A 57,671-nucleotide genomic window follows, 5' to 3' on the forward strand; every position below is an offset into this window, starting at 1 on the left:
GCAAAATAGCCAACAATCCGAAAAAAATTTCAGAGGGTTGGCTATTCATCGTGCGCACCGTAAGGGTGCGCTATTTTTTTATATTTCGGGCTTACAATGCACACCTAAAAAATTAACATTTTACGTATATTCAGATGTTATTCTCAAATTCTTCTTCAACCATTTGGTCTAGTCGTTCAATCATTTTTATAGCCTTTTCTTTCTCGATTTTTCGATAATGATGTTTGCCACCTTGTTCCTCGTCAGACTCATCTGCTAATTTGACAATTTCTTGTAACGGTGTTCTCGTGATATAACCTTTTGGCATATAAGAATCCGTATGAAATAAAATAGCAAGCGCAATTTCTTTAGCGATTATTGGATTTTCTCCTAGTCTAATCAACAATTTATGAGCTCTTTCCGCCCCTTTTATCGCATGAATATCATTCTTTTTATATAAATCATAATCCCATTTTCCATTACGATACCAAGTATAATGACCCATATCGTGCAGCAGTGCGGCTTTGGTTGCCAAGTCAGCAGATACTTTGTATTGTTTTGCTAATTTAAATGCGTGGTAGGCACAAGCGATGGCATGAGCAATTCCAGAACGACTCAGATATTTTTCCGCGATACGATGATTGAAAATTTGAATCAATGTTACGTGTCTCATGAAAATCACCCTTATTAAAATTATTATTTTGTATTATAAAACAGTTGGTGTTGTTTTGAAACAAAGAATAATATTTTTTTAAAAAAAGGGCGTTAGAAAATTTGACAAAGTGTACCTTTGATTTTGAAACAATAGACTTTCGGTATAATAAAAGGAATCTACCATGTTTATTGGAAAGAGTTAGTCCTAATAGCTGAACAAAAAAGGTGCATTCATCCAGAAACGGATGAATGCACCTTTTTACATAAGCGTGTTTTAGCAGCACATCCATTTAACAATGTTAAAACATGCCGTTCTTATTAGGGGATTCCTCTGGTATGGGTTGTCCTATATCCCACAATTCAACGATTTGGTTGTTTTGGAAACGGAAGATATGGACAACAGCTCCTCCAAGATCTTCTGGATTCTGCTTCACATGAGAGTGAACCACAACCGTATCTCTCTCTTGAATAGCAAGTTTGACCTCAAGTATTTTATGAGGGTTCATAGCTGCATTTTCTTCCATGGCAAGCATGAGTGATTCTGCATCGCCACGGAAATAGGGGTTGTGGTGACGAAAGTCAGGACCTACGTAGGTCTTGTATGCTTCATGAACTTTCCCTGATGCTACTGTTTGTAAAAAAAATACAGCTTTCTCTTTGAGTGAGAGGTTCGTTGTAAACTCCTGTTCCGTGCTCATTTCAATCATCCTATCCTTTTAAGAATTACTGTTTAGAAATAATAGAAGTACTAAATCCTCTCGGCCGTTATTTCCTCTTTTTTTATCGATGCTGATCGACAAGAATTTGATTCCCGTCTGGATCTTCAATGACAAAATGTGCTGGTCCCTCATTTGTTTCAGCTGCTGCAGTCAGCAGGTTTATTCCTTCAGCCTTAAGGTGCTTTTGAATGTCTCGAATGTCCGTAAATGATTCAAGATTCTCGGCATTTTCATTCCATCCTGGATTAAAGGTCAGAATGTTCTTTTCAAACATTCCTTGGAATAGGCCAATGATGCAATTTTCATTCTTCATAATAAGCCAATTTTGACTAATGTCACCACCAAAAGCTTGAAATCCTAGTTTTTCGTAGAATGACTTGGATAGATGAATGTCTTTTACGTTTAAACTTACAGAAAAAGCACCTAGGTCCATATTTTCTCCCCCTTTTTATATCCCTAAGATCTGGGCCAATTTCGCTTGATCAAATCCTAGAATAATTTCTTCACTATCTTCGTCTTTGATAATGGTTGCCGGCGTAGCAGCAGCACCTAGTTCAATAAGTTCTTGCAAATATTGATCGTCTTTCCGTATGTCTCTTTCTTCAAACTCAATCCCATTTTCTTTTAACCAAAGTTTTTCCGCATGACAAGGCGGACACGTCTCTTGCGAATAAATAATCACTTTTTTCATTTTATTACCTCCACTTCATTAATGTTATTGTACAATGAATTCTGTTTCCATGGGTACAATTATATACTTTAGACCAATATTTAAGGGAGTGACCTTCATTACAATAAAAAGCCTTGGGGCCTATTTCCATTTTGGCATCGAGATGGATGTGAGGTTAAATCCTTGTTTCCTGCAAACTTTTTCCCTTAAAATAGATGAGGAAGTCAGGGAAACATGAGTTAGAAGGTGAGAGATTTGCAAAGAAAGATTGGTTTTATTTATGAATTAATTTTAGCAGGAATAATTATTTTTTCTTTAATGGTTGATTTGCCCAAACAAGAAGATTTTGTTTTGGGCTGGTTTGTGTGGGGGCTTTTTGCCGCTGATTATGTGATTCGGTTTTTCTTAAGCAAGCAAAAATGGGAATTTGTCAAAAGTCATCCAATCGAGCTCCTTGCACTTATCCCTTTTGATCATCTATTTAGAACCATCCGTTTAATCCGATTAATTCGCTTAGTTAGGCTCGTCCTCGTAGTAAAAAGAAATAATTCGATTTTAGATCTATTAATTGAGAAATACCGCTTAGATAAATTATTTGTAACAGTTATTGCTTTATTATTTTTAACTGCGATTCCTATGACATGGATTGAACCCAATTTTCACAGCTATGGTGATGCTTTATGGTGGACAGTGGTAACGACAACTACCGTTGGCTATGGAGATTTATTTCCTGAAACAGCTGTCGGGCGAATAATTGCGAGTGTGCTTATGTTCGTGGGGATTGGGTTAATCGGGGTTGTAACCGGAACGGTAGCTTCGATATTTTCTAATAAAAAAGGGGACCTGCCTGATCAATTAAAATACGTAAGGGATAAGATTGATGATTATCCCTCTCTTACAGAACCAGAAATTCTTGTCATGATTGAACAATTGAAAGCTTATCAGAAGGAACAAAGCAATGAATGAAACCAGAAGGGCTTTAATTTGTTTTTATTTTTTTCAAGTACATCATATATTAAAGCATGACAAAATTCGAAATAAACCGCAAAAATTGCTCACTGCCATTTTGAAGCGAGGATTTATTAATTCTGGTAAAATTAATAGAAACCAAACAAGAAAGGACAGAACGCATGTCATTTTTAGAAAAAATTGAACCACACATACTTAGCGATGACTTTTTTATCCAAAAAACTGTTCTTCGTGCAATCCATGATTATCCAAACCTTCCGGTAGAATGGACTATCCAATTGTTGAAGAAAGCGTTTGAAGACAAAGAAGAGCAATCATCCATATTCATTTACATAGACAACCAAACCATGAATCAAGAAGCACTAGAAATGCTAATCGAAAATACTCCAAAGCTGGATCGAACAAAGGTACATCTAGTATTAAGTCTAGTTAACAAAGTAGATCCAGAACTTGCGTGGCAATTTAGAGAATCTCTTGAAGGATTTATTAGTGAGGATACCTGGGAGTTATATGAGCTGATTGTTAACGGAACGGAGGAAGCGATAAAAGGGGAATATGAAAAATACCTAAACCAACTTGAAAGCCTTCAATATTACGAGTATGTTCCATACATAAAAGCGAAAAAACTAGCCAAGAGTATCGTCAAAAATGGATGGATTTCTGCTAATGAAATTGACATAATTATTCAAGCAGAATTAAACGAACAATGGTTTTCCTATCGTGGGATATTGGCGGTTTATATGATTGGATTATTAAAAATGGATAAATATATCCCAACTTTGGCGAGCTTGTTGGTTCGAGATGAGGACATTTTATTGGAAGAGGCAGCCACGGCGTTAATTGCATTTCAAAATGATGATGTCGTTGAGGCAGTAGCACCTTATTTAAAGAAACGAGATTCTGTGATTTTTGCAACTTCTGTTGCCGAAAGCATTAAATCTGACCTAGCTGTTAAGTATTTACGTGAGGCCTACCATGTTACAGAAGATATAGACGATCAGGACATAATTGTCGAAGCACTCTGTTATCAGTTTTCAAGCGAAGCGTTGCCGGAAATATCCGACCATATGAAAAAGGGTCATGTGTCCCAAATTGTTGATCTAGAACAGACTGCTTATGGATGCTATTCCATTCTAGATGAGCACCACCCGGATATGGAGAGCTGGAAACAAGAAGCAGAACAGCGGGAGATGCACAATCGCAATGTAAGTAAGCAAGGAAGCCTCCTCGAAAGCATCCCCGTTCGAAACGAGAATAAAGTGGGTCGAAATGACCCCTGCCCGTGCGGAAGCGGCAAAAAATATAAAAAATGCTGCGGGAAATAGAAAATAAAGTGCCAGGCATTTCTTCTTCATGTTGATTCCCTTGCAGGGAAACTGCTATTGCATGGACCGTATGGTGTTACTAGCACCAACGGTCTTTTTTAATGGCTGTTTTCGTAACCTTTGTTGTTTTTCACAGAAATAGAGGTAATTCAGTGTAAAATTACACATTGGAAGCCATTTCATATGATTTATCTGCGGAAAATTAACATATATCTGCGATGCTGAGCAATATATCTGCGATGCTGAGTAATATATCTGTGATGCTGAGCAAATTAACTGCGAAGCTTAAAAAGGAGGGACACAGGCACCTCGTCCCAATTACTATTAATTGATAGCTGGACAAGTTGCCTGTCCCTTGACTTTTTCCGATGGCTGAATTTTCCGAAGTGGACAGTAAAATGTTCAAAATGGGCAATTTTCTTAACCGTGAATTGGCCAAATTAGTCTTGTTCAATTTTCCGTCAAAACATTTCAAACAAACTGTGAACTTATCACTATTGCCATGTTAGTAAAGTGAAGAATGGAATATAGTGTAACTATAAAGAACAAATAAATTTGAAGGGCGGAAAACAATATGTTTAACAAATTTTTAAGAGAAAAGAAAAGCTCTGCTGCTATCTTAACTATCATTCGTTTATATCTTGGCTATTCTTGGTTTACTGCAGGTCTTCATAAATTAACTGGCGGCTTTGATGCTGCAGGGTTTCTAAAAGGAGTTACAGCAAATCCCGTTAAAGGACCAGATGGTGCTTTAGTTTATAGCTGGTATGTTGAATTCTTAAATAGCTTTGCTTTACCAAATGTGGATGTGTTCAACTTTATCGTCCCTTGGGGCGAAACGTTAATTGGCCTAGGCCTTCTACTAGGATGCCTAACTACAGCAGCGATGTTCTTTGGCTTAGTAATGAACTTTTCATTCTTCATGGCCGGTACCGTATCTCACAACCCAACAGATATTTTCTTAGGCTTCATCATCCTCACTGCTGGATATAACGCAGGCAGAATCGGCTTAGACCGCTGGGTGGTTCCTTTCATCCGCAAAACGGCTAAGACCAATAATAGGGAACATAAAGTAGTGGCTTAACTTGTAGTAATAAAAAAGACGATTCGGACTCCGAATCGTCTTTTTTTATAATCACTCAGTGAACAGAAAATTGGACAGTATATTAGTTTACGAATTGGAACGACCGTTACCTTGTTTGCCGGAGTAACGGAACCAATTCTTGCCTGGCACGTTTTCTCATATCCAAATGATAATCAAACCAATACTTTACAATTGACAAAATGAACTGTAACGATTAACATTACAGTATGGCAACTGTAATCTTTTTTATTACATTTAAATATACTTGGCAAAAATACACTAAGGAGTGTGTAAAAGTATGGTGACTTTGTATACGACACCGAGTTGTGCTTCATGCCGAAAAGCAAAAGCTTGGCTTGAAGAGCATCAAATTGACTTTATTGAAAGAAACATATTATCTCATCCCATTACAGTCGATGAGATTAAATCGATTCTTCGCTTGACGGAAGAGGGAACTAGCGAGATTATTTCCACTAATTCGAAGGCATTCCAAGAATTAAACGTAAATATTGAATCTCTTCCGCTTAATGAACTGTATAAATTAATAATGGAGCATCCAAAAATGGTGCGCCGGCCAATTATTCTGGACGAAAAAAGATTACAAGTTGGATACAACGAGGACGAAATTCGTAGTTTTCTGCCCCGTAGGATACGAAACTATTTGTACACCGAATTGAAAAAAGCGGCCAATTAAAATGGAAAAGCAAGGGCAAAATAATTAGTCTTTACAAATAAAACCAAAACCTTAATATATAAATGTTGTTTAAAGGGAGGGAAAACTGGTGATTGAAGTATTCATGACAATAAATTATAAAGATCGAAATTACCATACCAATGTGATTGTGAAAAAAGAGATGACATGGGAAAAAATTAAGCAGATAGCAGAAAAGCAGGTCAAAAAACAATGGGATATTTAAATAAAGCTGCTTTGCTACGGACTTATAAAAGCTAGTGTTTGACTAGCTAATCTGTAATGATTAGTATTACAGTACGTTATTAATTTTAAAAAAGAAGCAGACAATAAACGTAATAGTAAAAAAAGTGAGAAGTTTATTGCTTAGGAGGCAATCACATGAATAGTGATTTTACCCTTGCCATTCATAGTTTAACTTTTCTTGCGCTACAGCCGGACCGCATGTCAACTAGTGATGCGATTTCAGAAAGTGCTGGCGTCCATCCAGTTCGCATTCGAAAAGTGCTAAGTTTGTTAAAAAAACATGGATTTATTAAATCAAAAGAGGGAACTGGCGGCGGATTTATTTTTGCGCTAGATCTAAGTGAAGTGAATCTTTGGGATATATATAAAATAACCTCAGAAGGTGCACTGCAGCCCAAGTGTCCTGAATCCAATGAAAAGTGTATTGTCGGCGCGAATATGCAAGGAGTCTTATGCAGCATTTTCTTTGGTGTGGAAGAGCATATGGGAGAATATTTAAAGGATTATACAATCAAAGAAGTTGTTGATCTTGTTAATAAGCGGCAGTGACCGGATATAGGACTGCAGACTTCTTTATATAAAATGTAATAAAAGAAATTACAGATCAATGAAAGCTGGCATATTCTAAGAAGAAACAAAAAAATTAAGAAGGTGAAAAAAACGATGTTCTCCAACGATCATACGATTTTAAAAACAGGTGATTGGATTAAGGCTGAATCACGGGATGGCGAATTAATAATCGGTTATATTGAATCACTTTCTAGTATCGAAGGAGTAGTGAAGATAACTGTTGTTTCAAGTGACAATAATCAAACGATTGGCAAAACCATACCTATTTTAAGTAAACGGGTGAAAAAGCTGCCTGTTTCTAATGTAACCAACAAGGCACAAATTGAATTTCTCCTGGACTTGGCATTATCAACAGGGGATAAGGAATGGTTTTTGGCGCTTTCTTCGGAATTAAACGCGATGAAGCAGCTTGTTAATGGAGTTCGTTAAAACTGCACAATGAAATACTGGTGCCTGACACCCGGTACGGTAATGCTTTAATGAATCAAGGTCCAGGCACCAAACTTCCCATTTAAAATCATTTCCATAAATAAAGTCTCAATGTAGGATTCAGCGCTAACATTTCTGTTCTTTTCATGTATAGTTAAGATAGAAAATAAAAAGGCAGATCGAATAGTGACGGCTTTTATTATGGGAGTGGAGGATATCGATGAGAAGAATGATTTTGTCGACAGAGAGTGGTGCAGATTTACCAAAAGATTTAGCGGATAAACATAATGTTCAAGTTGTCCCGATGCACGTCATCATGGATGGGCAGGATTTTTTAGATGGTTCGTTACCCGTAACGGATATTTATGACTATTATGAGCGGACTAAAAAAATACCGTCTACAACGTCCACAAATTCCCATGAATATCATGAATTTTTCACGAAAATAAAAAATGATTACCCTGATTGTATCATTATACATATTGGTTATACGTCAAAGGCATCTTCTTCCTTCCAAAATGCGGTCATCGCATCGGAAGAAATGGACGATATTTTTTTAATTGACGCTTTAAATGTGACAGGGGGTTTAACTGCTATTGTGATGTATGCAGTTACCTTGTTAGAGAAAGAACCAACGATTGAACCTGCAAGTTTAGTAGAGAAGATTGAATCTATCGTTCCTAAATCAAGACTGGCTTTCGTTCCTGGAAGCTTAGAATTCTTAAGAGCAGGGGGCCGAGTAAGTAATCTAGCTTATCTCGGAGGGGCCTTGTTAAAAATAAAGCCGCGCATTGAATTAATGGAAGGAAATCTTGTTTCAACCAAAAAATATCGTGGGAAAATGGATGTAATTTCAGAAAAACTAATGCGAGATTATTTAAATCAATACAACATTGATAGAGAACAACTATACCTCCTATACTCAATCGGACTTGATGAAAGTATTAAGGAGCGGATGGATGAAATGGCAAAAGAATCTGGTTTCAAAAATGTAAAATGGATGCAGGCTGGCGCTATGATATCTACACATGCGGGGCCTGGCGGCTTCGGAATAGCAGGCTTGGAAGTTTAGGAAGGATCAAAACTAATATCGATAAAGCAATAAAAAAGGTGCCCATCAAAGAAGATTCATCCTTGGTAAAGTTATTACGCTAGTTCCAAATTAATGAGGTAATTCCGTGCACCGGGGGTCATCCACAAACTTCAGAACCGGAGTGCTAGGCACCATTCATATACCGGATGGAGCATGGCACTTTTATTTCGTTTATTTTGCGGGCGAATTGGAAAACTAAATAGAACGTATTCAATGGATGGGGTGGAAAAGATGACGATTGTACGTCTCGGTTATGTGGCGATGAGCATGGAATTAAAGAATGCCTCCCCCTCACAAACCATGACTTTTGCTCAATTTCAAAAAATTGATGACCGTGAAGCCGCCATTCGCAAACTTGAACGTATAGCGCAATCCAATCTCCATAATACACTTAGGATTTTAAAGCACAATGCTGCATCCGACATCCATTTTTATCGATTAACTTCCCGTCTTATCCCGTTAGCAAATCACGAGGAACTTCTGGATTGGGATTATATAGGCCCGCTAAAATCCCACCTAAGTGAGATTGGCGAGTTTGTCCATAAAAACAAGATGAGAGTTGATTTTCACCCAGATCATTTTGTGCTGATTAATTCCCCAAAGAAAGATATTTTAAAAAACTCCATCCAAACGTTAAAACTTCATTATTTATTACTGAAGGGGATGGGGATTGACTCAGCACATCGATGTGTTATGCATGTAGGCGGCAATTATAAGGAGACGGAGAAATCACTGGAGCGTTTTGTTGATAACTGGATGGTCGTTCCGAGGTCCATTCAAAACATGATAATGCTTGAAAATGATGATACTTCTTTTACCGTGGAGGAAACACTCTATTTATGTGAAAAATTAGATATTCCGCTCGTATTTGATTACCATCATCACCTTGCCCATCATCAAAATATAGATTGGGAAAGTAACTGGACTCGAGTGATGGAAACGTGGAGGCACTCCCATCTCCCTATAAAAATGCATATTTCAAGTCCTAAAAGTGAAAAGGCTTTTCGTCATCATTCAGACTATGTAGACAATGATATGTTCTTCAAGTTTCTACAAGTGATTAAAGGCAGCATTCCGCAAATTGATTGTATGATTGAGGCCAAAAGAAAAGATGAAGCACTTTTTAAATTGATGGAACAGATTCGATCAAGGGAAGATGTTGAAATCATTGATGGTTCATCTTTTTATTTGAGGTGATGAAGAATTGGAGTGCCAGGCACCGTCCATAGATGACGACATGTCCAAAATAGATTTAAATCAGGCAGATCATAAGAAAGTAGCGAAAATAATTCAAAACAATGTATTAGGGTTTCATAATATTTGCATCTACTCAGTGAAGATGGACCAGAAGGATTTTTCTTTACCATTGCTGGCAGCGAGCATTGAAACAGAATGTCAGGACGGGGACTTTTGGTCAGTCCCCCGATAAACGAAAGCTTTAATACACTGGGGGACTGACCTATTTTTCCAGGGTTATTCCCTCGGTTCCGGCGTTCCCTGTCTAAAGAAAGGTGCGTTCAACTTCCAGCGGTTTGAGTGCTTTTGTGTTAGTAATGTAAATAAAGGCATCGTATCTTTTTGACATCCTCGATGGAACATAGTTACCTAGATGTTCATATTTCGGGCTGTATACGACTCCAATCGCACGGTGACCAATCGGATGGTTAAAGAGTTCTTTATTTTTGTCATTAAAAATTAAGATCTTATCAGACGCTCCCGCCTTATACATCAGGTCTTCCCAGCTGCCTGCTTCTGCTGGCGGCGTGATCATGATTTTTAAATTATCGCCCCATTGGTCAGCTGCAATGACAGAGCCCCGGTGTGTCCCGAATCCTACGATATATACATTTTCGACCCCTTCTTGCTCTCGTATAATTTGGCCAACATTAACCATTCCTTCTTTAGCCATGTCCGTTGCCCGGGCATCCCCTACATGGGTATTGTGCTCCCAGACAATTCCTTTTGCCTTGTTAGAAAAGAAGGACATAATTCGTTTGAGGACTTCAACCATATGGCGGTCCCGAATGTTCCATGACTCGGTACCGTCAACCACCATCGTCCGATAATAGTTCTCGGCATTAGCCGTAACAATCGCATTCGCCTCAAGATTTAACCCGCTTTCTTCATTTTCGGAGTAGGTATTTCTTTGTAAACAGATATCAGTTAGAAGCTTTACCACTTCGTTTCGACAATCTTCATTGTAAAAAGCAGCAGAAACACCATATTTTTCTGGCTGCCGTTTAAACGGTTCGAAACAGGCAAACGCATCTCGAGCTGCCTCAAGTTCCGGTGCCTTGGTTTTTTTCAAAAACATGAGAATTTGGTCCATCGATTCCCATAGACTATAGACGTCAATTCCATAAAAACCAACCTGCTTTTCACGTGGCTGTGATTGATTATATTGCTTCAGCCATTCAATGAAGTCAACGATTTCCTCGTTTGCCCACATCCACGTCGGCCAGCGGTTAAAGGCTTGAACGACATCACGGGCATGTGTGCTTTTACAATCCCACCCTTTGATATATTGATTTATTTGCTGACATGCGGGCCAATCTCCTTCCACTGCAATGAAAGTAAAACCTTTCTCCATGATGAGCCGTTTAGAAAGCTCCGCCCGTATTTTATAAAATTCCGAGGTGCCATGTGACGATTCCCCAAGTAAAACAAACTTCTGCTGTCCAATTTCCCGTAAAACAACGTCTAAATCCTCAATGTCCCCAAACGGCACCGCAAAATCCCTTATCAAATTAACAAACGCTTCCTCCATTTTTTCACCCTCCGAAGCTAAACAGATATCACCTAATAGGATGCTAAAATCCAGAGGTTTCATACATGGGTGAAGCACGGCATTCTGGAAGGTGCCTAGGACTTTTTTTTGCACTTTTTCCTTCTTCCTTAAAATTGGTATAATTAATGAATAATAAACAGAAACATATAATTCCAAGCATGATGTTTTGCTTGTGTAAAGTTGATGAATAAGGTTCGAACTTTTGAAACAAAGGATATAATTTTAGGAAAAAAGCATGTAGTAATGGTGACAAGTGTTGCCTTTGTTTTTGAAAAAATTGCACTTTCGGTATAATAAAAGGAAACAACGCAGACCAGAGATGAGGGAGATCAGATGTTGATTGTTATTGAAAATGATTGGTTGAAGGTGGAAATCAGTCCCAATGGGGCGGAAGTCCGCAAAGTGAAGCATAAGAAAAATGGGTTGGACTATATGTGGACGGGAGATCCTGCCTATTGGGGACGTGTCTCACCAGTGTTATTTCCGATTGTAGGACGTTTAAGAGAAGATCGCTATCAACTCGAGGGTAAGACCTACGACATGTCACAACATGGATTTTTACGTGATGTGGAATTTGAGGTGGCTGTGCAGAATTCAACAGAAGTTTCTTTTCGTTTCAGGTCTGGCGGAAGTTACCTTAATGTTTATCCTTACGAGTTTAAAGCGATTATTCGTTATACCCTAATGGAGGACAAACTTATTGTTGGTTGGGAAATTGTAAATGAAACCAAGGAAGAGATGTATTTTTCCATTGGTGCCCATCCTGCATTTAGAATTCCACTAGTAGAAAATGAAACTGCAGAGAACTATAATTTGCACTTTATTCCGGCTGCAAATAAGAATGTGAGGGAATATGAGATAGAGAATTCTCTGATTCGCGAGAAGGGAGTAGTCAATGATTTATCATCGATTCCACTCACAGACTCCCTTTTTGCGAATGATGCCCAAATTTTTAGTAATATTGATCAAGTTACACTGTCATCGAATAAGTCGAAACATGGTGTAGAAGTAAGGTTCGAAGGATTTCCGTTTGTTGGAATTTGGTCAAAATACACAGATGGTAAAATGGCTCCGTTTGTTTGCATCGAACCGTGGTACGGTATTGCTGATACATATAATACAAATGGAAACTTGAAAGAGAAATTTGGAATCAATAAGATTGAACCAAGAGGAGCATTCAGGGCAGAGTATATAATGAAGTTTATATAAGACAGAATATTGTGCCTGACCCCCGATGCGGTAATGCTTTAATGCACTGGGTGTCAGGCACCAAACTTGCTAGTTATCTTTCCGTTTCAGCATGACGAAAGTCTTCCCCGATTTCATAGACTTCATACCATTGATATGTAGGCGATTTAAACCACTCGTGCTTCGGCAAATAGACCAAGAATCCTTCATTGCCCTCAGCGTCAAGGAATGACTTAAATATTTTGACCGTTCCGAATCCAAACGTTCGATCCAAATATCCCAGTATCCCATCTCTGACAATTGATTTTTTCTCTTCCTTCTCCGTTTTATATTGATCCATGAGCCCGGTAATAAACATGCCCAACAAGACCAAAGTAATCGCGATTAAAACAAAAATAAACAACTGGAACATAAAAAACACGACCTCCATTATTAGTTGAAATTCGAACAGCGAATTATGTAAGACAGCAAAATCGATATCTTCTATTAAACTCGGACAATCACCTCCGCCACTTATATAGACTGAATTCTTTAAGATTGTACCTCCAATTGGCAGGCTAAGGTGTGATGTAAATTATATTTACATTCATTTGGCAGTAAAATTAAAAAAGTGTAACAAAACTTTCAAAATTTAAAACGCTCGTTTTGTTTTGATTATATCTACTTACCACAATCACCCCAAAAAACCTGTCCAGTGTAAAGAGAACAAAGGTTAAAAACGAAATATTATGTTTAGTTGATAAGTAATAAATAAAAGCCGAGTTCCACTAAAAGTGAACTCGACTTTGTTGTTGGATATCTTACGAAATAAAGGAAAGAAGAGCCCCTGTGACGGCGGAAAATACAACTACAATCCAAGGCGGACATTTCCAGACCGTTAGTAAACAGAAAGCAGCTAAAGCTAGACAAAAATCGAATGGACTCTTAATTGCTTTTGTCCATACAGGGTTGTATAATGCCGCTAATAAGATCCCGACAACAGCTGCATTAATACCATGAAGTGCTGCCTGAAAACGGGGGCTGTGACGAAGCCAATTCCAAAAAGGAAGTGCTCCTATAATTAATAGAAAAGAAGGAAGAAAGATAGCAATAGTCGCTACAATAGCCCCTTTCCATCCAAAGCTAGCCATTCCCAAATACGATGCAAAGGTAAAGAGCGGTCCTGGAACTGCTTGTGCGGCTCCGTATCCAGCTAAGAATTGATTTGCTGTTAACCACCCCTGAGGAACAACTTCTGCTTGTAATAAGGGAAGTACAACATGTCCTCCCCCAAATACTAAGGCACCTGATCGGTAGAAACCATCAAATAGGGCAATCAGATTGGAATGAGTGAACTGTCTAACTATAGGAAGTAACCCTAACAAAACAAAAAACAAAACCAATAAGATACTAGCTATCTTTTTGTTAAAAGATATAGGGATTAGAACTGAATTAGAATCTGTGGTACTTCGGAACCAAAAAAATCCTATTATTCCAGCTACAATGATAATACCAACCTGACTAAAAACACTCGGAATAATCAAAGTTAGAATTGCGGCAACTATTGCGACAGTGACACGAGGGCGATCAGATGCTAAGTTTTTTGCCATGCCCCACACCGCCTGAACTACTACAGCTACCGCCACAACCAGTAAGCCATGGAGCCAACCTGTCTCGCTAAGAGATGTTCCTTTTAAAAAATAGGCAAACAAGACAAGGACAATGACGGAAGGAAGTGTAAATCCAAGCCAAGAAGAAATTGCACCCAAAAAACCAGCTCGTATAAACCCAATCCCCATACCAACCTGACTGCTTGCTGGACCGGGTAAAAATTGACATAATGCCACCAAATCTGCATATGTTTTCTCATCTAGCCACTTTCGTCGACTTACATATTCCTCTCGGAAATATCCCAAATGAGCAATTGGCCCTCCAAAAGAAGTCAGCCCTAACTTCATAGAAATCAGTAACACTTCAAGTGATAATGAAAGTTTACCTTTTTTCTTTTTAAGATTATTATGTAATACCTTATCCATTTAGTCCCTCCTTCATTATCTGTTTCCGATTTCAAAAATTGATAGTATTGTATCACGTTTATGCAGTGTTTTTAAATAGAGACAATATTAAGAGAACGTTAAATTTATGTAATTCTATAACAAGTGAAAAATAAAAATCTATAAAAAGATTACCTATTAGTAACGGCCCAGATGAGGAATCAGCATAGTTTGATAAATAAGCGGAGAAATTTCTCTTAATTAGGAAATAGCACTGAAAATAGCTTAAATAGACGGAAAGATTCCGACTATTGACTCGAAAAACGTGAAAATGGGTAATTTTGCTATGCTTAATCGGAAAACCTCCGCTTATATACTCCAAACCGGGCTCTATTCTGCGGACTAACCGGAAAATCTCCGCTTATTTTAAATATCACTGGTTACTCAAATAAGGATAAACATCATCTTAACATAGCATTTTTCTATGCAAATTTTTTATGTAATTTCGTCACAAATTGCTCTACCCCAATAAAAAATGAGTGTCAATTTCATATGCAAATTGGCACTCATTTTATTTTACATTTTTAATGTTTGTGATAGGAAACGGAACCCGATAACCTATTAGCTGGTTTTTTTCAAGAAACAAATGGTGTTTTCGACAATTGGAATTGTCCTTTGATTTGGTCCACTCCTCTAATTGTTTAAGGACAATCTATTTTTTTAGAAGTTTTGAAGACTATAAAGATATTTATATGCCTTTTGATCATCTTTTCTTTTTCTCAGACGCAGGAAATGGTGATTTATTTTGCTGTGCAATAGTAAAAAACGGGACTATATGATGAAAGGGTTATAAAATGTAGAATAATAAAACATCTCTTGCCCTTGAAACTCTGTTTTTTTTTGCTACATATTTTCACTTCTCCTCAGCTTATAAAAACGAATCACATTTTTAAGGGTAACTTTAACAACCGAGTAGAGTGGAATGGCGATAATGATTCCTACAAATCCATAAATAGCCCCTGAAATTAACAAAATGAAAATGACTGTTAACGGATGAATATCCAGTTTTTTTCCCATAACTCTTGGTGTAACTAGATTACCATCTATCTGCTGTGCAACGATTACAACTAAAACGACTTTCAAAACCATAAATGGACTTTGTAAAAGTGCGACAAGGACGGCCGGGACCATTCCAATCACTAGGCCAATAAAGGGAACAATCGTCATACACATGGCGAAAATGGCAAGCAATAGACTATTATTCAGGCCAATAATGCAAAAACCGATATACAGCAAGATTCCATCGGATAATGCGATGATACATTGTCCGATTATATAGGCGGATAAAGTCTTATCTATATCAACAAGAATCAAATTTCCCGCTTCCACGTGTTCAACGGGGAGATTTTTTAAGAGAGCGGGCTTCAGTTTCTCGTCATCTCGTAAAAAATAAAAAACAATAAACGGAACAACTGCTAGCACCGTTGCAATACTAGTGATAGTTGATAGGATATTCGTTATATTTTGTTCAACATGATGAAAAAAGGAGTTTGAGAGGGAACTTGCTTTTTCTTCAATCATTCTTAATGAACTGTTTCCAAAGCTATTATGCTTAACCATGTTATGGGACACATTTGATATTTTTTCAACCTTATTTGGAAATTGGTCTGAAAGCTGCTGGACTTGTTGTGCAATCGGTGTACCAGTAAAAAGAACAAAAAGATATCCAGCACCGATGAATAGTAAATAAACAATCAATATACTCCAGTTTTTACTGATATATTTGGAGAAAAAGGTTACAAATGGTCTCATTAAATAATAAATGACTCCGGAAATGAGAATCGGAAAAAATATAGTAGCAATGAATTTTTTAAAGGGCCAAACAAAGTAATCTATTTTCCCAAAAAAGAAAATGATTAATAAAATTAAAAGGATAGCTGTTGCATATTTAAAAAAAGGTCTCTTGATCCACATATCATCCACCCTAGAAGAAAATAGTTATAAAAATACAGAAATTTAATTTGCTGAAAAATTTATTTCTATATAACTATCCTCTTTTTATCCTACATAAACGTATAAAGAAAAATTCGATCGTGAGTAATCTGCGCAATTCTATAATAGGAAAAGTGCTCTTTCATTTGGTAAAACGCCAAATTGCAGAACAACACCTTTAAAGAAAACGGGGTATCTAAGTCAAAGTTTAGGAGAGATTGTAATGGTTGCTAATTAATTGAGTTTAAAAAGATGAAGGGTCTACTGTATTAGACACATAAGCTCATTTACTTGAAAAAATTTTCGGAAGGTATATAATTAAATTATATTCTTAATTCAAGATATTTTAATTAAGAATAATTGGATTAGATAGAAATTATGGGGTACTTTATCGTATTTTATTCAACATTCCAGATATCTTACGATAGTATGATTTTTATTCAAATTTAGAAAGTACTACAAGGGAGGATAATCATAATGATCAATCGTTTTGATGGTAAAGTAGTATTAATTACAGGCGCAGGCTCTGGTTTAGGTCAAGCATCTGCATTACAAGTAGCAAAAGAAGGTGCGAAGCTTTCACTTGTTGATTTAAATGCTGCGTCTTTAGAAGAAACTAAACGGAAAGTGTTAGAAGCCGCACCAAATGCAGAAGTGTTGTTAATCACTGCTAATGTGGCAGATGAAAAAGCAGTTGAAAACTATGTAAACGAAACAGTCGAAAAATATGGAAGAATTGATGGTTTCTTCAACAATGCAGGAATCGAAGGGAAACAAAACCTAACAGAGGATTTTGGTATTGATGAATTCCAAAAAGTCGTAAGTATTAACTTAAATGGTGTGTTTTATGGTATGAAGTTCGTGTTGAAAGTCATGAGAGAACAAGGTTTTGGCTCGATTGTCAATACTGCTTCAGTTGGTGGTATTCGTGGAGTAGGAAATCAATCTGGTTATTCAGCCAGTAAACATGGTGTGGTAGGATTAACAAGAAACTCTGGTATTGAATACGGTCAATATGGTATTAGTATCAAAGCCATTGCACCTGGAGCCATCATGACACCAATGGTCGAAGGTTCATTAAAACAAATGGACCCAGTCAATTGGGAAGAAGTTGGGAAACAATTTGTTGAGCCCAACCCAATGAAGCGGTTTGGCAAACCAGAAGAAGTTGCTTATTTAGTTGCTTTCTTACTCTCAGATCAAGCAAACTTTATCAATGCAACCGTTATTCCAATTGATGGCGGACAATCTTATAAATATTAGTACGGTCAAAGGTAGTCCGGCTACAAAGCATAAACCTGGGTAGTTTACAAATTATAATGGATAATCAAAAGGGCTTTCTATCTATTGGTAGAAAGCTTTTTTAACATAATAGTCATTGAAAAATAATTAATTACTAGTGCTTACTTTTCAACCAGCTAACGAATCCGTAAATAAGAAGCAGTAACACCCCCAACTCAATAGCATGGTCGGCCAAGTTAAGTATTCCGCCAGAGCGAATGATAAAATCTGTCACCTGCCCAAACAAAAGTCGATCAATGCCATTTCCAATTGCTCCTCCGACAAGGAATCCTAAACTACTATCAATGAGAGCACCCTTCATTTCTCCGGTTCTGCGAAAATAATAAACACTTATCACGAACAGCACAGCCACAACTCCGAAGAACCGTGCATAGCCTTGAAATAAACCACCTGCCATCCCGCTATTTTCGATATGTGTGAGTTGAATTCCCCACAATGTAAATGTTTCATTGATGTCAATATAGGCCCGAATTAGATATTTAGAAAGCTGGTCCATCACAATAACAAGAATTGCAAACACATAAAATAGCATATACAGTCCTACTTTCATGCAGAATCATTTGCAGCATATTCATCAGTATAATTGAAAGCTTAATCCTATTCTATTATGAAGCTCTTAAAGGTATATTCGTTGTTGTTAAGTAGAACTGTTGCTAAGTAGCAAGGGCACTATCGAGATTGAGAACGGATCATTTAATTAAAAGGATTCAATACTGTTTTTATTTGACCACGGAATTAGTTGTCATTAAATGCCAAGGAGGCTTTCAAAAGGAATCACGAACTGGTTGGGAAACATATTGTGAATCTGCTTTCAAATAGCAGTGAGCATACTTTAAGGACAATGGTAAGAAGTGAAGAGCAGGCGAACCAACTTAGACAATCAGGTGTTGAAGCTGTTGTATGCAATCTAGAAGGAAGTGTTGATGAAATTGCGGAAGTGATGAAGGGTACAGATGCTGTTATCTTCACTGCGGGCTCTGGGGGCAAAACAGGCCCAGATAAAACCCTGCTTGTTGATTTAGATGGTGCAGTTAAATCAATGGAGGCGGCTGAGAAGGTAGGGGCAAATCGCTATGTAATAGTAAGTGCCTTCCAAGCACATAACCGAGAGAGCTGGAAGGATAGTCCAATTAAACCTTATATGGTAGCGAAGCATTATGCTGATCGTATGTTAGTTGCTACTGAATTGAACTACACAATTGTTAGGCCTGGTTCATTATTAAACGAACCTAGCAAAGGGAAAGTTAAGGTTAGTGAAAATTTACTAAGAGGATCCATTACGCGTGAGGATGTAGCAAAAACAGTTGTGGCTACATTAAATGAGAAAAACACATATCGCCGTTCCTTTGATTTAATGTCTGGTGAAATGGGTATCCAAGAGGCTTTACAGAATATTTAATAGCAAATTGAAACAAATGAGTGCCTGGCCCCTTCCTGAAAATTAGGTGGTGCCTGGCACATTTTTTGTGTTAAAACCTTCACACCCACGAAGAAAGTTCTCATTTTCCTGTTTTTCTTTTTATATAGTCCAATGTTTAAATTATCTTATTATATTAATTTTATAAAAATAATTTATACTCCAATAACTTTGCTTTTTTTCCACTTATCATTTATGCTATATTGTAAAAAGTAAATTCATTCTATTCTGTAAATAAGAATAATCTGATAACTAAGGGGAGATTGAAATGAAGAAGTTTGGTTTATTTAGTTTGTTTTTAATCCTTACAATTTTTATCGCAGCTTGTGGAAGTAGTGACGCAAAAAGCGGGAAAGAGGAAAAGAGTAAGGTGTATAGAGTAGGTGTTGATACAACTTATCCTCCATTTGAATTTAAAGAAGGAAACGACTATAAGGGTATCGATATTGATTTAATCAATGCAGTAGCAAAGAATCAAGGCTTCAAAATTGAACTTTCTGCAATGGATTTTGGTGGAATCATCCCAGCAATGCAAGCTAATCAACTAGATGTGGCTATTGCAGGAATGAGTATTACAGAAGATAGAAAAAAAATAGTAGATTTCTCAACACCATATTTTGATGCAGGTTTAACAGTAGTTGTTAAAAAAGATAATTCAGGCATTAAATCTGTAAATGATCTTAAAGGAAAAAAGGTAGCAGTTAAAAAAGGAACGACAGGTGCGAAATATGCACAAGACAATGCTGCCAAACTAGGAATTACTGTTGTTCAATTTAATGACAGTCCTGCCATGTTCCAGGAAGTATCGAACGGAAATGCAGAAGCACTTATTGAAGATTATCCGGTTATCTCCTATGCAATTGCTCAAAAAGACCTTGGCTTAACAATCGTGGGTGATCGATTGAACGGAGATCAATATGGAATTGCAGTATTAAAAGGACAAAACCAAGATCTTTTGAAAAAAATTAACAAAGGACTTGAAGAGCTTAAAAAAGACGGAACCTATGATCAAATTATAAAAACTTATCTTGGTGAATAATAGATTTGTGAGCAATAGGCGCGCTTATAGCGCGCTTTCTTTTTGAAAGGGGATGATTAGGATGGATATTATTTCTGCAGCTATTCCAATGTTATTAAAAGGACTTCAAGTTACTCTATATATTTTTGTAATAGCTATTATTCTTGGTTTTTTAATTGGTTTAGTAATCGCATTATTAAGATTGGCTCCGAGTAAGATTTTAAACTGGATTGCAAAGGTTTATGTGGATGCGATTCGAGGTACGCCATTTATTGTACAATTGTTTTTTATCTATTTCGGCGTGAATTCTTTACAATTGGTGTCCTTAAACAACACAACAGCTGGGATCGTCACTGTTGCTATTAATGCGGGGGCATATTTTGCTGAGATTATCAGAGCGGGAATTCAATCGATTGATAAGGGACAAACAGAAGCAGCAAGATCGATTGGTTTTACGGGTGCACAAACGATGCGATATGTGGTGCTCCCACAGGCATTTAGAAGAATGCTTCCTACCATTACCAACCAGTCCATTATTAGTTTAAAAGATACTTCTCTATTATCCGTTATTGGGATAGCCGACTTAACACAGCAAGGGCAAATCCAAGCTTCAGCAACCTTCGAGGCTTTCAAGATTTGGCTGACTGTGGGTGTTATTTACTTTATCATAATTTATTTATTAACCATCTTAGCCAATTTCGTCGAAAGGAGGATTCAGCTTCGATGAGCATGATCAAAGTTAAAAATCTAAGAAAATCGTTTGGTAAGATAGAGGTTTTAAAGGATATTAATGCAGAGGTACAAGAACAAGAGGTAGTTTGTGTAATAGGTCCATCCGGTTCAGGAAAGAGTACGTTCCTTCGCTGCTTAAATCGCCTAGAGGAAATTTCAGGTGGCGAAGTAGTCATTAACGGACAGGATATCACAGACAACAAGATCAATATCAACAAAGTTAGACAAGAAGTGGGAATGGTTTTTCAGCAATTCAATCTATTCCCTCATAAAACCGTCTTAGAAAACATCACGATGGGACCCATTAAAATTCGCACTACCGACAAATCAGCTGCGGATAAATTAGCATTTGAGCTGCTTGATAAAGTAGGATTAAGAGAAAAAGCTAATAGTTTTCCGGGCGAACTATCCGGAGGGCAAAAACAACGTGTTGCCATCGCAAGGGCGCTGGCAATGAATCCTAAAATCATGCTTTTTGACGAGCCGACATCTGCACTTGACCCTGAAATGGTCGGAGATGTATTAGAAGTAATGAAACAGCTTGCTAAAGAAGGGATGACAATGGTGGTGGTTACCCATGAAATGGGCTTTGCACGTGAAGTGGGGGACCGGGTCATATTCATAGACGGCGGCTATATTGTGGAAGAAAATGAACCAAATGAGTTGTTCAGTAACCCTCAGCATAAACGAACCAAGGCGTTCTTAAGTAAAGTCCTATAATCAATCATTTACATTCTATTGAGTTGGAAAATAAATATAAGGTGCAAGCACTAACCAGAAATTTGGAAGGTGCCTGGCACTATTTTTCTGTAAAATTTCTACAGAGTTGGAGTAAAAGTAAACATTCTATTTCTGGATGTAGCGTGTCGAGATTGCTTGAAAAGGGGAAGACATAGAACTTGGTTGTGGGCACGGTTTACTTCAATGGGAAATTGGCGGTAACAAAATCTCCCGCCATGTTTTGGTAACAAAATTAGAGATCAAATTTGATGCTAAGAAAGGTGTTTTTTACCTGCTACCTACAAGTAACGGCTCCGCGATGGAGACTTACATGTTATTACATATTGATTTTCCGAACGACACGCGGGTTATAAAATTGGAAAGTCTAGTCCAAGAGCTCGAATTTTCACCAGTTGAAGGGGATCGAATCCAACAATTCTTCCAGGAAGTTGTTCACACAATAAGTCCTGAGGGATTATTTGCGTCTGATAAAAAGGCAAGCATAAAAAACATAACCATTCCAATTATTTCTTACAGTCCAGCCTTATTCTTAAGAAACACAGGCGGCAGGTTTTGGCAGCAAGATTTAACAAATGCCATTGAAAAAATTCAGACGGGTTTTCCTGTCCCGGAAACCATCAAAAAATTGATCACAGTGATTCGGATGTTGATTTAAAGAGTCTCTCACCAGAATTGGAAGCAGTTGACCAGGAATAATTTTTCCCGCTGCCGGCCATTAAAGAGCAGCAATTGATTCCTGAGAAATTAGCCGCAAATAGTGGGGGAGTGATTCAGGGACCACCAGGGACTGGCAAAAGTCATACGATTGCCAATTTAATTAGCCACCTTCTTACCCATGGGAAAAGAGTCCTTGTTACCAGTGAAAAGGACCGGGCATTACATGTTTTGAAAAATAAGATTCCTGAAGAGATTCGTCCCCTTTGTGTCAGTGTTTTAGGAGGGGACTCTAAATCTGTCAAAGAAATCGAGGATTCCGTTCACGTTATTGCCGAAAATATTGATTCCAAACAACCGGAGATTTTACAAAAGAACATCGAGCGGTTAAATACAGAATTACAAGATACAAAGAAGAGGATTGAACAAATCGATCACATGATAAATGATGCGGCAGAAAGGGAATACCAATTAAAAAAATTTGGTAATTTGGAGATTAGTCCTCTACAAGCTGCTATATGGCTGAAAAAGTTTGAAGAGTTCGCTTTGTTACCTGGCAGAATTAAATGGGATACGCCATTCCCGTAGATACATGTGCCAGGCACTAACCAGAAAACTGTAAGGTGCCTGCCAATTTTTTGTTGTATCCATTTGAAAGTTATTTGAACATTACTAGACTCATTTTATAAAGACTAATTGATTTGGAAGATGTAGTTGAATTAGGGGGTTTCCGCAAACTAATAAAGTAACAGTGTATTAAGAAATTGAATAAATAATTGGAAAATAAAAAAAAGTGGGAATTTCGTGGTAAAATATTCACAAGAGATAAATATTAATAATTGTAGGTATTCCGTTATTAGACTGGTATTAAATAAGTTGAAAAATAGAGATATTTATATAGTAGTAATAATAAACTCGGAAAGAAATGCCAAGTTAATGCTGAATGATGTAGCTGAGAAGTTTGGATTATTAACTAGTACTTTAGAGTATAAAGAAAAAATACAAGGCGGGGAATTACCATGAAATTAGTCCTTAGCAGAAAAGGGTTTGATTCCGGTAGTGGAGGGTGTTTTTCTCCATATAGTTACGACACAGGAAAATACATTTGGTTTCCAATACCAGAAAAGGTAAATAGGTATTCAAATCATATACAATATAGGGATATACTAGTAAAAAATGAATATATTTGCGGTTTAAAAGGTTGTAATCTAAGTGAGGTTTATAACAGTTTAAAAGGAACGGACCGTGTAAAGTTACGGAAAAATGAGTACGCTTACATAAACAATGATGAATTATTTGCTCACTTCGATCCAATGCTAGGAATACCTCCTTGGATAGAAGAAAATGAAAACTGTAAGATTGGTAAGGGGTTTGGACAATTTAATGCAGCACCTCATTTAAGAAAGCACAACGTAAATGAAGGATCAATCTTTTTATTTTTTGGTGGTTTTCAATCGACTTCAAATAAAAAAATATCCGGCCATTATATTTATGGCTGGTTAAAAGTAAAGAAGAGAATAGAAACTTATAAGGAATGTAAAGAATTACTTGAAGAATACCACCTGCATCATCATCCCCACATCACAGAAGCAGCTTTTACTAGAAACCAGAAAAACTTCATTTTTGTACCCGATCAATGGTTATTTGAGGATTTAAAAATACCAGGCTGTGGTTACTTTACAACGCTTAACAATCATCTATTGCTTTCCAACAGTAAAGAATCGAACATAGCTACCTGGAAACTACCAAACCTTTTTTATAAAAATCTTACACAAGTTCATCAAAAGACATGGCAAAATACACTGGATGGATTTTGTACTGTGAAAACAGGGATTGGGCAAGAGTTCGTTACCCAACTGTCAGAAAAAGGAGAAGAATGGTTGAGGGATCTATTCTTGAAAAACCAAAATAATATTTATCGTCATGAAACGGTTGTTTCAAATAGAAAAGTCGATTTTTTGGACTTTAAAGAATATTTATCACAGAAACATATACTCAAAAAAGGAGAAAGAAAATTAAAGCCTATTTCTGTTGAACAATATATTAATAGACTAGAAAACATGCGTCGCCTAGGTATATATAAAGAAGAAAAACAAATTGATTCTATTTTGGTTGGGAAAATCCAAGAACAGTATAAAGATTGGAAAACATATGTGAAGACGATTGAGCATTATTTATCATCAAAGTACAATTAATCGATTAAAAACCTGAAAAATTTATTTGTAGTGGAGAGAAAAATGGGGAAATTCTTTGTTCCATCACATAATTCTAGTGCCTGATCCCCGAGAAATTAAAGTGTTACAGAGCTGGGGATCAGGAATGTTTTTCCGACCCTAAAAACTCAGCTTGCGGAGGGGGGGTTATAGTTTTTTCCCTAATATATAACAATTAATGCCTTCATTATGATTAAATCGTATGGGTGGTTTTATTATGACAATTGCTGAAATTCATGGAAAGCTTTCTCCTTTTGAGCACATGGAAGATTTACTTACCTCAGATGTATTTTCGACCTTTAAGTATCTTAATGTCAACATCGGCCTCATTCCGTTTCTGAAAAAAGCAACAGGCTTTGAGGACAATGCTCCACCTGATTTTCTCGAGGATATTGTGGAAGCGGATTATGTCTTTTGGCCAAGAACGACCTATTTAAACAGAGAACCCGATGTCCTAATCATCCTAACGAAAAAAGATCAATCCACAATATCTGTTTTAATAGAAGCAAAATACCATTCAGGAAAAAGTAATGCGTATCGAGAAGAAGGCGCAACTGATAAAGAAAACAACCCATTAGAACATTTAGATGGGGACCAACTTGCCGAATTATTCAAGGAACTTCAGGACGGAAAAATCTATATTGGTGATCGCCTCATAAGAGACAAATATATTCAATCGGCAGGCAACCGATATCTATTTTTCGTAACTGCCCATTACACTTCACCACGGCACGATATCGAAGAAACCTTTAAAGTATTAGAGAAAAAACAGTATTTTAATCAAAATTATCATAATTTCTTTTGGGTTAACTGGATAAGCATCATTAGTGCCATTGATGAAGTGAATTCAAGGGAAACCTGGCAAAATGCCCCTACAATGCGCTATTTGCTATCAGATTTGAAGGCATTGCTGAAAAGGAAAGGCTTGGTTCCATTTCATGGATTTACTAAACCTAATAGAAAAATTTCAGCAATGGGTTCCTTTTTTTGGCAAGTATCTGAGAAGGACCAACAGTTTTTTTCAGGAATTGAAGTTAGTAAACTTTTAAAAATTGAAAACCTTTTTTGGATGGAGGAATAAGGGATGGCAACCGGAAAAGAAATAAAAGGAATCTACGATATGATGAAAACAATCTGCCAAGAAACCAGCAAATTAATGATTGTGATTAATGACTTGATGGAAAATGAGGGGTTTAAAGCAGTTAGTGGTGGCAGCGTAATGTGGGATCGGTCATCACATTTTCGCTATCCAGAATATTGGCTTCCATACTTCTTACAGCGAGTGTTTGCTAAGGGTGAAAATCTGAAGAAAGGTGTAGGTATTAATATTATTTTTGATGGAAGCAACCATGGATTAGAGAATACTATTCCCTTTATAACATGTGGACTTTTGGAATCTCAAAAGGAGAAATTGAATAAAAGTAATGAGCTATATAATGCAGGATGGACAGATAACGACGAAGATGAGAAAACGGCAGATGGCAAGCTTTTTAACACAATTTTTTCAAAAATTGGAGTTACTACAACGACATACTTTCTTCCAATTGATATTTTAAACAACCAAGAAAAAGTCCACCAATACATCATCAAACCTCTTATTTGTCTCTATAAAGGACAGCTTGATGAAGCCAAAAATATGATTTCTGATATTGCTATTGGATTGGAAGAAATTGTACACCAAGGTTTTTAGTAGGATTTAGAAATCATTATCTAAACGCTTTCGATGAAAGGGTTTAAATGCCATTTATGATAAAACAAATTACTAAAAAGATGGATTTATCGTTATCCATGTTGAAAGTCAAGCTCAATACCAGCAGAATTTTAATGAAAGAATGTTTATCTACTTCGGTCGCCTCTATGAAAAATACCGCAGAAAGATCCTTCCAATTGGAATCTTCAGCCATGATTCGAATAGAAAAGAGCCTGACACCTTCTCGATGGATTTTCCATTTTTACCGGTATTGAATTTTCGATTTTTGACCATTCAATTAAAAAAGGAAAACTGGCGAAACTACCTGCGCAAAGATAACGGGATGCCAATCCAAGAAATTGCTGAAATGACAGGGCTGGAAATAGAGGAGATTGAAAAATGTAAATTTTAACCAAAATCTTATCTCTCTAGAAAATTTAATCTAAAAGTACATGTGATTTTGGTATCAGTCCCCTGGTGCGTTAAAGCTTTACTTCACTGGGGGACTGACACCATTTCTGGGGGGATTGTAAAGTTTGTTTCTATGTGGAAGTAATAAATTTGAATTATTAAGAACTAATGTTCCATAATTTAACTAAGTAAGTTTGAAGATGATTTTGTGAATGCCTAAATTAACAATGGAAGGTTTATTTTTTTTCTAGATGTGGAAACATTAAAGCGATACATATTGTTGGACGAATAACAAATAAATATTTACGGATAAAAATCAGGAGGAAATGATTATGACAGTTAAATTTGAACAAGAGTTAGCAACATCACAAGGAAGTACACCGCCAAAATGGACAAGTGAAGCAACATATTATTTTGAAAATGAACATGGTGAACAATGGATTGCAAAATGTGATGGAGAAAAATTAATGATTGCCGGACTTGATATAGGTTGGAAAGAAATTATTTTAAATCATTCACAAGTTTTAGATTATCTTGAATTTCAGAAAGAAGCTAATTTGGCAACAAGTGATAAAAAATTGATTGCTTTAATAGAGAAATGGAAAGAGAGTGAAAATCCTTTAAGTAACTGGATTTTTAATACAGGAGAAAAATACGGGCTGCTAGCAGTTTTACATTCATCAAAATTACGAATGGAATTTCATAATCCAAATCCTCAATAAAACTATATTCCACATAGATTAAAAAATGAGCAGGAGGCAGTCAAAATAATGAGTATTACAAAGTTATATTTCACACCACAAGAAATTGCGGACGAAATTAATGAAAAGGATAAAGAAAAAGTTGATTCAAATGAAATACGATTACATTGCCGTTACCCAGAGCATCATGGACAAGAACTTGATCATATTAAAAAAGGGAATCGATATTTTATCACTCGAAAAGGAAGAGAAGAAGCATTAAAATATTATTCACCTGAAGAGCAAGAAAGAAGAGAAAAAGAAGCAATGATAAAATTTGAAATTTATATGAAATTAAATGGCATATTTAAATCAAATAAAAAACCGCTTTGATTAATGGTGACAGGCACCACCCGGGTTTTGTTGGACTTTATCGAAGTTAATCGTAAAACGATTCTGAAATTACCATCCTGCTATTCTATAGTAAAAAAAAGTATGATCAAAAATACGCGTTGCATAAGACCTTAACCAGGTTATACGCATCGCGTTTACTTTATTTATTATTTTTAATTTAAATTCCAAACTAGCGCATAATGATTACGGCCAAGAAAATGTACCAGTAAATGACAGATGATTACCTCCACATCTTCCGGCTGATCAAAGTTAAAAGCTATATGTGTTAGAATATAAACAAAGTTAAAATATTTAGAAAGGAGATACCAAATATGATTATGAGTATTATTATTTTAGCATCCGTGCTTTTATGGGGTGCAGTAATCCATGAACTAAGTAAGCCTTCAAAAAAGCAAAACAACCGAAAAATTGTATCTTTGGCATCTTTAGGCTCTTTATCAACTTTAGTTATTACTATTTCGCTTTTTCAAAACCTTCTATTTTAAAATTTGTTTTCCGCTATAGGACGCAATAATGGAATAAGGTTTATGCCTGTTTCCATTAAAGGGCATTTTATTTAAGAGTAGCAGGTATGATCTGATTAAAAAGTGAAAGGTGGTTCTAACATGGGGTTAGTCATGGCAAATGCGCCTGTTGTAATAGTGGGAGGGATTGTAGTATATGTAGTTGAAAGGCTTAAACATAAATATAACCAAGGTAACCTAGGTATGAAAAAATCCAAAGGCGCTCAAGATTTATTAAATTGTTTAATACCAATGGGAATGCTTTTTGGTTGTGCTATCGGTGTGATTTTTGGCATATTTTTTCCAATCTCTCTAATATTTACAGTTAGTTTAGGAGCTGGAATAGGCTATTTATTTGGATTTTTTGCTTATGAAATTTATAGTAAGAAAGGAAACAATTATTCATAAATAGCTATCCGGCATATAGACCTGATCTTAATAAGCGTTAAGGGTTGGATAAAACCCTGCACTATGCAAGAAATTAAAAAATGTGGTACAAAAGGCAAACAATGCTGCAGCCAACTATAAGCTGTAGCATTGTTTCAATACAAAACCTAATTTACCTAACGGTTATAGGGATGTGCTTAGAAATCGAATTTCCTCTCCACTAAAACAATTGCATTTGCTCGGTGAACTGTTTTCTTTATTATTTAATGAAACATATCCTAATGACTTATACCCACTTTGCCGTTTTTCAAACATTGTTTTTAATATAGGGACATGCGCATCAACATAATCGAAAACTTTAACCTCTTGCTTATTAGAGTGAATTCGGTGCAACCGTCCAACATATTGCTGGAGTGTACCTTTCCAAGATATGGGCATGGCTAAAAACAAAGTGTCTAAACGCGGATCATCAAAACCTTCACCAATGTATTTACCGGTTGCGATTATTAGTCGCTCTTCGTTATCTGGGATGTTAGCCAGGCGTTCCATTTCCGTCCTTCGTTCTTTTTTATTCATTTTCCCTGTAAGGATAATAATGTTTTTAGCAAAACCTTTAAATTTATCACGAAGGAATTCAAGATGTTCAATTCTCTCTGTCAATACAATTGGGGAACTTCCTTTATCTAATTCATTTAAAACATCATCAAATAGTGATTGATTTCGCTGTTCATCCTTTGATATGGACTGGTAGATTTCTTGAAGATTAGTTGAACTTAAGTTGAAATTCGTATATCTCGGTATTAATGTATGCTTAAATGGGCGAATTTTTGCTTGGGTTTTTGCATCCGTTTTGTAGCGTACTGGGCCGCACTGCATAAAGATAATAGGATGCAGTCCGTCCTTTCGAATAGGTGTTGCTGTCAAACCATATACATACTTAGCGCGGACTCGTTTTATCACTTTTTCAAAGCTGTATGCAGAGATATGATGGCATTCGTCAACAATAATCTGACCATATTGAGTAATAAATGATTTTAACTCACCCTTGGAATTTAGACTTTGAATGGTAGCAACATCAATTTGTCCGGTTATATTCTTTTTGCCGCCGCCAATTTGTCCAATTTCTTTAGTTGGTATATCGAGGAAAGTAGATAAACTTTCCACCCATTGTTGAAGGAGTTGGGTCCTATCCACAATAATTAAGGTATTTATTTTCCTGTTAGCGATAAGTGCCGCAGCCGTAACCGTTTTTCCAAAACCAGTAGATGCTGCGAGTGTCCCATTTTCATGTTCCAATAATTTTTGGACGGCATCTTCTTGCTGCGATGTTAGTTGCCCATTAAAGTTAACTTGAAGATCGTCTCCTTCAAAAGATTCATTTTCTATTTCGAGTTCTATCGAATATCCATTTAACAGTTTTTCTAATTCTTCATAACAGCCACGGGGAAGTATTAGATATTCAGAATTCTCCTCATAGCAGCTAATCACCTTTTGAATCCCATATGTTGACATTCGCTTGGACTGTGCTTTATAAAACTCAGGATTATTGAAAGTAGCTAAGTTCATCATTTTTGAAAAAATTACAGAAGGTATTCCTTCTTTTCGGATATACAGCCCATTTTTTATAATGACCGTGATTTTCTTAGGGGTAGCTAAATTCAAAACAGGTTCATTAACTTGTAAATGTCCAAGTTTATTTAAAGCTGCTAAAACATCCTGTTTATTCATTTTTTCAATAGAAGATAAATACAGCCATTGATCTTCAAAGGGTATAAAATTTTCGTCAACAAATACACTATTCCCTTCTTTCTTAGAACGGAGTTGAAGCGGCAAAGCGATAAGATTGCCAAATCCACCGCTAGGAAGTGTATCTTGATTTGGCAGCATTCGATCAAATGAGTCAAACCCAATTTGATGTCTTCTTTCATGAGTTTTCGTTAAGAGATGCATACCAAGTTTTCTTGCTATAGCAGCTGAAACTTTTTCTGAAAAGAAGATCCATACATGTGCACCTTTTCCTGAACGAGATCGTTCTATGTACACGGGAATATGACTATTTTTGCATTCCTTTACAAATGCTAATACGTCCTGTTGCCAGTTTTGTTTATCAAAATCGAATGCAAGAAAAAAACACGTATCATCTTGAAGAAGGGGGTATATTCCGACTGTTTTTTTTCCACTTAGATGGTTATATAGTACTTGATCGTTAAGTGGAGTTAACCTCCGATGCTGACAGGCGGAACATTTAATTTGTGGTTTCTGGCAAATCGGTTTTTGCCATTCCAAATCGCATGCCGGGGTGTAACCCATCTTTCCATTGTTAGATTCATATCGGTATGCAAATACATCTGTTCTGCCCTTAAATAAACTTTTAAAAAGATTGATTTTATTTATTGGTAGCGCTCTATTACTAATAATGTTTGCATCTGTTGTAATTTCTGCTTTTTCTTCCCGTTGATGCATCATATTTGATAGCAGCCGTTTTAGATGTTCATTTTCTTTTTTTAGCTGATTTAACTCTTTTATTACAAGATCATATTTCATTTTATTCCCTCAAAATAGTTTGGTTTTGTATAATTCAATTATACAATAATAGGAAAGTCAAATTCAAAAAGTGTAATATTTGCGGGGCTATTTGTTTGTTAAAATTTTGTGAAGCTCGCTTAATATACAAGAATTTTTTACAAACAAATGCTATAATTTTCTTGTTATTTCATTTCATATCTCATTCGTGCCTCTATGCATTTTCCATCTAACTCATCTCTCTATCATTAAAACTCCATTAAAAAAGTAGTTAATTTATCTTCCTTTAAAACCTCTATTTCATTTTTTCATCTTTTTAATAACAGTATTTCTTGATTGAACATTTAAATAGAGAAAAATAAAAATAGGAGTGGTAGACAATGGCATCACACATCGATCATGACCGATTATTTAAGGAATTGCTGTCAACGTTTTTCGAAGAATTCATTCTGTTATTCTTTCCAAATGCTTATGAGGAAATAGATATTCATGTTTCCGTTTTCTATCCGAAGAAATTGTAACGGATGTAACGGAAGGGGAAAAATACAGACTAGACCTTTTAGTCGAAACAAAGCTAAAAGGTGAAGATGGATTAATCGTTATCCATGTGAAAGTCAAGCTCAACGCCAGCACAATTTTAATGAAAGAATGTATATCTACTTCGGGCGCCTCTATGAAAAATACCGCAGAAAGATCCTTCCAATTGCAATCCTTAGCCATGATTCGAATAGAAAAGAGCCTGACACCTTCTCGATGGATTTTCCATTTTTATCGGTATTGGATTTTCGATTTTTGACCATTCATATAAAAAAGGAAAACTGGCGAAACTACCTTCGCCAAGATAACCCAGTCGCAGCGGCGCTGTTAAGTAAAATGGGGTATAATGAAAGGGAGAAAACAGAGTTAAAAGTGGAGTTTTTATTTATGTTGCTCCGCTTGAAATTGAATCCTGCAAGAAAAACCTTAATCATGGGTTTTTTCGATACCTATTTACAGTTAACAGAAGAAGAAGAACAAAAAGTCATAGAAGAGGTGAGGGAAATGAGTGCAAAAGAGGCCGATAAAGTAATGGAAATTATTAATTCATATGAAAGACGAGGAAGAGAACTTGGAAAAGAAGAAGGAAAAATAGAGGAAAACTGGAAGCCATTAGGATGGTTGCAAAAAGGATGAAAGAAAAGGGTAGACCAATTCAAGAAATTGCTGAAATGACAGGTTTGCAAATAGAGGAGATTGAGCGATTGTAGGTGATTGGGAATTAGTATCAGTAAAGCAGCTATTAAATTGAACCGTACCAAACAGGATATTAAGCAAACAACTTTATCTTAAATAACAAGAAATAAAGCATACAGAGCAGCTATTGTCGGACATGAGTGCTCTATGTTTCATGCCGATGGACCGGTTAGTTATGAATTCTAATACAAGGGGGTGAATTTTGGACGTACTCCATTATCAATCTATTTATTTGCCTTTTCAATTTCTTTATTAAGGCACCACCCTGGTTGTGATCAATTTCAAAACTATAAAATTGGTCACATTAACTTTTATCATAAGATCTAAATGGATTTGACCCTAGTTAATTCTAATCGACAATTAAATTTAGGAGTGATTTTAATGAAAACATATGAAGCATTAGAATGGCTTAAAAGTAACAACAATCCATCAGCGTTAGCAACTGATAGGTTTGGTGAAACTGCTAATGCAGTAAAATTTGTTGAAAAAATCTATGAACTTGGTGCACTAATGGTAAATGTTATAGGTATTCTTGATGAACAAGAAAGAATAGAAGATGAAGGGGGACCATATGCTACAGCTCTGATTGTAGATTTACCGCAAGACCACGAAAAGCGAAATAGGATTATTGAGTTTTATAAAAAAGAAATTGAAGAACAGGGGATATGCGAAGGAGAAGGAATTCTGGAATGGAATGAAAGCAAAATAAAAGAAGGTAAGCTAGGGTTTGGTTGGGGCTAATATGTATCCCGCTGTAGAAACGTTTTATGGAAATATAATGCTTGTTTGTCGATTGCGTGTTCTAAAGCATTTCTAGTTGTTCCATGATTGTGTCAACCGGAGTCTTTTCCACATTAATAAAATAGAGCATGGTGGAAAGGGAAGTTAGTCCTTCGTCAATCCAAGCATGATAATAGGGGGCGTTGCTCACCACATGATAGAACCATTGGTGTGCTGTTTCATGGACAACTGTTTCATTAATTGCAGGTTCCTCAGGTGTGGTATTAACTTCTACAATCCCGGGATATTCCATTCCACCGCCGTTTATTACAATATCCAACTGCTTAAACGGATACGGTCCAAACTTTTGTTTAAAATAGCTTAAAACTTTTTTAACCTCGAGCGTTTCTTCAATCTTTTTAGCATCACTTTGACTTCCAATCACTCGGATGGAGACGCCATCAGCCACTGTGGACTTTACCATCATATCTTTAACGATGGCCATATAAAATTCTTTAATATGCTTCATGGAAACCGTTCCATTATTCGCGCCTTCCTTAGCATCTTGTTCCGCAGAACTAAAAACGGAATACCCCTGGGGTACCTGGTAATGAACCCTGACACTCTGCACGCATAAATATGGCAGGTTCTCTTGTCCAAGTTTCTCCTTATCTCTCCCTAGCGCTATTCCGAGGAATACCTAGGTACAACAATAAGACACTCACTTAGTTCAGAAAAGCTTTATCGAACAAACAACCCTGGGCTGTTTAACGTTCAGTAGGTAGGTCACACCTTGAGATTTTACTTGTTTAACTTTTAATTCCCATACTAGAAATGGAAGGCTTCATTAGTTTTAAACGTTGTATTTCTAAATCATGCTTCACAATAAAATTTAAAAAAGTATGATCGCACAAGGTTTTATCAATTTTATCTAGACTCTCATCAATATTTTTAATTAAAAATGCAGAATATAAATCTCGCTGCACAAAAAAATTACCTACTTGACTCCATCGTTGGTGCAGTTTTTTCTTTTCATACGCCTCCGATTCGTGGTTGTATTGACTAGCTTGTGCTGTCCAGGTGTTAATTTTGTTAAATTTAGCATTTAAGCATCTACACTTATATTCCAAAATGGAAACAAATAATGCCGGAGCTTTGTTGGCAATGGATTTTCCAAATCTCTTCTTTCGTTGGAACTTTCCGGTCTTTTCACTGATTTTGGTTTCTTTCGCTCGTATTTGGAGTCCTTGGTAGTGCATTGTTTCAACAAAGAACTCATCGACAGTACGTAGGATGACATTTGCTAGTCGGCAATGGGATTGCTTTCGTTTTGCGGCTTGTTTTCGCTGGATATCTTGTAGTTTGTTTCGTAATTTAATGTAGTTGGCAGAAAAGGACCATTTATCTTTACTTCCAACCTTAATGGTTCCGTCAGGATTAAATTTTTGAGGGTTAGTAGTGCGTTTAGAGCGGTCCATCTTTCTCAAAATTAGTCGTTTTTCTCTTTCAAGGGTTTCTACATTGGGAGCAAGTTCCCGTAATAATGCTAAATGATCAGAAACTATTGCCATTGTTTGTATACCAGGATCGATTCCAGTTCTACCTTTACCTAAACGAACTTTGAATAAACCGGTATTCTTATTCCGTTTTGCGGGTGGAATACCTTTCATAATCAATTGAACGAAATATCGCATTTTTCCGCGAATCATTTTTCGTATAATACGACAGTATTTAATATTTTTTCTGTTTAAAAATGCTTCCTTCGCATAGATGTCCATTTCTTTAACAGTAACCGAAACCTTCGTTCCAATTACATTTATTAAATATTGACCCTTCACTTCACGAAAAGTAATTCCTGATTTATTCGTTTTATCTTCAATAGAAGTCATGGTTCCGTATTTTTTGAAATACACCTTTTTTGCAGACCCATAGCGTTTCTTTTCATACGCTTTCCAAGCACGACTAGCTATTTTTTGAGCTGTATTAATATCTAAAACTCCTTCGAAATGACGTTTCATTGGAGCTACAAAATCATGGATGGCATATTCGATTAAACCAAATTGACGCTCTATTTCCTTTTGTTTGTTATATAACGAACGAAGCTCTGTTTCCAGAATCATTTTTTCTTTTTTATTTTTAGAATTTTGAATTTTATTTTTGACAGCCTTAATACACCGTATGTTTTTACAGTAGTGTTTGTTATCTTGCACCAACCGGTTTCGTTTTAAAATTTCTCCTAAACAAGCGTTTTGAATCCTTCGGGAAACTTCAAAGACCTTATCAAAATGGAACATATCAAAATGAGTTGCATTCATAGGAAGTGTTAATACAAAACTAGAATCTTGTTTCTTAGACATCTTTTAACACCCCCCAAACATTCGTTCTATATATAATATACCAAAATATTCTTAAAAAAGCTATTAAACTCCCTTAAAAAATAAAAAAACCGAGTTCCTCCCCTTACTTAAAAGTAGGGGAGGAACTCGGTTTAATATGGTGAATGGATCCCGGGTAGTTACAATTTCTAGAAAATTATACAATTAATGCTTTTTGTGGTCTCCAATTAAATGTATTAAAAATGATGGAATAGAATGGACGAAGTTCGACTTCTAGTTCGCCAATTTCATTTTGTTTCGTATAGAAAATTTTTGTTGGTTCAAAGGCACCATTAAGAAAAATTCGCCCAATCCCTCCGATAGCCCCAGTGAGTATAGCTAACCCTATATAATTCCAAAAAGATTTAATAGTTTCAGAAGTAAAGAAAAATAGAGAATCCAAGCGATGCCCCCCCTCATATTCCTATTATATCTTAATTTCCATAATAATCCTACAAAAAAGAAGACCTAGATTTCTTCTAGCGTCTTCCTTTAGCTTGATTTATGATTGAGTTCATTTGCTGCCTATATAGCTTAACTTCAGTTGGGGTACTTGCATACTTAGCTATATTTCTAATTGATTGAATACGTCTCATTTCATCCGGTTGACTATTACTTTTATTTTTTTTAGAGGGATAATCAACCTTTGCACCTCCGAAAAACATGGTTTCTATACATTCTTTGCTATTTATTTATGTATATACCCTTCATAATTAAATAGAACACGAAAAAATCAATCCACCTAGATTTAATCAATGAATAATGCGACTTTTTTCAACATTATCACCTATAAATGTATATATTTAGAACAATAAACGACCAGTTCTTTAGTATCCTGGTTCTTCCTATTGGCACATTCTGTCAAACCCAGTAGAATAGTAAGAGGAGTGTCAGTTGGAAAGTAGATTAAGGAGATTCTATGGTATGTTTTGAAGGCAAGTTTTTACTTGAAACCATTTGGTCAGCCCAAAATGGCGACATTTAAATGCCTAAACAGATTTGATAGCTGAAAACCAATTGTTTATATTATTCATGGGCTACTACTGATTTGTGGATAAACTGTTATTCGGGTTCCACCGATTAATAATCTTATTTTTGAAATAAGAATAACAAGTAAAGAGTGATTATATAATGGTTATTATTGGATATTTGTACTACGGAAAGAGGTCCTGTTAATGAAAGATAAGTTAATACATATGAGGGATAAGCTCAATGATATCAGTCGTCGTAACCGCTCAATCAGATTGCTGAAGCTTTATAATAAATGGAGCTTTGATTTAACAGAGCTAGATTCTTTATCAAAGTTATCGAAAGAAAAGGCAGGTGTGTCTGTAGTAGAACAAATCATGAATCAATCCAAGAATGAAATCACCCTTTTAAAGCCCACTATTAATAATGAAGTATCAATGAAACTTTCTAAAAAACTTACTGATTTATTTAGAAATATTAAAGGAATTGAAGATGAAACAGGAATTCATGATTTTTACCTCGGTTTTCCGTTTTTATCTGGAACATTATCGGATGGAACATTTTTTCAAGCTCCATTATTTTTATACCCGGTAAGGCTTGAAAAAAACAATGTTAATTCGCAAAAATGGGTAATCAAAAAAGATGAAGAAGGTTCTCAGATTAACCGGACTTTGTTTTTAGCATTTAAAAAGCTAAACAACCTAAGCTTTACAGAGGATTTCTTTGAACAGGCAGCAGAAGTATCTAGCAAATACAACTATGATGATTGGCTTTCGTTTTTAAAAAAATATGAAATGAATGTATCATTTTCACCTAAAGGTATTTCCAAACTGAAGGAATATAGTAAAGAAGAAGTACCCGAAGTTGCCGGTTTTACCTTGCTGGAAAATGCGGTCATAGGAAATTTCCCACAGGGTGGATCCTCGTTAGTTAAAGATTATGAGGAACTTATTCTCCTATCGGAGGAAAGTGATTTATCCTTAGCCGGCGAGTTAATAGACCCCCAAGACGTGGATATTGATACTGTTGGTGACCAGCCTGAAAACAATAAAGAGGATAACCTTAATAAACCAGACATTTTAAACCTTTTACAAGCAGATGGATCACAAGAAGAAATTTTAAAAGAAGCGCGTTATAAAAAAGGAATCGTTGTTCATGGGCCGCCAGGAACGGGTAAATCTCAAGTGATTGTTAATCTTATTACGGACGCTCTTCAACAAGAGAAGAAAATACTTGTGGTTTGCCAAAAGCGTGCTGCATTAGATGTCGTCTACCAACGGCTTGATGGTTTGGGGTTAAGTAATCACGTCGCACTGGTACATGATGAAAAGAATGACCGGAAAAAGCTCTATGCAAAAGTTGGGGCCGTTCTAGAACAAAATAAGGTGTCTTATGAGAATGCGATGAATCAGTTATCTTCTACTTCAAAGAAATTATCTTCTCAAGAAGAAATATTGAACAGTATCGCTGCTGCTTTATACAGTTACCAAGACTTTGGCTTAAGATTATATGATTTATACGGATTAGCAAAACCGATAGGGGAAACCACTCAAATTATTGATTTACAAGAGGTGCTCCCGGCCTTAAATAAAGATGTTTTAGTGGATATATCTGAAAAAGTGTACACCTATGCGGAATGGTTTGATCGCTTTGGTGATGAAGATTTTCCATTAAAAGAGCGTAAAACCTTCGCCCATTTTAATATGAAAGAAAAGCTAGAAGCCATCGAATTATTGAATGATGTGATTGAAAAGGCGAAAAAAGCAGTGGATTACATTGACACATTGGACCATGAAAAAATTACTCCAGGATACACTTGGCTAATTGAAAGTAAATTAGATAAAATTTATCCTGATCTAGAGGATGGGACGAAAAGAACTTTACAAGGTTTAAGACTTTGGTGGTGGACCTCGGTTTCTGGAAAAAACATTATCGAAGAATTACTTGAGGGAGGGAAATTTAAAGGGACAAGTTCATCTGAATGGCTAAAGATTAAGAAATCTCTAGTAATTATGCATGAACTGGGTAAAGTGACAAAAAAAATGTCTGAGGAAGTAGACAAGCTTAAAAAATATTTGAATGATTCAAAAGTGAATAGTCTGAAAACAAGAATATCGGAAGGTGATATTCCGTTAAATGAATTAGATAAAATGTTGGAATTTATCCATCGTGATTTTGAAGAGCTGCAGCAAATGGATGTTTATTGGAATCATTGTTCCGAGATAGAGAAGAAAGTGATTCTTCTTCTTCAAAAGAAAACAGCGAAGAACGAATTAACTCTGTCTGATTACTGGGTAGATTTATTTAAAAACTCCGCTTATGTCCATTGGATTGACCAAACAGAAAAAAGAAATCCGCAGGTGCAAAAGATTTCAACCAATGAGTTTTCGAGAATTAGACAATCATTCGCAGGGCTGATCGAGGAAAGAAGAAAAGTTGGGACTCAGTTTCTGCTTCATAACCTTACCAAAAAGGTGGATTCCGTTCAAACCAACCATTCAAGGAATATTAAAGAGTTGAAGCATCAGGTTGGTAAGAAGAGACAGGTTTGGCCGCTCCGAAGATTGGTAAATGAATTTGCAGGAAATGGGCTCGTAGACATAATGCCTGTATGGCTGGCTTCGCCCGAAATTGTTTCATCTATTTTTCCTTTACGAGAAGGATTATTTGATTTAGTGATTTTTGATGAAGCGTCACAATGTACGGTGGAAAGTGGGATTCCTGCTGTATACCGGGCAAAACAGGTAATAATTGCGGGCGATGAAAAACAGCTGCCGCCCTATAATCTGTTTCAATCCTCTTTTGTTAACGACGATGATGAGGAAGAAGAATACGATACAGACGATTCCATCAGTCTGTTAAATTTAGCGAAGAGAAGATTTTCTGAAAAGCTTCTCCAGTGGCACTATCGTTCTAAATATGAAGAGTTAATCAATTACTCCAACCATGCCTTCTATAATGGTCATGTACAAATAGCTCCAAATGTTGTTCCATTTAAAAATCCACCCGCAATCAAGTGGAAAAAAGTTAATGGAAGATGGATTAATCAGTCAAATGAAGTTGAGGCAATTGAGGTCGTCAATATTCTTAAGGAAATTTTAATCAATCAGCCGGGAAAAACGGTGGGGATTATCACTTTTAACTCAAAGCAGCAAACGAAAATCCAGGATCAGATTGATAAATTAGTAAGTGAAGACGAGGAATTTAGTGCGGTTTATAATCAAATGTTAACCAGAGATTTGGATGAACAAGTCTTCGTAAAGAATATTGAAAATGTGCAAGGGGATGAAAGGGATATTATTCTTTTCTCAATTACCTATGCGAAAAACTCAGAAGGCAAGGTTTATAACCGATTCGGGATGCTCAATCAAAAAGGTGGAGAAAACCGTCTTAATGTTGCAGTTACACGGGCAAAAGAAGGAATCACGGTTGTTTCTAGTATTGAACCAGAAGAATTGAATGTTGCTAACACGTCGCAAATGGGCCCTAAATTACTAAAAGCCTATCTAAAATATGTTAGAGCTGTTTCAAAATCGCAAGTTGATCAGATAAACGCTGTTGTCCAAGAGGTAAATGAAAATGTAAATACTCATGTGCAAGAAAAAGAACTGCATTTTGACTCTCCGTTTGAAGAACAAGTCTATCATCAACTGAGAAATCTTGGGTATGAGGTTACAACACAAGTTGGTATGTCTGGATACCGAATCGACATGGCCATTGTTCACCCGCATGATTCATCCCGATATATCGTGGGAATTGAGTGCGATGGAGCCATGTATCACAGCTCGGCCAATGCCAAGGAAAGAGACGTCTATCGTCAGCGGTTCTTAGAAAGCAGAGGCTGGACAATCGAACGAATTTGGAGCAGGAACTGGTGGAAGAACTCATCGACTGAGATTGAGAGAATTGATCAGAAAGTGAAAGAATTGTTGAAGAGTGACGTGGTTCGAGAGAAGGTTGTTAAATAAACTGACCCACTATTATTACTCAATGAAAAAACTCCTTTGTAGAAGACTTGTTTGTTTAGGGAACAAAACAAGGTCAACAACTTCTACTATAGGAGTTTTTTTATGTATAGAGGACCCCTATAATTACACTTTTGGATTATTTTTCAATGCGTGCAAGGACAGTGGGGGGGCAGACACCATATTTGGAAAGAAAATTACTAAAACCTAGGGTTCAATTATGTTAAAATGATAGGAAAGTTATCTTCAATCAGGGGGAGCAAAATGAGTAAGCACAAAATATTAGCTATCTTAGAAAAAGAATTAGTAATTGCCCTTGGTTGTACAGAACCAGTAGCGATTGCACTGGCTGCAGCAACGGCAAAAAGCAATGCAAATGGGGTAATACAGGCAATACGTTTAAAAGCGAGTGGAAATATTATTAAAAATGCAAAATCTGTTGGGATTCCGGGGATGTCGGCTAAAGGTCTAGAATTCGCAGCCGCTCTTGGGGCGGTAGCTGGTGATCCAAATAAGAAATTGGAGATTTTAGATGGACTGACAAAGGAAGATGAGCGGTTGGCATTAAAACTCATTGAAGTAGGTAAAGTAACTGCCGGCCAAGCGGATACACCGAAAAGACTTTATATTGAAGTCATTGTAGAAACTGATATGCAGACTTCTAAAGTAGTCATTTCTGATAATCATAGCAATATTACCTTAATTGAAGTAGATGGGAAAGCTGTGTACCTTGGCGGATGTGAGAATATCGGAATCCAAACGGAAGAAGAGAAATTAGAAGCTCTTACTATTGATGAATTATATGAATGGGTATTAAATGCGGACATTAACGACTTAACCCTTGTAAAAAAGAGTATCGAATTGAATCGAATCATTGGATTAGAAGGACTTTCCGGGGATTATGGTCTAAATGTAGGGAAAACGATTAAAGAAAATGTGAAAAAAGGAATTCTATCCGATGATATCGCTACAGCGGCTATGTCTCTTGCCGCTGCTGGTTCAGATGCCAGAATGGCAGGTTCAACACTTCCGGTTATGGCGAATACTGGGAGCGGAAATCAAGGTATTGCGGTTACACTTCCTGTTGTCGCCGCGGCACAAAAACTGAAAGTATCAGAGGAAAAGATGATTCGTGCCGTTGCACTGAGCCATCTTATCACAATCCATATTAAATCTAGATTTGGCCGCCTTTCTGCATTATGTGGCGTTACCGCCGCCGGGATGGGGGCGAGTGGAGCGATTGTTTATTTATTAGATGGAGGCCTGCAGCAAATTAAAGCAGCTGTTCAAAATACTATCGGCAACGTATCAGGAATGATCTGCGACGGGGCTAAGGCAGGCTGTGCCATGAAGGTCTCGACATGTTCAAATGTCGCAGTACAATCAGCTCTGTTGGCACTAAACCATCAAGAAATAAAATCGACTGACGGCTTTATCCACGATGATGTGGAAAAAAGTATTGAAAGCTTCTGCAAACTTGGAAATGAAGGTACAAGGCAAACCGATGAACTCATTTTAAAATTAATGATGGAAAAATAATAGTTGAACTTGAGTGCCAGGGGACATCCATTTACTGGGTATCCCCTGGCGCTCTGTATAATCAAACCATCTCTAATTAAATCTTCCAAAAAAAGCAGGGATCCCTGCTTTTCTTATTAAAGTGGACATGCATTTTGTGGCTTCCTGGGCCTTTTTACTAATTTCCCTCCACAATTAGTGTTTCGGAAAAATAATTTAAATCTTGATTAAGGAATTAAACCTAGACCTTGAAATATTGCGACCGGTAACAAGCAATGTAGTTTTGAGGCCTATGATTTCACCGCTTACTTGGGTTAAAGAAGCAATCCCTGCTGCTCCCGATGGTTCTATCATATACTCATAGTTAAGCATCGCTCTCATCGCATCAATGATGTCTTCTTCAGAAACGGTTATGATTTTATCAATGTGCTCATGAATAATGGGGAACGTAAGTGTTTCAGGATCGATTGGACCACTCAACCCTTCCGCGATGGAAGGCTCTAGATTAACAGTGCCAGGTTTGCCGGTTTTGTGCCATACTGCAAAGGCCGGGCTTTTTTCTGTCTGGACACCCCAAACTTGAATTTTCGGGTTTGAGGCTTTTAAAGCTATACAAAGTCCTGCTGTCAGACCACCGCCACCTAAACAAGAGATTACAATATCTACATCGGATAAATCATCTAAAATCTCTAACCCAATAGTACCTCCTGCAGCAACCATTGCTGGGTCATTATAGGCTGAAAGAAAGGTATATCCTTTGTCTTTCGCATCTCTTAACGCTGATAGTCTTGCCATTTCGATGGAATCAAAAAATGAGATCGAGGCCCCATAACTTTCCAATGTTTTAACTTTACTATCATCTGTATCGAATGGTAAATAAACATGGGCTGGGATTCCTAATTGCTGGGCAGCATATGCCAAGCCAATGCCGTGATTTCCAGCTGATGGTGCAATTACTCCACGTTCTCGAGACTGTTGGTCTAGGGTCAAAAGTTTATTGAAAGAACCCCTCGTTTTAAAGCTCCCGGTAACCTGATAATTTTCCAGCTTTAAAAAAATCTCTGAGCCATACAAACTACTAAATTGTGCATTATATTCCAATGGCGTATGAACTATATAACTATTAATACGGCTACGCGCTTCAACGATATCCTGCAATTTGATTTTTTCCTGCATTACAAAAACAACCCCTTAGTTTTTAATTAAAGTTTACATTCTTGAACATGCAGGTTGGAAATACCAATTGGTTATACCCTCATTCCATTTATCTATTACCCTTCGACTATTTAATTGTTGTAAGCTATAAGAAATTATCCAAATAATTAGGAGGGCTATCAGATGGAATTGACAAAATTAACTTGGGCAGGCGTTTTAGTTACATCACAAAATGTATCTATTCTTATCGATCCTTTAGGAGGACCGATTGCAGGACAGGAGCTTCCGTATACAGCTAAATTAGGGGAACCATTAGAACCAATAATTCCGTTAGATACGTTAAAACAACCAGACGCAATTTTAATAACACATGTCCACCTAGATCATTTTGATCCCAAATCCATACAGAATGCATTTGGAAATGAAATAACTATATTTGTCCCTAAAGAGTCTAGCGAATATGTAAAAACTACTGGATTTAAAAATGTCTACGGGGTATTACCAAATGAAGAGTATAACTTCGCACATGTAATGGTTCTGCCTTCTTATTCAGTTGATGGTTATGGAACTCCACAGGTATCCTGGATCATTAAAGATGAAAAACAAACTCTCATCCATTGTGGAGACACACAATGGCATGGGTACTGGTGGCATATTGAGAAAAAGTATGGACCAATTGATATTGCCTGTTTGCCAGTTAACGGACCCATATTAAATGTTGAGGCACTTAAAACACAAAGTAGCTTACAAGCGTGTTTGACACCAGAGGAAGCGGTTGAAGCTGCAAATATAATGGGGGCTATTTTAGTTCCTATTCATTACGAAACGTTTAATAATCCTCCTTATTATTGTGAGGCGGAAGATGTAGAAGGACGGATTTTGAAGAGATCCAATAAATTGGACGTTAGGGTGAAGTTTTTAAAGAATGGGGAATCTTTAAAAAATGAGTGTACCTTGGCTTAAAGCATCCTTTTAACAATAGTAAGTAACCTGTGCAGTAAGTTCTGCACAGGTTTTTGGATCCCTCTGCTTTTTGTTATATTTTTAGTAATTTTCTAAAATGTAATCTTTACAAACTGCAACAATTTCTTTAGCAATTTTCTTATTGATCGGTTTGTATAAGAAGTCTACGCTTCTTTGAAGTTTCTCATCCTCAAGTGGTTTAATTATTAAATCATCACTTATAATTTGCATGGATACCATTCGTGGGAGAATGGATATACCAAGCCCATTGGTTACAAAGGGAATAATAGAGTCATTTGATTCTAGATCAATAGAAACAGAGAATGCCCACCCTTTCTCTTTACAGTAATCTTCAAAATAACGCCTGATATCACAAGGGTGTTTATGTAAAACAATCTTTTGTTCAAAGATTTTTTGAAGTGTGAAAGGATCCTGAAAAGAAGCTGATGATGGAAAAATGGCATCATATGGCTCATTAAACAAGTGTTCCACTATAATATTTGCTGTATTCGCAGCATCCTGAACAAATGCAAAATCAATTTCACTTTCTTTTAGTAATTGTTTAAGTTCCTCCGTAGTGTCCCTTATTGTCAGCTCAATCTTATATTTATCACTAATATTTCTAATAATTGAAGGAAGTAAGTAACTCCCCATACTTGGCAAAGCGCCAAATTTAATAGAACTTTTTTCAGTAAATTGCTCCATTTCATTTTTCAGTAATTCTGCTTCTTTTAACAAGTTTGTTGCTCGGTTATAAAGGAACTTCCCCGCTTTCGTCAACTCTAGGCCAGTTGTCTTCCTGAGGAATAAATCACAGCCTAGTTCTTCCCCAAGTAATGCAAGTTGTTTGGATAGTGCTGGCTGGGAGATAAAAAGGATTTTTGAAGCATTTGTAATACTTCCTGATTGTACTGTAGTTACAAAATATTTCAACTGGAGTAATTTCAACATGCTCTTAGCTCCTTATGGATTAAAATACTTTTTAATTTATTGGATAAACAAACAAGGTATAAAAGGATCTTCGTAAAATTTTAACTAACAATGCCCTTTATACAATGATTAAACTAAAGACTGTTACAAAGAATTACTTTTTGACAATGACAAAGTTCTTATTTTACTTTTAACATACGTCAGTCGGCTAAGTAATACAACTAAAATAGGATCGGACATAACTAAAAGTTATTAGTTTATGAGTTTTATGTATTTCCTACATTTTATAAAAAGAGATATCTTGGAAGGAGGGACGATACTAAGGAGGAAGAGGATGAAACCGAATCAAGCCTTATATAAAAATAAAAATTTTATTTACTTTTTTTTTGCGGCGTTGATTGGGGTAGTAGGAGAGGGGATATTCGGATTAACAGCTATTGTGCTCGTATTGGAAAGTACAGATTCTATTGTAGAAATAGCAAAAATGCAAATCCTTACCCTAGTACCTTCCGTCCTGCTTGCACCATTTATTGGGGTCTTAATTGACAAATTTGATAAAAAAAAGATTGCACTTGCCTGTAATGGTTTGAGGTTTATCACTATAGGGATTATTCCATTAAGCATGTACTTCGGTCACTTTCAAGTTCCTGTATTCTATGTTTCTATCTTTATCAGTTACATTATTTGGTTTATTCTCGAACCGGCAAAAGAAAGTATTTTAAAAGAAATCCTATCACCGGAACATTACGGTCAAGGGATATCTCTGGTTCAGGGGGCATGGCAAATAGGGCTTTTATCTTCTGCTTTGATTGCAGGAGTAGTTATGAAGTATTTTGGAAATGGTGAAACCATTTTTGTATCTTGCCTCACATACTTAATCGCTGGTTTTTTATTTAGCGCAATGAGGCTTAAAAAGCGTGTTCACTTTAACCCCTCCAAGTCAATTAAATTAAATCAATATGCTGCGGAAATGAAGGACGGTTGGAAGTATATATGTAAAGACACAAAAACGTTATATTGTGTATTAGCCACTAGCATGGTCTTACCTTTTTTTTATGCAATAAATACATTAATTGCACCCTTTAATTACAATATACTTCATGGCGATAGCTTAACTTTGGGTTTCATTGATAGTGGGGCGGGTATTGGGAGCCTTCTTTCAGCGATTATATGTTTATGGCTTGTAAGAAAGCAAAATTACAGTTTAGTAATTACGAATTCCCTTTTTTTTAGGAATTTCCACCTTTTTATTCTGTTTAACTAAGGATATATATTTAGCCTTTCTAATGTATTTATCAATAGGAATATTTATTGGTAACATCAAGGTTTTATCTCGATTAGTCGTTTATAAGCAAGTTTCAGAACGATTCATTGGAAGAGTTATGACAGCGGTAACCTTTTTAAGCCTAATTTTTTCAATTATCATGTCGCTAGTCGTCGCTTTTGCAGCAGAACGCAGCATCTTTGCCGCCTATCTGGTGATTTGCGGATTCTTGTTGCTCCCATTAACTTTCATAAGGTTAGGCTTGCAAATGGATGATTCGATGATGAAAAGCTCCATAAAAAGTTATTTAAATTTTAGAAATGCGAGGAAGTAATATGATATGGAAAATAAATTAACAAATATAATGCCAAATCATACTAAATTTGAAAAAATGCCAAAAAGTTGTTTCTTCAAAAATAATAAAAACTTAGGAGTGAAGTAATTTGCATTTACAACATATAAGACATTCAACAGTAAAAATTAATGTTAATCAATTTACGTTTCTAGTTGACCCAATGTTCAGCTCAAAGGAAGAATTGGAACCAGTAGCTAATGCAGCCAATACACTTAAGAATCCTCTTGTTGATTTACCAATACCAATCGAAGGAATTCTTAATAATGTAGATGCAATTTTCTTAACACACTCGCATAGAGATCACTTTGATGATAAAGCAATTTCAAAGGTTCCAAAAAGCACACAAATTTTTTGTCAACCAGAAGATAGACTAAAACTTTTAGAACTTGGATTTAAAAATGTCGTTCAAGTAAATGATCAAATTGAATGGAATAAAGTGAATATAATTAGAACTGGAGGCCAGCATGGAACGGGGGAATTAGCTAAACAAATGGGTCCCGTTTCTGGCTTTATTTTAAAAGCAGTCGGTGAACCTTCTCTATATGTTGCAGGAGACACGGTTTGGTGTGATGAAGTGTTGAACGCTATAAAAACCTATTCACCAAATGTGATAATTTTAAATGGTGGAGAAGCAAGGTACTTAACCGGGGATCCTATAACAATGGGAAATAAAGATATTGAATTGGTAAGTATGGCAGCACCAAATTCCGAAATTGTGGTGGTACATTTGGAGGCTTGGAATCATTGTCTGCTGAGTAGAGCTGAAATAAATAACAACATAATTACTAATGGAATAGAAAATGTGAAAGTACCGTTAAATGGGGAAATACTTAATTATGATTTAAAGTTAATATACTAAAATCAGGGGTTTAAATTTGTGATGGCTCAAATATTATGACATTGGGGTTAGTTCCCCGTCGCATAACCGTTTTATTTCGGCGGGGGACTGATCCCATTTTTCGGGTTCCCCCTTTTAGTTATAAATTCGTAACTGCGAATGTATTTCCTGCAAATATTAGAATATATTGTGTATGTGTATAGGACATTTTCAAAATGGGTTGGTACGAGATAATCTTTGAATTTGAATAGGCGGCTTCGGCCCGTCCTATTTTTTTTTTTGAATAAAAGCATAGAAATTAAAGGGAAATGACAATCCATTGGTGAAATAATTATATGAATATTCGAACAAAGGGGCTGGTTTTGATGATTTCTCCGTTAACACCATTGGGCTGGAAGCGCAGGGCGGTGAAATATTATCCGCAGAAGGTCGCCGTCATCGATGGCGAAAAGGAATTTACATATCGTGAATTTGGCAGGCGTGTTGACCAGTTGTCTTCCGCATTAAATCAAGCAGGTATTGATCAGGGCGACCATGTTGCCGTAATGCTTCCGAACACGCATTATATGCTTGAATGCTTTTATGGCATCTGCCAGCTTGGTGCGGTCATGGTCCCATTAAATTTCCGGCTGTCAGCGGAGGATTTAGAATATATCATCCGTCACAGCGATGCGAAAATGTTAATTGTTGATTCAGAATTTAGCGCACCAATTGAAAAAATCGTCGATCTTCTGTCTCTCGAACTAATCGTCATCGTACCAGTAGAGGGACATGAAAGTTCATTAAATGGTGTCTTTTATGAGGATTTTCTTGAACATGCTGGTGAATCATTTCCCGAGGTGGAAATTGATGAAAATCAGCTTCTCACTCTAAATTATACGAGCGGCACGACTTCCAAGCCAAAAGGGGTCATGCTGACACATCGCGGCAACTACCTGAATGCGGCCAATTTCCTATATCATCTGAACGTTCAGCATGATGATGTCTATCTTCATACATTACCCATGTTCCATGCCAATGGGTGGGGCGGTGTCTGGGCAATCACAGCAGCAGGAGGCACCCATGTCTGCTTACGTAAAGTAGACCCACCGATTATTCTTGAATTGTTTGAAAGCAAACAAATTTCGTTATTATGCGGTGCACCGACAGTGGTCAATATGCTTGTCAATGACCCTCGGGCCAAGGAAGTCGAGATTAAGACGAGGCCAAGAATGGCGACGGCAGGGGCTCCGCCGGCAGCTGCCCTCATTCATAAAGCCCAAGAAATTCTCGGCTTAAATATGATTCATGTCTATGGTCTGACAGAAACATCGCCATTTATTCTCTATTGTGAATGGAAAAAGGAATTTGCGGAAATATCTGCGGATGAACAAGCGACAATTAAGGCAAGACAAGGAATTGAGCTCGTATTTAACGGGGAAACGAAGGTTGTTCGCCAAGACGGTGAAGAAGTAGCCTGGAACGGGCAGGAATTGGGAGAAATCGTAACCCGCGGGAATGTCGTCATGGCGGGATATTACAAGGATCCGGTTACGACTGCCGCTGCAATAAGGGATGGCTGGTTCCATACCGGTGATTTAGCTGTTACCTATCCGGACGGCTATATCGAAATCCGGGATCGTGCCAAGGACTTGATTATTTCCGGCGGAGAAAATATTTCTTCCACCGAGGTTGAGGGAATACTCTACAAGCATCCTGATGTTTTGGAGACAGCGGTCATCGCCATCCCTGATCAAAAATGGGGTGAGGTGCCAAAAGCGATCATCGTGTTGAAGCCTGAGGCTAAGGTGACGGAAGCTGAGATAATTGAATTTTGCCGTTTGATGATGGCTCATTTTAAAGCTCCTAAGGCAGTGGAGTTTGTGGATTCCTTGCCAAAAACCGCAACAGGAAAACTACAAAAATATCGGTTAAGGGAAATGCACTGGTCAGGACCGAAGAAAGTTAATTAATTTCTTATGTTTTCATCAAATAAGTATAACTAAAGTACTACCAGCATCCCTTTTATCCATTTTTTCATAGTACTATTTTATTGAATATTCAAAATAGAATTGACCTCATAATGTAAGCGGTTTACCATAGAGGTAAATATTGGTTTCATGTTACTGGATGATACTAGGCATGGAAAACAAAGCGGGATTTGCCCACTTCGTTTTCTATGCCTTTTTTTCATAGAAATCTAGAATGGCCAATATTTTGTTCGTAAATCAATTCTATTTGAAGGAGGAGTAGTGAGGGATGAATGGTTTAAAAAGGTTGAAAAGGGCACTGGTTGTTTCTTCCGCTTTGCTGTTAGGTATTCCAGGTGTACAGGGGGTGCATAAAGCGTCTGCAGCAAGCAATGTCACTTTGTCTATTAACCCCACACCGCAGGAAGCAAAAATAACGGATCAAGGTTTTCCGCTGACGCCGAAAGTGGGAATCGTTACCGGGAAGAAAACCGATGAACAAGCAATTAAAGAGGTTGTTGGCGCCTTGAAAGCTGCGGATGTAAAGCAAATCATTCAATATAACGCCGGCGAAAAGGTTACAACACCCGTGACGATTTGGATTGGAGGCCCTGCCGAAAATCAAGACTCCAAAAAAGTGTTGGAGCAAATGGGAATTAAAGGCCCAGATGCCTTGAAGGATGAGGGTTATGTCCTGGCATCAAGCAGCAAAGGTAAAAATCAGATTGTTCTGGCTGGAAAAGACACGACAGGAACTTTTTATGCAGCAAAGACATTTAAACAAATCATCCAGGAACAAAAAGGAAGAGATCGGTTTCCGGGGGTAGAAATCCGTGACTGGCCTGACATGGCCATCCGCGGTTCGATTGAGGGATTCTACGGACCGCCTTGGACACAGGAGGACAGGCTGAGCCAGTTGGATTTTTACGGTGACAATAAACTCAATACGTATATTTACGCGCCCAAAGATGATCCATATCACCGAGACAATTGGCGTGAACCCTACCCAGAGCAAGAAATTGCGAAATTAAAGGAGCTCATTGATCGGGCAAAAGAGAATCATGTGAAATTTACTTTCTCCCTATCTCCAGGTAATTCCATTTGCTTCTCGAATGACCAAGACTTTGAATTTTTGAAAAAGAAGATGGAAAAGGTGTGGGATTTAGGTGTGCGTTCCTATGCCATTTTCCTAGACGATATTGATTCGAGTTTAAAGTATCAGCAAGATAAAGATAAATTTGGAAAGGACAAAAATCCTGCCGCTGCAGCACAAGCTTACTTGTTGAATCGTTTTACGAAGGAATTTATTCAAACCCATCCGGGTGCCGAGCGGTTAATAACCGTCCCGACGGACTATGCCGGTAACGGGCCGACATCTTACCGTGATCGGTTTGCCGAATTACTCGATAAAGACACGATTGTGATGTGGACCGGTGAGAAGGTCGTATCGGAACAAGTCACTTCCGAAGAAGCCAAACAGGTTCAAGGCGCATTTAACCACGATATGTTATTATGGGACAATTACCCGGTTAACGATTATGATCGCAACAGCCTGTTTATTGGCCCAATTGTAGGACGTGATGCAGATTTATCCAAACAAGGAGTCCTTGGGATAACGGCTAATCCAATGAACGAGGCAGAGGCTTCCAAAATACCATTGTATACCATTGCCGATTATACTTGGAACGGGGCGGCCTATAACCCGGAAGAATCGTGGAAGCGCAGTATTCAATCCTTTGGCGGGGATGGTGCAGATGCGTTAAAAACCTTTGCTGAAAATACCTACTCTTCACCGATTAATAAAACGGAATCGCTTACACTCACTCCCTTGATTGATGGGTTTTGGAAAGCTTATGTATCCAATAAAAATCTAGATCAAGCTGCATCAAACTTGATTGGGGAATTCAAGAAATTGCAACAGGTTCCGGCAACTCTTCAGCAAAAAATGAAGAATGACAACTTTCTGCAGGAAATCAAACCTTACAATGAAAAATTGAAATTATATGGTGAAGCCGGCGAAGCGGCTGTTCACTATCTAATGGCAGAAAAAGAAGGGAAAACCACTGAGGCAAAAGCGTACAAGGATAAACTGATTACATTGTTCAATCAGTCCGAACAAATTCCGCAAAAAATCGGACAAGGTGTCATCAAACCTTTCCTTGTAGAGAGTGTTTTAGATTTGCCGCCGTTATCATTAACCTTAAAGCCGGAAATAGATGCATTCTGGAAAGCGTTTGATGGAAAGGATGGAGCCCAAGCTGCAGAACAGTTGATGGCTGAATTTGATCGGCTTCGGCAAATTCCTGAAAATCTTCGGATAGAAGGCAGCAGCGAGGAATTTCTGATTTCCATTAATTCATATCTGCAAACCCTTAGGGTATACGGTGATGCGGGGTATGTTGCGGTTCAGTACTTAATGGCCCAAAAAGCGGGACAGGCAAACGAAGTAAGTGCATTAAAAAATCAATTAAAAACCTTAATGATTCAGGCTTATCAGATGCCGCAAGAAATCGGAGAGCAGGTGGTCAAACCGTTCTTAATCGAATCCATGTGGAGGAATCGCCATGTCAGCGATTATCGAAAGTTAGACGGTGTAAATAGAGGTCGCGGTGCCGGTGAACTCATTCAGTACACTCCTTCACGTGGAAAGACGACCGGAACTAATATTTGGGGATACGAAGTAACGGTAGTTGATGGCAAGGTGGTACAAAGAGGGGGTAATGATTCCGTTATTCCTGCTAACGGTTATGTATTAAGTATCCATGCGAACGATTGGCTGCGGGACAATACGACGGTTGGGACCACCATTCAAATCGAGGATGGGATTGTGCTGATTATTGCACCATAGCGAATTTTGGGGTTAGTCCCCCGTTGCATTAACGCTTTATTTCGGCGGGGGACTGATCCACTGGCCTTGCATCGAAGTAACTAATTATAATTTATTCAAAAAATTTACAATATATTTTGTCTGATAACTGAAAAAAGGAGAACGGGGTTTTTATGACCTTGTCCCCTTTTTTTTCCTCTTTAATAATTACCTAATTTTCTTGGATGTTTTCTAACTTCTTTTTTCTTCACTTCTTTTATCAGAGCGACGTTTCCAAACGATGGTGTTTTTTTCTGGATTGGAATAGGGATTTTCTGTCTTCCTTTAGATTTTTTCTTCTTTTTTGGTTTTAATTTTTTCTTAAAGGAACTTACAGATTTATAGAGATAGGTTTGTAAAAACTGAAAGAATTCCCATGGTGTTTTTTGCGACTCAGTTTCCAGTTTTACAATCAGTGAAAGTCCAAATGCAATTAGGGCTAGGAACATCTGATTCCAAATTCCTTGCGGCTTAGTACTCCATATCTATGTAAGTAAGCATGTAACCTTAATGCAGTGTGCCAAAGCTTATGGAGTACATGTAAAATCGATTCAAAACCCAGCTCGAGAGGGCAAGTCAGAGATGTACGAACAACCAAATTTCTATTGGTTACAAGAGGATTATATAAAAGAAAAACAAAAAGGGAAGGACTGGAATTGGACTATTTTTCGGCCCGCAGTCATTTTTGGTGAATCAATCGGCAGTCCGATGAATCTTCTTACAGCATTTGGTGTGTACGCCGCTCTATTGAAGGAAGAAGGGAAGCCGCTTCATTTTCCTGGTGGAGTCGAAACCATTCTTGTTGCCACCGATGTTGATCTGCTCGCGCGGGCGATTGCTTGGGCAGGTGAAGCAGAAAAAGCAGAAGGTGAAGCATTTAATATCACAAATGGGGATGTATTTGTCTGGTCAACATTATGGCCAACCCTAGCTGAAACTTTGGGTATGGAGATGGGTGAGCATGTTCCTCTATCGCTAACAGAGGAAATCCCGAAACGAGAGGTAGAATGGAGACGCATTTGTGAGAAACATAATCTTGTTGCGCCGGGGATAAAAGATTTTGTCGGCTCGTCCGTAGAATTTGCCGACCGATACTTCTCCTACGGGCAAAGAGAAATGCGCTATCCACCATTATATTCTGATATTAAGCTGCGACAAGCAGGTTTTCATGAGTGTATTGACACGGAAGAAATGTTTATCAAATGGTTCAAATTGTTCCAGGAAAAAAGACTTTTGCCTCGCCAATAATCTTTCCTATCATATAGGAAAAACTATAAAAAGAAGATCAATTTGGTGAATGTTTAATTAAAAGGAGCTTGGAACCTATATTAATTACATTTTCCCGGCTACTTTTAGTTTGGTTTCGGCAAGGGTTAAATAAGAATATTTTTAAAAAAAGTTCCAGTACTACCAATCCGAATTTCTTTTTATTGTTGATATTAAGAAGATTAAGGACGAACCGACAATAACATTGATATTCGCTGATAAACAAGATAATTCGCTTATGGTGACATATTTGCCGATAGACCCAAAAATCTGCTGATAAAAATAAATGAGTGTCTGGTGTCTTCCAGAAAATTGGATGGTGCCAGGCACTTTTTGTCGTGCCTACCCTATTAAAAGGCATATAATAATACCCGGATTATGCTAATAAAGGGATATTTTTCTTGGTCCCTCCAAGTAAAGGCACTGCCACATCCCGAGATTTGTGGAATTCTGTCGAGGCTAAAAAGAGTGCCGGCACTGTCCACCAACAAGGAGTTACCGGCACTTTTTTATTGAAAATTAAACTTCTAGATAATTAGGGGGTAATAAATCAATTACCACAGGAGAATAACCTAAATCTATTTATCTAAAATCCTTCAATGTCATTTGCTTAATGGTTTCAATGTGTTCTTCCATCAGATTTTGTGCTAATAGTACATCTGATTGTAAAAGTGCATTTAGAATTTCTTTATGCTCGTTATTTGCCTGGCGAGGTCTTTCCTGAGAGTGAGCAATCATGACACCAATCCAGTTGATTTGAGCTTCAAGTGATTCCATCATTTTTATTAAGCGGCTATTTTTTGAATAGGTGATTAAGGTTTTGTGTAGATTTCGATCGGACTGAAAGAAGGAGTTGAAGTTTCCTGTATCGATATCGTGATCAACTTCTAAGACATTTTGATAAATCTTTTGTAAAATTGGGCGCGGCATGTTTGCCATTGATAATTTTATTGCTTGCCTTTCCAGTGCTTTTCTAACTTCATATATTTCCTCGATATCTTTTACATTTGGCTGACTTACAAATGTGCCTGACCTGCTTTTTACATCCACTAAACCATCTTGAGAGAGTAGTTGCAATGCATCTCTCACAGGAGTTTTACTGACACCCAACTCATTAGCGATTTCATTATAATCAATTCTTGTCCCCGGTGGTAATTCATTATTTACTATTTTATTCCTCAAAAAGTAATAAATTTTTTCATTTAAATTACGGTTATCGAAAGCAGCATTTATCATGATCATTCCCTCCATAGATAAAAATATATTTTATTTTCAGAAATTATTGACAATTTAATTTATTGGGATTAATATCTAATATATCAGATATTATATATCAACGCTAGATATTATCATTGCAAAAGGAGGAAATTTTTTGAAAAGTATAGCACTGTTTGGATTAACGGGCCAGGGGATTGAGACTGCCGGTGAAATCCTATCAAAAGTTATTGAATCTCTTGGATATACTCATCGAAATTGGCGTGATTTTTCAACCATCATTCGTGGTGGAAATACTTCTTTTGAGATTTATATTGCCGATAAGTTTGAAACTGAATCCCCGCCAAGAATAGAAGAAATCGATTTGGCCGTTGTTTGGACCGATGAAGGTGTTGATCGGTATTTATCCAGGTTAAAAGATAAGTCCATGATATTTGGTCCTAATAATGTTAAGAGCATACTAAGTGAGCGTCAAGGAAATCCTCCTAAACTTGGATTTAACGTTTGGTCTTTAGGTGTTATATGTGGCCATCTAGGTATTCCGTATCAACTGGTATTGACAGAGGTGGAAATGAAATTTAAAAAGGGAAAAAATACCGATTTATTCGAAGCAGGTTATCAATTGGGATTAACAGTTTTATCTGAAGAACCATTAATCGACCTTGGGATTGAAAATGCAACCATCTCTGGAAATGATGCATTATGCCTTGGGGCAATTGCCGGTGATGTAAGGTATTATTACGGATATCCAATAACTCCAGCTTCCGAAATATTGGAGAACTTCTCAAAGTGGCTGCCGCCTTTAGGGGGAGGAACCTTTCAGGTAGAAGATGAGATAGCAGCAATCCATGCTGCATTAGGATGCAGTTATGCCGGTAAACGTACATTTGTTGCAACTAGTGGACCTGGATTGGCGTTAATGACCGAAGGATTGGGTTATGCAGCGGCAACAGAAATCCCACTGGTGTTAGTAGATAATCAACGCGGTGGACCTTCAACTGGAATGCCAACCAAAACCGAACAAAGTGATTTATTACACCTTATGAATGCAGGACATGGGGAATTTGCCCGGATCCTACTAACCCCAACAAGTGTGTTAGATTGTATCGTCACAATTCAAGAAGCACTCAACCTCTCAGAATATTATCAATGCCCAGTGATTATTGCATTAGATTTAGATCTTGCACTTAGAAAAATATCCATTCCATGGGATAAAATTGAAAGCGCTATCAGGTCAATTGAAATCGACCGAGGACCAACTATTTTAGAATCACCAATTGAAGGTACCTATAAAAGATTTGAAGCAGTAGGCAGTTCTCCTCCACTTCGAACCGTTCCGGGTGTAAAAGGTGGGGCATACGTAGCCAGTGGAGATGAGCATGATGAAAGAGGCCTAATGGAACCTGATTTTAAGAAAGTTAGAAGTACATTGCATATCAGAAGGTTAAATAAGGCTAACTCCATTCTATATAATAGACCCTTCTCCACAATCGGTGATAAAGACGCCTCAATTACCATTATTGGAACAGGGGCAATGGGAGAATTAATTGAAAACTTTGTAAAGGATAACCCTAGTATTTATCAAGGCTTGCTCATACGTCAGCTTGCTCCTTTACCAAAGGAAGAATTAACAGTAGCATTGAAAAATTCCAAAAGAATTGTTGTCGCAGAGTATAATGCCAAAGCTCAAATACGAACTATTTTAAAACCTGGGTTAGAGAATAAAGAAGTTCATTCACTTTTGAGGTTTGATGGTGAACACTTTACTGACAAAGAATTTAGTGAAGAAATCTTTACCATTTTAAACGAAGTTACAAGTAATCTGACAAATTAGGGGGGATAAAATGTCTGCAACATTAACTGCGAAGGATTTTTCCAATGGTAATACGCCGACTTGGTGTCCCGGATGTGGAGACTTTGGAGTATTGAGGGGAATCCAAGGAGCATTAGCAAAATTAAATATAAGTCCTGAAAATTCAGTTCTTGTTTCGGGAATCGGCTGCAGCGGAAAAATATCTCATTACTTTGGAGGATATTCAATCCATACTACTCACGGGAGAACCTTACCTACTGCACTTGGGATTAAATCCTCAAGACCTGAATTAACAGTATTAGCAGCAGGTGGTGATGGTGATGGATATGGAATTGGGGTAGGGCATCTAGTACATGCAGCCAGAAGGAACTTACCTGTCACTTATATTGTTATGGATAATTCGGTTTATGGAAATACAAAGGGTCAAACATCACCAACAAGTCCATTGGGATATGAATCATCGACTTCACCCGAGGGGAATCTTGACCAGCCCATAAATCCGCTATTATTAGCATGGTCATCTGGGGCTACTTTCATCGGCCAGGGCTTTTCTGGTGACATTAAACATTTGGAAGATTTATTTATTAGGGGTATTCAACATGATGGTTTTTCCTTAATAAATGTTTTTAGCCCGTGTGTCGTTTTTAATAAAGCACAGGGATACGATTTTTACAAAAAGAAAATTACCTATCAAGATTGTCCGGCGGAAACAAGCCCAGAGTTCGTTTCTTTACTCTCTGAAAATCCGTTTACAGCTGGAGTACTCTGGCAGAATAAAAAGGATACTGCTAGATATCAGCAACAAAAAGTTGTAGATAGTGATATTGTTTCATATCTAAAAGCAAGAATTATTTAATTCTATTAAACTAATAAAACTTGAGGTGGAGAAATGGAAGGCAAAATCTATGAGTACTTAGAAAAATACAATTATGAAAATCTATTCTTTTTTAACGATAACGAAACGGGACTTAAGGGTGTCGTTTGCATACATGACACAACGTTGGGACCAGCAACTGGCGGCTTAAGAATGTGGACCTATCAAAATGAATGGGATGCAATCGAGGATGCCCTTAGGCTCGGTAAGGGAATGACCTATAAGTATGCAGCAGCTGGAGTGGACCTTGGCGGTGGAAAAGCGGTGATTATTGGCGATCCCAAAAAGCAAAAAAGTGAAGCATTGTTTAGGGCATTCGGGCGCTTTATAAATCGATTAAATGGGTTA

56 protein-coding genes and 1 pseudogene (1 of these 57 running past the window's edge) are annotated in these 57,671 nt (G+C 37.1%); 40 read left to right on the top strand and 17 right to left on the bottom strand.

Features of this window, described 5'->3' with window-relative positions:
* Nucleotides 1–130: 130 nt before the first annotated feature.
* The 4 genes from ACIQCO_RS08535 to ACIQCO_RS08550 form a co-directional block, all read right to left on the bottom strand.
* The gene (locus ACIQCO_RS08535) at nucleotides 131–652 is read right to left on the bottom strand and encodes an HD domain-containing protein (protein ID WP_400427452.1); all 522 of its coding nucleotides are present in this window, start codon (nucleotides 650–652) and stop codon (nucleotides 131–133) included.
* Between the two features lie 280 nt (nucleotides 653–932).
* Nucleotides 933–1,331: a nuclear transport factor 2 family protein gene (locus tag ACIQCO_RS08540; protein WP_400427454.1), complete on the bottom strand. Its 399-nt coding sequence runs from the start codon at nucleotides 1,329–1,331 to the stop codon at nucleotides 933–935.
* 82 nt (nucleotides 1,332–1,413) lie between these two features.
* A complete protein-coding gene (locus ACIQCO_RS08545; RefSeq protein ID WP_400427455.1) occupies nucleotides 1,414–1,785 on the bottom strand; it encodes a VOC family protein in 372 nt (123 codons plus the stop codon).
* Between the two features lie 15 nt (nucleotides 1,786–1,800).
* Nucleotides 1,801–2,043, bottom strand: a complete 243-nt coding sequence (locus tag ACIQCO_RS08550) for a glutaredoxin family protein (RefSeq protein WP_400427457.1) — start codon at nucleotides 2,041–2,043, stop codon at nucleotides 1,801–1,803.
* A 234-nt stretch (nucleotides 2,044–2,277) separates the two neighbouring features.
* Between ACIQCO_RS08550 and ACIQCO_RS08555 the strand changes: the two genes are divergently transcribed.
* The 10 genes from ACIQCO_RS08555 to ACIQCO_RS08600 all read left to right on the top strand — a co-directional run bounded on the left by ACIQCO_RS08555 (nucleotide 2,278) and on the right by ACIQCO_RS08600 (nucleotide 9,858).
* A complete protein-coding gene (locus ACIQCO_RS08555) occupies nucleotides 2,278–2,988 on the top strand; it encodes a potassium channel family protein (protein WP_400427458.1) in 711 nt (236 codons plus the stop codon).
* Between the two features lie 164 nt (nucleotides 2,989–3,152).
* On the top strand, nucleotides 3,153–4,316 hold the full coding sequence (locus ACIQCO_RS08560) for an SEC-C metal-binding domain-containing protein (protein WP_400427459.1): 1,164 nt from the start codon (nucleotides 3,153–3,155) through the stop codon (nucleotides 4,314–4,316).
* Nucleotides 4,317–4,890: 574 nt separating this feature from the next.
* Nucleotides 4,891–5,400 (top strand): DoxX family membrane protein, encoded by a 510-nt coding sequence (locus ACIQCO_RS08565; RefSeq protein WP_400427460.1) that lies wholly within the window; start codon nucleotides 4,891–4,893, stop codon nucleotides 5,398–5,400.
* 298 nt (nucleotides 5,401–5,698) lie between these two features.
* The gene (gene spxA / locus ACIQCO_RS08570; protein ID WP_400427462.1) at nucleotides 5,699–6,094 is read left to right on the top strand and encodes a transcriptional regulator SpxA; all 396 of its coding nucleotides are present in this window, start codon (nucleotides 5,699–5,701) and stop codon (nucleotides 6,092–6,094) included.
* An 88-nt stretch (nucleotides 6,095–6,182) separates the two neighbouring features.
* Nucleotides 6,183–6,317, top strand: a complete 135-nt coding sequence (locus ACIQCO_RS08575) for a BA3454 family stress response protein (protein WP_400427463.1) — start codon at nucleotides 6,183–6,185, stop codon at nucleotides 6,315–6,317.
* A 155-nt stretch (nucleotides 6,318–6,472) separates the two neighbouring features.
* Complete coding sequence (locus ACIQCO_RS08580; RefSeq protein ID WP_400427465.1) at nucleotides 6,473–6,886, top strand: RrF2 family transcriptional regulator; 414 nt, start codon at nucleotides 6,473–6,475, stop codon at nucleotides 6,884–6,886.
* A gap of 114 nt (nucleotides 6,887–7,000) precedes the next feature.
* The gene (locus ACIQCO_RS08585; RefSeq protein WP_400427466.1) at nucleotides 7,001–7,336 is read left to right on the top strand and encodes an IDEAL domain-containing protein; all 336 of its coding nucleotides are present in this window, start codon (nucleotides 7,001–7,003) and stop codon (nucleotides 7,334–7,336) included.
* A gap of 220 nt (nucleotides 7,337–7,556) precedes the next feature.
* Nucleotides 7,557–8,408, top strand: a complete 852-nt coding sequence (locus tag ACIQCO_RS08590) for a DegV family protein (protein ID WP_400427468.1) — start codon at nucleotides 7,557–7,559, stop codon at nucleotides 8,406–8,408.
* A 252-nt stretch (nucleotides 8,409–8,660) separates the two neighbouring features.
* Nucleotides 8,661–9,626, top strand: a complete 966-nt coding sequence (uvsE, locus tag ACIQCO_RS08595; protein ID WP_400427941.1) for a UV DNA damage repair endonuclease UvsE — start codon at nucleotides 8,661–8,663, stop codon at nucleotides 9,624–9,626.
* 40 nt (nucleotides 9,627–9,666) lie between these two features.
* Entirely contained in the window at nucleotides 9,667–9,858 is a 192-nt protein-coding gene (locus tag ACIQCO_RS08600) for a hypothetical protein (RefSeq protein WP_400427469.1), read from the top strand.
* 72 nt (nucleotides 9,859–9,930) lie between these two features.
* On the opposite strand, the gene ACIQCO_RS08605 is transcribed toward ACIQCO_RS08600, so the two are convergent.
* Complete coding sequence (locus ACIQCO_RS08605; protein ID WP_400427943.1) at nucleotides 9,931–11,196, bottom strand: erythromycin esterase family protein; 1,266 nt, start codon at nucleotides 11,194–11,196, stop codon at nucleotides 9,931–9,933.
* A 354-nt stretch (nucleotides 11,197–11,550) separates the two neighbouring features.
* Between ACIQCO_RS08605 and ACIQCO_RS08610 the strand changes: the two genes are divergently transcribed.
* Entirely contained in the window at nucleotides 11,551–12,426 is an 876-nt protein-coding gene (locus ACIQCO_RS08610) for an aldose 1-epimerase family protein (RefSeq protein WP_400427470.1), read from the top strand.
* A 73-nt stretch (nucleotides 12,427–12,499) separates the two neighbouring features.
* Here the strand turns inward: ACIQCO_RS08610 and ACIQCO_RS08615 are convergent, their stop codons facing one another.
* The 3 genes from ACIQCO_RS08615 to ACIQCO_RS08625 form a co-directional block, all read right to left on the bottom strand.
* Nucleotides 12,500–12,817 (bottom strand): hypothetical protein, encoded by a 318-nt coding sequence (locus ACIQCO_RS08615; RefSeq protein WP_400427472.1) that lies wholly within the window; start codon nucleotides 12,815–12,817, stop codon nucleotides 12,500–12,502.
* A gap of 388 nt (nucleotides 12,818–13,205) precedes the next feature.
* Nucleotides 13,206–14,420: a chromate transporter gene (locus ACIQCO_RS08620; RefSeq protein WP_400427473.1), complete on the bottom strand. Its 1,215-nt coding sequence runs from the start codon at nucleotides 14,418–14,420 to the stop codon at nucleotides 13,206–13,208.
* A gap of 861 nt (nucleotides 14,421–15,281) precedes the next feature.
* On the bottom strand, nucleotides 15,282–16,352 hold the full coding sequence (locus tag ACIQCO_RS08625; RefSeq protein WP_400427474.1) for an AI-2E family transporter: 1,071 nt from the start codon (nucleotides 16,350–16,352) through the stop codon (nucleotides 15,282–15,284).
* A 495-nt stretch (nucleotides 16,353–16,847) separates the two neighbouring features.
* On the opposite strand from ACIQCO_RS08625, the gene ACIQCO_RS08630 reads away from it, so the two are divergent.
* On the top strand, nucleotides 16,848–17,633 hold the full coding sequence (locus ACIQCO_RS08630) for an SDR family oxidoreductase (protein ID WP_400427476.1): 786 nt from the start codon (nucleotides 16,848–16,850) through the stop codon (nucleotides 17,631–17,633).
* A 133-nt stretch (nucleotides 17,634–17,766) separates the two neighbouring features.
* Here the strand turns inward: ACIQCO_RS08630 and lspA are convergent, their stop codons facing one another.
* A complete protein-coding gene (gene lspA, locus ACIQCO_RS08635; protein ID WP_400427477.1) occupies nucleotides 17,767–18,222 on the bottom strand; it encodes a signal peptidase II in 456 nt (151 codons plus the stop codon).
* Between the two features lie 231 nt (nucleotides 18,223–18,453).
* On the opposite strand from lspA, the gene ACIQCO_RS08640 reads away from it, so the two are divergent.
* From ACIQCO_RS08640 to ACIQCO_RS08705, 14 genes are all read left to right on the top strand, one after another.
* Nucleotides 18,454–19,071 carry an SDR family oxidoreductase gene (locus ACIQCO_RS08640; RefSeq protein ID WP_400427946.1) on the top strand — a complete coding sequence of 206 codons (618 nt, stop codon included), beginning with the start codon at nucleotides 18,454–18,456 and terminating at the stop codon, nucleotides 19,069–19,071.
* 286 nt (nucleotides 19,072–19,357) lie between these two features.
* Entirely contained in the window at nucleotides 19,358–20,128 is a 771-nt protein-coding gene (locus tag ACIQCO_RS08645; RefSeq protein ID WP_400427478.1) for a transporter substrate-binding domain-containing protein, read from the top strand.
* Between the two features lie 61 nt (nucleotides 20,129–20,189).
* Complete coding sequence (locus ACIQCO_RS08650; protein ID WP_400427479.1) at nucleotides 20,190–20,834, top strand: amino acid ABC transporter permease; 645 nt, start codon at nucleotides 20,190–20,192, stop codon at nucleotides 20,832–20,834.
* Nucleotides 20,831–21,559, top strand: a complete 729-nt coding sequence (locus tag ACIQCO_RS08655; RefSeq protein ID WP_400427480.1) for an amino acid ABC transporter ATP-binding protein — start codon at nucleotides 20,831–20,833, stop codon at nucleotides 21,557–21,559. The genes ACIQCO_RS08650 and ACIQCO_RS08655 overlap by 4 nt, the downstream gene beginning before the upstream one ends.
* Before the next feature lie 331 nt (nucleotides 21,560–21,890).
* On the top strand, nucleotides 21,891–22,235 hold the full coding sequence (locus ACIQCO_RS08660) for a hypothetical protein (RefSeq protein ID WP_400427481.1): 345 nt from the start codon (nucleotides 21,891–21,893) through the stop codon (nucleotides 22,233–22,235).
* A 74-nt stretch (nucleotides 22,236–22,309) separates the two neighbouring features.
* Nucleotides 22,310–22,822 (top strand): AAA domain-containing protein, encoded by a 513-nt coding sequence (locus ACIQCO_RS08665; protein WP_400427483.1) that lies wholly within the window; start codon nucleotides 22,310–22,312, stop codon nucleotides 22,820–22,822.
* 431 nt (nucleotides 22,823–23,253) lie between these two features.
* Complete coding sequence (locus ACIQCO_RS08670; protein ID WP_400427484.1) at nucleotides 23,254–24,429, top strand: Nmad3 family putative nucleotide modification protein; 1,176 nt, start codon at nucleotides 23,254–23,256, stop codon at nucleotides 24,427–24,429.
* 235 nt (nucleotides 24,430–24,664) lie between these two features.
* On the top strand, nucleotides 24,665–25,528 hold the full coding sequence (locus tag ACIQCO_RS08675; RefSeq protein ID WP_400427486.1) for a hypothetical protein: 864 nt from the start codon (nucleotides 24,665–24,667) through the stop codon (nucleotides 25,526–25,528).
* 3 nt (nucleotides 25,529–25,531) lie between these two features.
* Nucleotides 25,532–26,137, top strand: coding sequence for a hypothetical protein (locus tag ACIQCO_RS08680; RefSeq protein ID WP_400427487.1), 606 nt, complete (start codon nucleotides 25,532–25,534; stop codon nucleotides 26,135–26,137).
* Between the two features lie 142 nt (nucleotides 26,138–26,279).
* Nucleotides 26,280–26,549 (top strand): hypothetical protein, encoded by a 270-nt coding sequence (locus ACIQCO_RS08685; protein ID WP_400427488.1) that lies wholly within the window; start codon nucleotides 26,280–26,282, stop codon nucleotides 26,547–26,549.
* Nucleotides 26,550–26,880: 331 nt separating this feature from the next.
* Nucleotides 26,881–27,270: a hypothetical protein gene (locus ACIQCO_RS08690; protein ID WP_400427489.1), complete on the top strand. Its 390-nt coding sequence runs from the start codon at nucleotides 26,881–26,883 to the stop codon at nucleotides 27,268–27,270.
* 48 nt (nucleotides 27,271–27,318) lie between these two features.
* Nucleotides 27,319–27,621 (top strand): hypothetical protein, encoded by a 303-nt coding sequence (locus ACIQCO_RS08695; RefSeq protein ID WP_400427490.1) that lies wholly within the window; start codon nucleotides 27,319–27,321, stop codon nucleotides 27,619–27,621.
* Nucleotides 27,622–27,953: 332 nt separating this feature from the next.
* A complete protein-coding gene (locus tag ACIQCO_RS08700) occupies nucleotides 27,954–28,127 on the top strand; it encodes a hypothetical protein (RefSeq protein ID WP_400427492.1) in 174 nt (57 codons plus the stop codon).
* 120 nt (nucleotides 28,128–28,247) lie between these two features.
* Nucleotides 28,248–28,553, top strand: coding sequence for a hypothetical protein (locus ACIQCO_RS08705; RefSeq protein ID WP_400427493.1), 306 nt, complete (start codon nucleotides 28,248–28,250; stop codon nucleotides 28,551–28,553).
* Between the two features lie 162 nt (nucleotides 28,554–28,715).
* On the opposite strand, the gene ACIQCO_RS08710 is transcribed toward ACIQCO_RS08705, so the two are convergent.
* The gene (locus ACIQCO_RS08710) at nucleotides 28,716–31,076 is read right to left on the bottom strand and encodes a TOTE conflict system archaeo-eukaryotic primase domain-containing protein (protein ID WP_400427494.1); all 2,361 of its coding nucleotides are present in this window, start codon (nucleotides 31,074–31,076) and stop codon (nucleotides 28,716–28,718) included.
* A gap of 359 nt (nucleotides 31,077–31,435) precedes the next feature.
* Here ACIQCO_RS08710 and ACIQCO_RS08715 point away from each other — a divergent pair.
* Nucleotides 31,436–32,302: pseudogene (locus ACIQCO_RS08715) on the top strand (Rpn family recombination-promoting nuclease/putative transposase).
* Nucleotides 32,303–32,669: 367 nt separating this feature from the next.
* The gene (locus tag ACIQCO_RS08720; RefSeq protein ID WP_400427495.1) at nucleotides 32,670–33,029 is read left to right on the top strand and encodes a hypothetical protein; all 360 of its coding nucleotides are present in this window, start codon (nucleotides 32,670–32,672) and stop codon (nucleotides 33,027–33,029) included.
* Between the two features lie 61 nt (nucleotides 33,030–33,090).
* Here ACIQCO_RS08720 and ACIQCO_RS08725 read toward each other — a convergent pair whose 3' ends face one another.
* The 3 genes from ACIQCO_RS08725 to ACIQCO_RS08735 all read right to left on the bottom strand — a co-directional run bounded on the left by ACIQCO_RS08725 (nucleotide 33,091) and on the right by ACIQCO_RS08735 (nucleotide 35,786).
* The gene (locus ACIQCO_RS08725) at nucleotides 33,091–33,639 is read right to left on the bottom strand and encodes a M1 family aminopeptidase (protein ID WP_400427496.1); all 549 of its coding nucleotides are present in this window, start codon (nucleotides 33,637–33,639) and stop codon (nucleotides 33,091–33,093) included.
* A 178-nt stretch (nucleotides 33,640–33,817) separates the two neighbouring features.
* Nucleotides 33,818–35,365 (bottom strand): RNA-guided endonuclease TnpB family protein, encoded by a 1,548-nt coding sequence (locus ACIQCO_RS08730; protein WP_400427497.1) that lies wholly within the window; start codon nucleotides 35,363–35,365, stop codon nucleotides 33,818–33,820.
* 175 nt (nucleotides 35,366–35,540) lie between these two features.
* Nucleotides 35,541–35,786, bottom strand: a complete 246-nt coding sequence (locus ACIQCO_RS08735; RefSeq protein WP_400427499.1) for a hypothetical protein — start codon at nucleotides 35,784–35,786, stop codon at nucleotides 35,541–35,543.
* Between the two features lie 772 nt (nucleotides 35,787–36,558).
* Here ACIQCO_RS08735 and ACIQCO_RS08740 point away from each other — a divergent pair.
* The gene (locus tag ACIQCO_RS08740; RefSeq protein ID WP_400427500.1) at nucleotides 36,559–40,320 is read left to right on the top strand and encodes an AAA domain-containing protein; all 3,762 of its coding nucleotides are present in this window, start codon (nucleotides 36,559–36,561) and stop codon (nucleotides 40,318–40,320) included.
* A gap of 261 nt (nucleotides 40,321–40,581) precedes the next feature.
* Nucleotides 40,582–41,856 (top strand): L-cysteine desulfidase family protein, encoded by a 1,275-nt coding sequence (locus ACIQCO_RS08745; RefSeq protein WP_400427501.1) that lies wholly within the window; start codon nucleotides 40,582–40,584, stop codon nucleotides 41,854–41,856.
* 195 nt (nucleotides 41,857–42,051) lie between these two features.
* Here the strand turns inward: ACIQCO_RS08745 and ACIQCO_RS08750 are convergent, their stop codons facing one another.
* Complete coding sequence (locus ACIQCO_RS08750) at nucleotides 42,052–43,011, bottom strand: threonine ammonia-lyase (RefSeq protein WP_400427503.1); 960 nt, start codon at nucleotides 43,009–43,011, stop codon at nucleotides 42,052–42,054.
* A 162-nt stretch (nucleotides 43,012–43,173) separates the two neighbouring features.
* Here ACIQCO_RS08750 and ACIQCO_RS08755 point away from each other — a divergent pair, with 162 nt between their 5' ends.
* Nucleotides 43,174–43,953, top strand: a complete 780-nt coding sequence (locus ACIQCO_RS08755) for an MBL fold metallo-hydrolase (RefSeq protein WP_400427504.1) — start codon at nucleotides 43,174–43,176, stop codon at nucleotides 43,951–43,953.
* 81 nt (nucleotides 43,954–44,034) lie between these two features.
* Here the strand turns inward: ACIQCO_RS08755 and ACIQCO_RS08760 are convergent, their stop codons facing one another.
* Nucleotides 44,035–44,904: a LysR family transcriptional regulator gene (locus ACIQCO_RS08760; RefSeq protein ID WP_400427506.1), complete on the bottom strand. Its 870-nt coding sequence runs from the start codon at nucleotides 44,902–44,904 to the stop codon at nucleotides 44,035–44,037.
* 313 nt (nucleotides 44,905–45,217) lie between these two features.
* Here ACIQCO_RS08760 and ACIQCO_RS08765 point away from each other — a divergent pair, with 313 nt between their 5' ends.
* From ACIQCO_RS08765 to ACIQCO_RS08785, 5 genes are all read left to right on the top strand, one after another.
* On the top strand, nucleotides 45,218–46,147 hold the full coding sequence (locus ACIQCO_RS08765; protein ID WP_400427507.1) for an MFS transporter: 930 nt from the start codon (nucleotides 45,218–45,220) through the stop codon (nucleotides 46,145–46,147).
* A 22-nt stretch (nucleotides 46,148–46,169) separates the two neighbouring features.
* Complete coding sequence (locus ACIQCO_RS08770; RefSeq protein ID WP_400427509.1) at nucleotides 46,170–46,481, top strand: hypothetical protein; 312 nt, start codon at nucleotides 46,170–46,172, stop codon at nucleotides 46,479–46,481.
* A gap of 109 nt (nucleotides 46,482–46,590) precedes the next feature.
* The gene (locus tag ACIQCO_RS08775) at nucleotides 46,591–47,361 is read left to right on the top strand and encodes an MBL fold metallo-hydrolase (protein ID WP_400427510.1); all 771 of its coding nucleotides are present in this window, start codon (nucleotides 46,591–46,593) and stop codon (nucleotides 47,359–47,361) included.
* A 344-nt stretch (nucleotides 47,362–47,705) separates the two neighbouring features.
* Complete coding sequence (locus ACIQCO_RS08780) at nucleotides 47,706–49,292, top strand: long-chain-fatty-acid--CoA ligase (RefSeq protein ID WP_400427948.1); 1,587 nt, start codon at nucleotides 47,706–47,708, stop codon at nucleotides 49,290–49,292.
* A 286-nt stretch (nucleotides 49,293–49,578) separates the two neighbouring features.
* Nucleotides 49,579–52,137, top strand: coding sequence for a glycoside hydrolase family 84 protein (locus ACIQCO_RS08785; protein ID WP_400427512.1), 2,559 nt, complete (start codon nucleotides 49,579–49,581; stop codon nucleotides 52,135–52,137).
* A 179-nt stretch (nucleotides 52,138–52,316) separates the two neighbouring features.
* Here the strand turns inward: ACIQCO_RS08785 and ACIQCO_RS08790 are convergent, their stop codons facing one another.
* Nucleotides 52,317–52,604 (bottom strand): hypothetical protein, encoded by a 288-nt coding sequence (locus ACIQCO_RS08790; protein ID WP_400427514.1) that lies wholly within the window; start codon nucleotides 52,602–52,604, stop codon nucleotides 52,317–52,319.
* Between the two features lie 61 nt (nucleotides 52,605–52,665).
* Here ACIQCO_RS08790 and ACIQCO_RS08795 point away from each other — a divergent pair, with 61 nt between their 5' ends.
* Entirely contained in the window at nucleotides 52,666–53,403 is a 738-nt protein-coding gene (locus tag ACIQCO_RS08795; RefSeq protein WP_400427515.1) for a Rossmann-fold NAD(P)-binding domain-containing protein, read from the top strand.
* A 600-nt stretch (nucleotides 53,404–54,003) separates the two neighbouring features.
* Here ACIQCO_RS08795 and ACIQCO_RS08800 read toward each other — a convergent pair.
* Nucleotides 54,004–54,657 carry a GntR family transcriptional regulator gene (locus tag ACIQCO_RS08800; protein WP_400427516.1) on the bottom strand — a complete coding sequence of 218 codons (654 nt, stop codon included), beginning with the start codon at nucleotides 54,655–54,657 and terminating at the stop codon, nucleotides 54,004–54,006.
* A gap of 136 nt (nucleotides 54,658–54,793) precedes the next feature.
* Here ACIQCO_RS08800 and ACIQCO_RS08805 point away from each other — a divergent pair, with 136 nt between their 5' ends.
* The 3 genes in view from ACIQCO_RS08805 to ACIQCO_RS08815 are tightly spaced (at most 33 nt apart) and all read left to right on the top strand, a layout consistent with a single transcriptional unit that may run on beyond the window.
* Complete coding sequence (locus tag ACIQCO_RS08805; protein WP_400427517.1) at nucleotides 54,794–56,470, top strand: 2-oxoacid:acceptor oxidoreductase family protein; 1,677 nt, start codon at nucleotides 54,794–54,796, stop codon at nucleotides 56,468–56,470.
* Nucleotides 56,471–56,480: 10 nt separating this feature from the next.
* Complete coding sequence (locus ACIQCO_RS08810) at nucleotides 56,481–57,305, top strand: thiamine pyrophosphate-dependent enzyme (RefSeq protein WP_400427518.1); 825 nt, start codon at nucleotides 56,481–56,483, stop codon at nucleotides 57,303–57,305.
* A 33-nt stretch (nucleotides 57,306–57,338) separates the two neighbouring features.
* On the top strand, nucleotides 57,339–57,671 hold the 5' portion of the coding sequence (locus ACIQCO_RS08815; RefSeq protein WP_400427519.1) for a Leu/Phe/Val dehydrogenase. The gene runs 762 nt beyond the window's last position; 333 of the gene's 1,095 nt are visible here — the first part of the coding sequence; its start codon is at nucleotides 57,339–57,341; its stop codon lies off the right edge, out of view.

The organism is Neobacillus sp. NPDC093127 (assembly GCF_044754175.1).
GTDB lineage: Bacteria > Bacillota > Bacilli > Bacillales > Cytobacillaceae > Neobacillus.

What these genes read in the sequence shown, in the direction of transcription:
- ACIQCO_RS08535 (WP_400427452.1), bottom strand. Translation starts at nt 652, where the DNA reads ATGAGACACGTAACATTGATTCAAATTTTCAATCATCGTATCGCGGAA.
- ACIQCO_RS08540 (WP_400427454.1), bottom strand. Translation starts at nt 1,331, where the DNA reads ATGAGCACGGAACAGGAGTTTACAACGAACCTCTCACTCAAAGAGAAA.
- ACIQCO_RS08545 (WP_400427455.1), bottom strand. Translation starts at nt 1,785, where the DNA reads ATGGACCTAGGTGCTTTTTCTGTAAGTTTAAACGTAAAAGACATTCAT.
- ACIQCO_RS08550 (WP_400427457.1), bottom strand. Translation starts at nt 2,043, where the DNA reads ATGAAAAAAGTGATTATTTATTCGCAAGAGACGTGTCCGCCTTGTCAT.
- ACIQCO_RS08560 (WP_400427459.1), top strand. Translation starts at nt 3,153, where the DNA reads ATGTCATTTTTAGAAAAAATTGAACCACACATACTTAGCGATGACTTT.
- ACIQCO_RS08565 (WP_400427460.1), top strand. Translation starts at nt 4,891, where the DNA reads ATGTTTAACAAATTTTTAAGAGAAAAGAAAAGCTCTGCTGCTATCTTA.
- spxA (WP_400427462.1), top strand. Translation starts at nt 5,699, where the DNA reads ATGGTGACTTTGTATACGACACCGAGTTGTGCTTCATGCCGAAAAGCA.
- ACIQCO_RS08580 (WP_400427465.1), top strand. Translation starts at nt 6,473, where the DNA reads ATGAATAGTGATTTTACCCTTGCCATTCATAGTTTAACTTTTCTTGCG.
- ACIQCO_RS08585 (WP_400427466.1), top strand. Translation starts at nt 7,001, where the DNA reads ATGTTCTCCAACGATCATACGATTTTAAAAACAGGTGATTGGATTAAG.
- ACIQCO_RS08590 (WP_400427468.1), top strand. Translation starts at nt 7,557, where the DNA reads ATGAGAAGAATGATTTTGTCGACAGAGAGTGGTGCAGATTTACCAAAA.
- uvsE (WP_400427941.1), top strand. Translation starts at nt 8,661, where the DNA reads ATGACGATTGTACGTCTCGGTTATGTGGCGATGAGCATGGAATTAAAG.
- ACIQCO_RS08600 (WP_400427469.1), top strand. Translation starts at nt 9,667, where the DNA reads ATGTCCAAAATAGATTTAAATCAGGCAGATCATAAGAAAGTAGCGAAA.
- ACIQCO_RS08605 (WP_400427943.1), bottom strand. Translation starts at nt 11,196, where the DNA reads ATGGAGGAAGCGTTTGTTAATTTGATAAGGGATTTTGCGGTGCCGTTT.
- ACIQCO_RS08610 (WP_400427470.1), top strand. Translation starts at nt 11,551, where the DNA reads ATGTTGATTGTTATTGAAAATGATTGGTTGAAGGTGGAAATCAGTCCC.
- ACIQCO_RS08615 (WP_400427472.1), bottom strand. Translation starts at nt 12,817, where the DNA reads ATGTTCCAGTTGTTTATTTTTGTTTTAATCGCGATTACTTTGGTCTTG.
- ACIQCO_RS08620 (WP_400427473.1), bottom strand. Translation starts at nt 14,420, where the DNA reads ATGGATAAGGTATTACATAATAATCTTAAAAAGAAAAAAGGTAAACTT.
- ACIQCO_RS08625 (WP_400427474.1), bottom strand. Translation starts at nt 16,352, where the DNA reads ATGTGGATCAAGAGACCTTTTTTTAAATATGCAACAGCTATCCTTTTA.
- ACIQCO_RS08630 (WP_400427476.1), top strand. Translation starts at nt 16,848, where the DNA reads ATGATCAATCGTTTTGATGGTAAAGTAGTATTAATTACAGGCGCAGGC.
- lspA (WP_400427477.1), bottom strand. Translation starts at nt 18,222, where the DNA reads ATGAAAGTAGGACTGTATATGCTATTTTATGTGTTTGCAATTCTTGTT.
- ACIQCO_RS08645 (WP_400427478.1), top strand. Translation starts at nt 19,358, where the DNA reads ATGAAGAAGTTTGGTTTATTTAGTTTGTTTTTAATCCTTACAATTTTT.
- ACIQCO_RS08650 (WP_400427479.1), top strand. Translation starts at nt 20,190, where the DNA reads ATGGATATTATTTCTGCAGCTATTCCAATGTTATTAAAAGGACTTCAA.
- ACIQCO_RS08655 (WP_400427480.1), top strand. Translation starts at nt 20,831, where the DNA reads ATGAGCATGATCAAAGTTAAAAATCTAAGAAAATCGTTTGGTAAGATA.
- ACIQCO_RS08660 (WP_400427481.1), top strand. Translation starts at nt 21,891, where the DNA reads ATGTTATTACATATTGATTTTCCGAACGACACGCGGGTTATAAAATTG.
- ACIQCO_RS08670 (WP_400427484.1), top strand. Translation starts at nt 23,254, where the DNA reads ATGAAATTAGTCCTTAGCAGAAAAGGGTTTGATTCCGGTAGTGGAGGG.
- ACIQCO_RS08675 (WP_400427486.1), top strand. Translation starts at nt 24,665, where the DNA reads ATGACAATTGCTGAAATTCATGGAAAGCTTTCTCCTTTTGAGCACATG.
- ACIQCO_RS08680 (WP_400427487.1), top strand. Translation starts at nt 25,532, where the DNA reads ATGGCAACCGGAAAAGAAATAAAAGGAATCTACGATATGATGAAAACA.
- ACIQCO_RS08685 (WP_400427488.1), top strand. Translation starts at nt 26,280, where the DNA reads ATGTTTATCTACTTCGGTCGCCTCTATGAAAAATACCGCAGAAAGATC.
- ACIQCO_RS08690 (WP_400427489.1), top strand. Translation starts at nt 26,881, where the DNA reads ATGACAGTTAAATTTGAACAAGAGTTAGCAACATCACAAGGAAGTACA.
- ACIQCO_RS08695 (WP_400427490.1), top strand. Translation starts at nt 27,319, where the DNA reads ATGAGTATTACAAAGTTATATTTCACACCACAAGAAATTGCGGACGAA.
- ACIQCO_RS08700 (WP_400427492.1), top strand. Translation starts at nt 27,954, where the DNA reads ATGATTATGAGTATTATTATTTTAGCATCCGTGCTTTTATGGGGTGCA.
- ACIQCO_RS08705 (WP_400427493.1), top strand. Translation starts at nt 28,248, where the DNA reads ATGGGGTTAGTCATGGCAAATGCGCCTGTTGTAATAGTGGGAGGGATT.
- ACIQCO_RS08710 (WP_400427494.1), bottom strand. Translation starts at nt 31,076, where the DNA reads ATGAAATATGATCTTGTAATAAAAGAGTTAAATCAGCTAAAAAAAGAA.
- ACIQCO_RS08720 (WP_400427495.1), top strand. Translation starts at nt 32,670, where the DNA reads ATGAAAACATATGAAGCATTAGAATGGCTTAAAAGTAACAACAATCCA.
- ACIQCO_RS08730 (WP_400427497.1), bottom strand. Translation starts at nt 35,365, where the DNA reads ATGTCTAAGAAACAAGATTCTAGTTTTGTATTAACACTTCCTATGAAT.
- ACIQCO_RS08740 (WP_400427500.1), top strand. Translation starts at nt 36,559, where the DNA reads ATGAAAGATAAGTTAATACATATGAGGGATAAGCTCAATGATATCAGT.
- ACIQCO_RS08745 (WP_400427501.1), top strand. Translation starts at nt 40,582, where the DNA reads ATGAGTAAGCACAAAATATTAGCTATCTTAGAAAAAGAATTAGTAATT.
- ACIQCO_RS08750 (WP_400427503.1), bottom strand. Translation starts at nt 43,011, where the DNA reads ATGCAGGAAAAAATCAAATTGCAGGATATCGTTGAAGCGCGTAGCCGT.
- ACIQCO_RS08755 (WP_400427504.1), top strand. Translation starts at nt 43,174, where the DNA reads ATGGAATTGACAAAATTAACTTGGGCAGGCGTTTTAGTTACATCACAA.
- ACIQCO_RS08760 (WP_400427506.1), bottom strand. Translation starts at nt 44,904, where the DNA reads ATGTTGAAATTACTCCAGTTGAAATATTTTGTAACTACAGTACAATCA.
- ACIQCO_RS08765 (WP_400427507.1), top strand. Translation starts at nt 45,218, where the DNA reads ATGAAACCGAATCAAGCCTTATATAAAAATAAAAATTTTATTTACTTT.
- ACIQCO_RS08770 (WP_400427509.1), top strand. Translation starts at nt 46,170, where the DNA reads ATGTATTTATCAATAGGAATATTTATTGGTAACATCAAGGTTTTATCT.
- ACIQCO_RS08780 (WP_400427948.1), top strand. Translation starts at nt 47,706, where the DNA reads ATGATTTCTCCGTTAACACCATTGGGCTGGAAGCGCAGGGCGGTGAAA.
- ACIQCO_RS08785 (WP_400427512.1), top strand. Translation starts at nt 49,579, where the DNA reads ATGAATGGTTTAAAAAGGTTGAAAAGGGCACTGGTTGTTTCTTCCGCT.
- ACIQCO_RS08790 (WP_400427514.1), bottom strand. Translation starts at nt 52,604, where the DNA reads ATGTTCCTAGCCCTAATTGCATTTGGACTTTCACTGATTGTAAAACTG.
- ACIQCO_RS08795 (WP_400427515.1), top strand. Translation starts at nt 52,666, where the DNA reads ATGCAGTGTGCCAAAGCTTATGGAGTACATGTAAAATCGATTCAAAAC.
- ACIQCO_RS08800 (WP_400427516.1), bottom strand. Translation starts at nt 54,657, where the DNA reads ATGATAAATGCTGCTTTCGATAACCGTAATTTAAATGAAAAAATTTAT.
- ACIQCO_RS08810 (WP_400427518.1), top strand. Translation starts at nt 56,481, where the DNA reads ATGTCTGCAACATTAACTGCGAAGGATTTTTCCAATGGTAATACGCCG.